Genomic DNA, 57,671 nt, shown 5'->3' on the forward strand with positions numbered 1-57,671 from the left:
GCACAACACTTTTAATGTTGGGGTCCTGGGTTCGAGCCCCAGTCGGGTCACTAAAATAAAAAATCTATTTCAAAAACGATATCGGACTCGATAGCTCAGTTGGTAGAGCACAACACTTTTAATGTTGGGGTCCTGGGTTCGAGCCCCAGTCGGGTCACTAAAGCTATTCTAATAAGAGTAGCTTTTTTTGTTTTTTGAATATTAATTTTATTTACCTTTAGTAAGGTGTAAGTAATAGTATTCGTTTAAGGCCATGTGGAGGAATTGGTAGACTCGCCATCTTGAGGGGGTGGTGTCGCAAGACGTATGGGTTCGAATCCCATCATGGTCACTTAAGAATAGAAGTGCTGTAGAGACCTTTTAAAAAAAAGCTACTTAATTCAATTAAGTAGCTTTTTTTTTACTGTTGATTTGTCTCATCACTATTCTCATCATTTTTCTTAGAAGGCCCCATTAGTAAAAATAAAGCCACAACTAGACCTACACAGACTAATCCAAAGATAATAATCATGAAGGTACCGTTGTTGAAGTTGTAAAGAGGTAGGTTTTGTAAAGTCATAATCTGTTTATTTTTGTTATTTTAACACTAAAGTATAGAATATTTTTAACATTTAAAATGATAATTGTCATCTTATTTATATGTGAGTTATTTGATGAGGTGAAAACGAGGTTATATCAAGGTTTGGAAGGATAACTCCTTGTGTACTAAAAATGTACGCTCTTTGTTAAATAATATATGATAAATTAAATTGAATGTTTATGGTCTAAAAATAGAAAATGTTTAAAAATGGTATCTCTTCGTGTAGTTGGAAAGCTTATTCAGATTAACCATTATTCTTAAAAAAAACAGTAGTAATGTAGTTTAATTAAAAAGTTTGTAATTTTTTTTAAAATGCTATTAATTCATTTACTGTATTTTACGTCTATCCCTTGATAAGTCTAGGAAAAAAGGTTAGTTTGTAATTTGTGAGGTATAAAAAAAGGACTACCTTTGCATAGCAATTGAGAAACAAACGGTTTATCAATGACTCGATAGCTCAGTTGGTAGAGCACAACACTTTTAATGTTGGGGTCCTGGGTTCGAGCCCCAGTCGGGTCACAAAAAAAAGCAGAGATTATAATCTCTGCTTTTTTTTGTCTTATATTCTTATATTACTTTATTTTGTTTAAGGAATCTCCGATAGGTAAATTCATTTTAGATGTTAAAGACGATATCTCATTTAATGAAAACTGTCCTGTTAAAATCATTACTATGTTCTCTTTACTATTTTCGTTGAAAAGAAGAAGGTTACTTATGTTGTTAGCAGAACCATTTTGATTTATATATATCGTGATATTACTACCATTATCTTTATTATTAGAGTATTCTTTTAAAGAAGCAGAAGAAACATGTTTCGATACTGCAGTTTTCATTTCTTCTTTTAAAGAAGCTGAAGTTGTATTAAATACTCTTAATGAAGTTAATTTCTTGATTAGATTTAAATATGCTTTTTCTTCTTGGCTAGTAGGTTCTACCTTTACGTTAGCCATCATCTCGAACATCTTTTGATTTACAACTACTGCATTTACTTGTTTGTTTTTTTCAAATACTTGAAATACATCTTGAGCAAAGGTGTTAATAGTACTAAATGTAAATAAAAAGATTAATATTGTTTTTACTATATGTTTCATGGTTGCTTTGTTTTGTTAGTAGGGATCCCTTTATTCAGATCATTAGAAAGTTGAATTAGTAATTTTTGACATTCTTTATAAGCCACTTCTGGATTAGTAAATGTTCCATACTCATTTTGTTTTAAAGTAGAATTAGTGTCAGTTTTGGCAGGGAAGTATATAAAAGCGATTATAGCTCCTAATACTAGTGTTCCAAAGAAAAGTAGGTTTTTAATAGATGTCTTTTTTTTCATTTATATTGAACTATATGTACAAACATAATATAAATGTAAATAAGTTTTTGAATAATTCCTAAGTAGTTTTAGAAAATCGTATTGGATTAACCTAATAACGAAGTAGTCATTTTATATTTTTAATGTTTAATAATGTTCTATTTTTGTACTTAAACCAATTATATAATTATGAGAGACAGGAAGATTTATTCTATGTTATTCTTAGTGGTTACTTTATTTGTATCTTGTAAAAAAGAGAGTAATACAGTAATAACTTCAGATGTTAAGTCTAGTACAATAGAATATGCAAAGGGATTTACTATAGAAAAGTATGACCAATATTCTGTGATAAATGTAAAACAAGCATGGGTAGGTGCTGATAAAAAATTTAAATATGTGTTATATAAGGAGGGAAGAGAGGTTATACCTGATTCATTAAAAACACTTCCTAGTCTTAAAGTACCTGTGCAGTCTATAGTTGTTACTTCTACTACCCATATACCTTCATTAGTTGTATTAGAAGAAGAAGAAACGTTGAGGGGGTTTCCTGGGCTAAATTATATATCTTCTCCTTCTATAAGAAAATTAATAACTGATAATCACATTAAAGAACTAGGCCAAAATGAACAATTAAATACAGAGATGTTGTTAGATTTAAATCCTTCAGTTATTGTTGCATTTGCAATGGATGGGTCTAATCAAGCTTTACAATTAATTGAAAAAAGTGGAATACCTGTATTGTATAATGGTGATTGGGTAGAACAGACGCCTTTAGGTAAAGCCGAATGGATTAAGTTATTTGGTGCTTTATATGATAAAGAAAAAGAAGCTGCTGTTTTTTTTGATAAAATAGTTGAAGATTATAAGGAAGCACAAGCTTTAGTAAAAGATGCTAAAAATATTCCTACTGTGATGAGCGGTGCTATGTATCAGGATGTGTGGTATACTCCTCAAGGACAAAGTTGGATGGCTATATATTTTAAGGATGCTAAGTCTGATTATTTATGGAAGGAAACGGAAGGTACAGGTAGCTTATCTTTGTCTTTAGAGGTGGTGTTAGATAAAGCTATAGATGCTTCTTTCTGGATTAACCCTGCTCAATACGAAAGTCTTCAACAATTAATAGAGGCGAATCCACATTATGCTAAGTTTAATGCTTTTAAAAATAAGAATGTATTTTCGTTCTCTCCGAGGAAAGGAGAGACAGGGGGAAGTCTATTCTATGAGTTAGGGCCAACTCGTCCTGATTTAGTATTGAAAGACTTGATTTATATTTTACATCCTGAGATTTCTATACCTAATTATCAACCTGTATTTTTTGAACAACTAAAGTAGCTATGAGTAAAAAAATAGGTGTCATAGGTTTAATAGTAGTCTTGTTAACTCTGTTTATTCTGAACATATCCATAGGTAGTATACATATTCCATTTAATAAAGTGGTAAGTGTATTATTTGGAGAGGAAGAGGTAAAAGAGACATGGCGATATATTATTCTTAATTATAGATTACCTAAAGCGATTGTAGCTGTGTTAGTAGGAATAGCTCTTTCTATAAGTGGATTACTTATGCAAACGCTGTTTCGAAACCCTATGGCAGAAAGTTATGTGCTAGGAATTAGTTCTGGAGCAAGTTTAGGTGTAGCTATATTGATCTTAGGTGTGTCTTTTTTGCCAACAACTATTGTTTCCATTTTTACTTCTACTTATGGTATTGCCCTAGTATCTATTTTAGGAAGTTTAGGATTGCTGTTTTTGGTATTATTAGTTTCTAATTCTGTCCGAAATACAGTTACAGTTCTTATTGTCGGCCTTATGTTTGGAAGCTTTGCTAATGCGATAGTAGGTATATTGACTTATTTTAGTTCTGCAGAGCAGTTAAAGCGTTTCGCTTTTTGGTCATTGGGAAGTTTAGGTAATTTGAGTTGGGAAAGCATTACACTTTTTGCTATTGTTGTTGGAATAGGAGTATTAGGGAGTATGTTACTTATTAGAGCTTTAGATGCTATGCTACTAGGCGATAATTATGCTTCTTCTATGGGAATTAATGTTAAGAAGGCGCGTAATATAATTATTTTGGTCACTAGTCTTCTGGCAGGGATTTCAACTGCATTAGTTGGACCTATTGCTTTTATAGGATTAGCAGTGCCACATATAGCAAGGCTTATATTGAAAGTGAGTGGACATCGTTATTTACTTATTAGTACAGCATTACTAGGAGGAATTTTGATGTTGATATGTGATATGTTGACTCAAATAAGAGGAGAGCAATTTTTGTTACCTATTAATGCTGTCACTTCTATATTTGGGGCACCTATTGTAATATGGCTTATTTTAAGGAAAAAAGTTCATTAAGAGCTCGTTTGAGTGTATAATAGAAAAAAATATTAAAAATTAAAAGCATCCATAGTTTTGCTTTATCTTTGCGAGTTGTAAACAATAATTATGAAGTTCGATTTATTACATACAGACGTAAATTCTCGTGCACGTGCTGGGAAGATTACGCTTGATCATGGTGTTATTGAGACACCTATTTTTATGCCAGTTGGAACTGTAGCTTCAGTAAAAGGAGTTCACCAACGTGAATTATCAGAAGAGATTAATCCTGACATTATCTTAGGTAATACTTATCATCTTTATTTAAGACCTAAAATGGAGATTCTTAAGCAAGCAGGTGGGTTACATAAGTTTATGAATTGGGATCGTAATATCTTAACAGATAGTGGAGGATTCCAAGTATATTCACTATCATCTAATAGAAAGATTAAAGAAGAAGGAGTTAAGTTCAAGTCTCATATAGATGGATCTTATCACTTCTTTTCACCAGAGAGTGTAATGGAGATTCAACGTACTATTGGAGCTGATATTATTATGGCATTTGATGAGTGTACTCCTTATCCATGTGATTATAGATATGCTAAGAGATCTATGCATCGTACACATCGATGGTTAGATAGATGTGTAGACCATTTAGCTAAAGTACCAGAAATGTATGGATATTCTCAAACTTTATTTCCAATTGTACAAGGAAGTACTTTTAAAGATTTACGTGAGCAGTCTGCAGAGTATATAGCTAATATTGGTGCTGATGGTAATGCTATTGGAGGATTGTCAGTAGGTGAACCAGCAGAAGAAATGTATGCAATGACAGAGTTGGTAACGAATATTCTACCACAAGATAAACCTCGTTATTTAATGGGGGTGGGTACTCCAATTAATATCTTAGAGAATATTGCTTTAGGTGTAGATATGTTTGACTGTGTAATGCCTACGCGTAATGCTCGTAATGGTATGTTATTCACAGCTCATGGATCTATGAATATGAAGAATAAGAAATGGGAAGATGATTTTTCTCCTATTGATGAGAATGGATATACATGGGTAGATACAGCTTATTCAAAAGCTTATTTACGTCACTTGTTTGCGGCTAATGAATCATTAGGTAAACAAATTGCAACTATACATAACTTAGGATTCTATTTATGGTTAGTACGTGAAGCGCGTCGTCAGATTTTAGCTGGTACTTTTACAGAGTGGAAAAATAAGATGGTGAAACAAATGGATAACCGTTTATAGTTTAATCAAAAAGATAAAGAAGCATCAAATTATACTTATATGAAAATATTAGATTGGTATATACTCAAAAGATACTTAGTAACGTTCTTTGTGTTATTATTGCTTTTTGTGCCTATAGGAATCATAATTGATGTTTCTGAAAAAATAAACAAGATATTAGCAAATAAGGTACCTTTACCAGCGGTATTAATGTACTATCTGGACTTTACAATCTATTTTGCTAATATGTTGTTTCCTATATTGTTATTCATTTCTATTATCTGGTTTACTTCTAAGTTAGCTAATAATACAGAGATTGTAGCAATACTTAGTTCGGGAATTTCCTTTACTCGTTTTTTACGCCCTTATATTATCGGCGCTACTTTCATTTCTATTTTCGCTTTAGTAATGTCTGTTTTTATTGTACCTAAAGCTAGTCAAGGGTATAATGATTTTCGTTATAAATATATGAAGAGTGCTGAGGTACGGGAGAGTCAAAATGTATATCGACAAATTAGTCCTACTGAGTTTATTTATGTAAGTAATTTTAACTATAATAGCAAGACCGGTTATAACTTTTCATTAGAAGTATTTGATGGAAATAAGATGATTTCAAAAACGACAGCTAATCGTATTGTATGGAATCCTGATACAGAAACGTATACTTTATTTGCTTACTTTAATAGGGAGATAGGAGAAACCGAAGATCGTTTTGAAAGAGCTGAAGAGAAGGAAATGAAGCTTGATTTTGATATAGATGATCTTACTCCTGTAGTGTATGCGGCAGAAACGATGCAACTTGGACCTCTAAAGCGTTTTATAGAAAAAGAACAAATGAGGGGTTCTTCTAATATCAATGTTTATTTAGTTGTTTTGTATAAAAAGTACAGTGTACCTGTATCGGCATTTATTTTAACCATTATTGCTGTATCTGTTTCTTCAATGAAGAGGAGAGGAGGAATGGGGATGAACTTAGCCATAGGGATTGCTTTAGCTTTTATTTATGTATTCTTTGATAAGATATTCGGTACATTGGCAGAAGCATCTAGTATTCCACCTTTAGTGGCAGTATGGTTGCCTAATGTTGTTTTTGGTATTCTAGCAATATTTTTACTTCGAAATGCTCGCAGATAATATAAAAAGTCAAATATATCTCCATTTAATTGTTTTTATATGGGGATTCACAGCTATTCTAGGACAATTAATATCTCTAGAAGCTCTACCATTAGTATGGTACCGCATTTTAATAGCAGTGATTACTTTGTTAGTGTTTTATGCATTCACAAAACAAACTATAAAAGCCCCTAAACACCGTATTATACAATTTCTAGGAGCTGGAGTGGTTATCGCTCTACATTGGCTAACTTTCTTTTTAGCCATAAAGGTGTCTAATATTTCGATTACATTAGCTTGTTTATCCACTGGAGCATTTTTTGCTTCTATTTTAGAACCATTAATTTTAAAGAGAAGGGTAGTAAGCTATGAAGTCTTTTTTGGCTTTATAGTAATATGTGCTTTGACTTTAATATTTAGTGTAAGTGGAGAGTATGTAGAGGGGATATTGTTAGGGCTAATCGCAGCCTGTTTGTCAGCTTTGTTTTCTATTATTAATAGTAAACTAATTGTGCATACAGCAGCTCCAGTTATTACATTTTATGAAATGTTGGGTGGGCTTATAGTCCTTTCTGTAGTATTATTGATTACGGGAGGTTTTACTATAGATTTTTTTGAGGTTAGTCTAAATGATTGGATGTGGCTTTTACTTTTAGGTACAGTATGTACTGCATTTGCTTTTTTAGGCTCTGTATATATAATGCGCTATTTAACGCCTTTTACTGTGATGCTGACGATTAACTTAGAGCCAGTTTATGGTATTTTATTAGCTGTGGCTATCTTTAAAGATAGCGAAAAAATGACGTTAGAGTTTTATATAGGAGCCTTGTTGATTTTGAGTACAGTAGTACTAAATGGTATTGTTAAAAATAGAAAAAAGAGAAAACTTAGTACTAGATAGCTTATCTATCCGAGTATTGTTTTATCTTTGTCATTCGTAATTGAAACTAAAACTTAATCATAAATGGAATATTTAGATTTTGAACTTCCAATTAAAGAGCTTGAAGAACAGCTGAATAAATGTGCTTTGATCGGTGAAGAATCCGATGTTGATGTATCAGCAACTTGTAAGCAAATTGAGAAGAAATTAGAAGAAACTAAGAAGAATATATACAAAAACTTGACTGCTTGGCAGAGAGTTCAATTGTCTAGACACCCTAATAGACCTTATACATTAGATTATATTAAGGCTTTATGTGGAGATACTTTTCTAGAGCTTTTTGGTGATAGAAATGTAAAAGACGACAAAGCAATGGTAGGTGGTCTTGGTAAGATTGGTGATCAAAGTTTTATGTTCGTTGGCCAACAAAAGGGGTATAATACTAAGACTAGACAGTATAGAAACTTCGGTATGGCTAATCCAGAAGGATATAGAAAGGCTTTACGTTTAATGCAAATGGCAGAGAAGTTTAATATTCCTATTGTTACTTTGATCGATACTCCAGGTGCATATCCTGGTTTAGAAGCAGAAGAACGAGGACAAGGTGAAGCTATTGCTCGTAATATCTATGAAATGTTCCGTATTAAAGTACCTATTATTTGTATTATTGTAGGTGAAGGAGCTTCAGGAGGAGCCTTAGGTATTGGTGTTGGTGATAAAGTAACAATGTTAGAAAATACTTGGTATTCTGTAATTTCACCTGAATCATGTTCTTCTATTTTATGGAGAAGTTGGGAATATAAAGAAAGAGCGGCAGATGCTCTTAAGTTGACTTCTTATGATATGAAGAAGAACAAATTAGTAGATGATATCATTCCAGAACCACTGGGAGGAGCACATACTAACAGAGAAGAAACTTTCGCTACTGTTAAGAAGTATATTGTAGATACATATAGTAGTTTAGCTAAGTTATCAACAGATAAGTTAATAGAAAAACGCATGGAGAAATATTTCGAAATGGGTGAGTATAAAGACTAGTTCTGACTATATAGTAATATTAAAATCCGAGAGTCTTTCTCGGATTTTTTTTTCACTAATTATTAGTTATCTTATTAACAAGCTAATTGTATAAATTAGAATTGAGTTATCATCAAAAAGAATTAATTTCGCATTATGGAACAAGCAAAAGAATTTAGACCAAAGCAATCTTTTTCTAGAGAAGTCGTGTCTTTAGAGAAAGGAAAACTTCCACCACAGGCTATTGATTTAGAAGAGGCTGTGTTGGGAGCCATGATGATTGATAAGAAAGGTATTGATGAGGTTATTGATATATTACAACCTGATGCTTTCTATAAAGATGCTCACAAACATATTTTTGAAGCAATCGATCAATTATTCGTGAGTAATCAACCGATAGATTTATTAACTGTATCTACGCAATTGCGTAAAAATGGTAAATTAGATCAAGTGGGAGGTGATTACTATTTGGTTAGTCTTACACAAAAGATTACTTCTTCTGCACATATTGAATTCCATTCACGTATTATTTTACAGAAATTCATTCAACGTAGTTTGATTCGTATTTCGAATGAAATAATTGAAGATGCTTATGATGAGACAAGTGATGTATTTGACTTATTAGATAAAGCTGAATCTAGATTATATGAGGTAACTCAAGGAAATATAAAGAAAAGTTCGGAGACAGCTCAGTCTTTAGTGGCACAAGCAAAGAAGAGAATTGAGGAAATCAGTACTAAAGAAGGACTAAGTGGATTAGCAACAGGTTTCCATAAGCTAGATGAACTTACTTCAGGATGGCAACCAAGTGACTTGATTATTATAGCAGCTCGTCCAGGTATGGGAAAAACAGCTTTTGTATTATCGATGGCTAGAAATATCGCTATTGAGACTGGTGCAGGTGTTGCAGTTTTCTCATTGGAGATGTCTTCTGTACAGTTGATTACACGTCTTATTTCTTCTGAGACAGGATTGTCTTCGGAGAAATTGCGTACTGGTAAATTAGAAACACACGAGTGGGAACAACTAAACGTAAAAGTAAAAGACTTAGAGCGCGCTCCTCTATATATAGATGATACTCCGTCTTTATCTATTTTTGACTTACGTGCTAAAGCTCGTCGTTTAGCTTCTCAACACGGAATAAAATTAATTATTATTGATTACTTGCAGTTGATGACAGCTGGAGGGAATTCTAAGGGGGGAGGAAACCGTGAGCAAGAGATTTCTACTATCTCAAGAACGCTTAAGGCATTAGCAAAAGAGTTAGATGTACCTGTTATTGCTTTATCACAGTTATCTCGTGCTGTGGAGACACGTGGTGCTTCTAAAAGGCCTTTATTATCCGATTTAAGGGAGTCTGGAGCGATTGAGCAAGATGCGGATATTGTATCGTTTATCTATCGTCCAGAGTACTATAAGATTGAAGAATGGGATGATGAGGAAAGAAGTCCTACAGCTGGACAAGCAGAATTTATTGTTGCAAAACATAGAAATGGTGGACTAGATAACATTCGCTTAAAATTCTTAGGACAATTCGGTAAATTTGATAATTTAGATGATGATGTTATTGGATTTGGTAATACATTCTCTTCAGCAATGAATGATCAAGAGGGAGGAGACTATAGACAGAATTTTGTTGGGAATTTACCATCTGGTGATTCTGTATTTGGTTCTGCTCCTAATCAAGGTGGTTACCAAGGAGGCTATCAGAATGATGATGATGTTCCTTTTTAACTATATATACAAAAAAACGCCTACTTTATAAAGTAGGCGTTTTTTTGTATATAAGAAGTCTTATTGTTGAACTTGTGTAACAGGATTTACTGTAATAACCTTAGGTCTATAAAGCTTATTAGCATAGTCCCAATTTAAATGCTTAAAACACATTTCTAAATAGGCTGTAATATCTTCTTCATAAGTAGGATAATAGGCATGTTCCCATAAATCTATTCCTAAAAGAGGACTTCCTTTGGCTACTTCAGGCATCATAGGAGATTCGTTATTTACAGTTGTGACAACTTGTAGTGTTCCATTTACCTGTACTAACCATAACCAACCTGAACCAATTAAAGCATTTCCTTGAGCTATAAATTCTTTCTTAAACTCTGCCATAGAACCAAAAGATTCTGTTATAGCATTTTTAAGACTCTCATTAGGAGCTTTTTCTTCTAAGGGAGATATAGAGCGCCAATAGATATTATGATTGTAATATGCTCCTGAAAGATTTTTGAGCTTAGGATAATTGTTGTCAATCTTGGAAACTAGTCCTGATATACTATCTCTTTCAAATTGAGTACCGTGTACTGATGTATTTAATTTATTCGTATAGCTAAGGTGGTATTTATCATAATGTATATAAACACTTTCTGGCTTTAGTATATCAACATAATCACTAAAACTATAACCAATACCTTGCATTTCAAAAGGGCCTTGTTTAGTTTTTATAGTATTAGGATCTGGAAAGTTAGAACTTTTAGTAATAAAAGACTCTCTTTCTGGAATCTGTACTTCTGTTAGTTCTTCCTTATTATTACAAGATGTAAGTAGGAGACTGTTCAGAGCGATTATGATGATTAAAGTTACCTTAAGCTTTTTCATTACTTAATATTTCTTTTGCTAGTTTGATATATTCTAACTTAGCTTCTTCTATTGTTAAATGACTTACTTGTGTCCAAGCATTAAATTTAAAAGCACGTTTAAGATCACTAGACATATCTTCGAAATCTTGGTGGCTCAGTCCATTTGTAGCTTGTTTGTAGAAAGCATAGATACGCAACATGACATCAGGAGGAAGGTTCTTAGCCTCTCTTGAAATTCGCTCGTATGCTTCTGTAAAATCTAAATCTAAATTGCTCATTATTTACTTGTGCGCAATAACAGTTTTATTACCAATTGCTTTTTGATTTAATACCACATCAACTTTTGTGCCTAATGGTAAATATAGGTCTACTCTTGAACCGAATTTAATAAATCCAGCATCAGTACCTTGTACTACTTGCATACCTGGTTTAGCATAGTTAACGATACGTTTAGCTAATGCTCCAGCAATCTGTCTGTACATAACTTCTCCAAAAACTGGATTCTCAACTACCACTGTAGTACGTTCGTTTTCTTCACTAGCTTTTGGATGCCATGCTACTAGGTATTTACCTGCATGATATTGACTATATTTGATAAGCCCACTTAGTGCGTAGCGTGTTACGTGTACGTTGATAGGGGACATAAATACAGATACCATTAATCTTTTGTCTTTAAAGTATTCTGGTTCATATACCTCTTCTATAACAACAACTTTACCATCTACTGGTGCTAAGATTTTATTATCATCAGCTGTTACAGTTCTGTCAGGGTTTCTAAAGAATTGTAATATTAGAAGTAAAAAGATTAATACTATAGATTGCAGGACTACTCTTAGCCATGGAATACTAGCGCATAACACATCAGCTAAAACTACTAATACAGCAGCTATTACTAATGAAAAGAAAATGATTTTAGTTCCTTCTTTGTGAAACATAGTTATAAAATTTGATATATTAAATACAAAAATGGTGCTACAAATATAACACTATCTAATCGATCTAGAATTCCACCATGCCCAGGCATGATAGAACCGCTGTCCTTTACGCCAGCCTCCCTTTTGAAATGAGATTCTACTAAATCTCCAATCGTTCCAAAAATGCTGACAAAAATAGCACTACTTATCCAAATTACAATATTAAAAAAGTCAAAATATTGACTTAAGATCGTTCCTGCAATAATTGTAAACAACATTCCTCCTAGAAAACCTTCTATTGTTTTCTTAGGTGATATTCTTTCGAATAACTTATTTTTACCAAATTTCTTTCCTGTGATATAAGCAAAAGTATCATTAGTCCAAATCATTATTAAAATACCAATAATTATTTGTGGTACATATATTGGTTGATTACCATCTTTGACAAATGGCAAATATTGAAGTGTAACAAATGATGATATTACATAACCTAAGAATATAATCATTTTGATAGGAAATGATCTATTAGGTTTTTTTGTAGTAAATAATTCAGCTAGTAATGCAAGCAGTACTACTGCTGAGAATATTGCTATCGCATTAATAGGTAATATATCTCTATTCCATGCTAGACATGCAGAGGCCATAAGAGAGATAATCATAGCTAATGATTTTGGTAGCTTGATTAGTTTTGCAAATTCATAGGATGCAATGAACATAAATGCTCCGAAAAGAATTTCAAAGCTAGTAGGTGAGTACAATGTTGCTCCAATCAAAAGCGCAATGTATACAACGCCTGATATTGCTCGAGTAACAGTTTCTGACATATTATAGATCTTCTAAAAGTAATAAATACAAATTCTTGGGAGTTCTACCATAACTTAAAAAATCGCTTTCATTGGTAGACTGTTTGAAGCAATTAAATGTTGTAATGTTACTAGGTAGCGCACTACCATATTTTCTTTTGATTTCTCTTAAGCCATCACTTTTTGTTCTAGTCATTTGACTAGTCTTAGCTAGGACTACAATATTATCTGGTAAATCATGAGCTTTATTATTCTTAATTTGTTTATCACAAAAAAGAATAGAACCATCTTCAGCTATTAAGTTTTCACACCCAGAGAAAAAGAAAGTAGGGTTCTTTACTTCGCCATATTTTATATTGTTCTCTTGTAGCATAGAGTACAGAGGACTTTCATACGTTTGGGCTTCTGTTTCAAACCAATCATTCTCTACGAGAATATTGATAAAAGATTCATTTAATTCATCTAATGTTTCGCAGTATAAGAACTTGCCTCCATTCTCTTTAAAGTTTAAAGTAAAAAGTTCATCCACAGGAAGTTTTTCTTCAGGTAAGTATTGACTTTTATGCACAGCAGGGTTTTCCTCTACTGGGTCAGAAGGTTGAAATACTTTTAATAACTTCTTGAAAAAACTCATATTAAAATAAACTCCGATGAAATAAATTGATTAAGTATTCAAAGATAAAAAAAATCTTAACTTAAAGTTGCCTTTAGGTTAAGATTTTTAATGTTTATAGAGGTTGAGTCTCTATTATTCTATGTTATCTTCAGTTTTTGTTTCAGTAGTTAGATTTACTTCTACTGCTCCTTCTTTATCAAAAGGCCTTGGACCAAAGATGTTTTCTAAATCTTGTTTGAAAATTACTTCTTTTTCACAAAGCAAATCTGCTAGTTGTACTAGCTTATCTCTGTTTTCTGACAAGATAGAAATAGCTCTTTCGTATTGACCTTCTATTAGAGTAGATATCTCTTGGTCTATTACACGAGCAGTTTCTTCTGAATATGGTTTAGCGAAGCTGTATTCACTTTGTCCAGACGAATCATAATAAGTGATATTACCTAATTTTTCGTTCAGACCGTAGATTGTAACCATAGCTTTAGCTTGTTTAGTTACTTTCTCTAAGTCGCTTAATGCTCCAGTAGATATCTTGTCGAAGATAATCTTTTCAGCAGCACGTCCTCCCATAGTAGCACACATTTCGTCTAACATTTGTTCTGTTCTCACGATTTGTCTTTCTGTAGGTAGATACCATGCAGCTCCTAAGCTCTGTCCTCTCGGAACGATGGTTACTTTCACTAGTGGAGAAGCGTGCTCACACATCCAGCTTACTGTAGCGTGACCTGCCTCATGTATAGCGATAGCATATTTCTCTTCAGGAGAGATGATTTTGTTTTTCTTCTCTAGACCTCCGATGATTCTATCTACAGCGTCTAAGAAGTCTTGCATATCTACTTCTTTTTTATCTTTACGAGCAGCTGTTAATGCAGCTTCGTTACATACGTTAGCAATATCTGCTCCAGAGAAACCTGGTGTTTGTTTAGATAAGAAGTCGATATCTAAGTTGTCAACTTTTTTAATATTGCGCAAGTGTACTTTAAAGATAGCTTCACGCTCTTTAACGTCTGGTAAGTCTACATAGATCTGTCTGTCAAAACGTCCAGCTCTAAGTAGTGCTTTATCTAAAATCTCAGCGCGGTTAGTAGCTGCTAATACGATAACGTTAGTATTAGAACCAAAACCATCCATCTCTGTTAGTAATTGGTTTAATGTGTTTTCTCTTTCGTCGTTAGATCCAGAGAAGTTACTCTTACCACGAGCGCGTCCTACAGCATCGATCTCATCAATAAAGATAATGGCTGGAGATTTCTCTTTAGCTTGTTTAAATAAGTCTCTTACACGAGAAGCACCTACTCCTACGAACATCTCTACGAAATCAGATCCCGAAAGAGAGAAGAATGGAACTTGCGCCTCACCAGCAACAGCTTTTGCTAATAAAGTCTTACCTGTACCAGGAGGTCCTACTAATAGTGCTCCTTTAGGTATCTTACCTCCGATAGAAGTATATTTTTCAGGGTTCTTTAAGAATTCAACGATTTCAACGATTTCTTCTTTCGCACCCTCTAATCCAGCTACATCTTTAAAGCTAACTTTAATGTCGTTTTTCTCGTCAAATAATTTTGCTTTAGATTTTCCGATAGAGAAGATTTGACCTCCGCCACCAGCTCCTCCGCCACCAGTCATTCTTCTCATCATGAATAACCAGAATCCGATGATGATGATGATAGGTAAGAAGCTAATTAGGATATCTCCCCAGTTACTTTCAGGTTCAGATTTATATTCTTTAATTTTTCCTTCAGTAGTAGCTTTGTCTAGTTTTTCTTGAAACAATTTAGAATCTCCAATGTCAGTTAAGAATTGAGGTCCTGCATTTTCTCTTCCAAGTATATTGTTTTTGTTTAGATCTTCAAACTCTTTGCTCTTTTGAGCTTCTGGTGTTAAATAAACTTTAGCTACAGAACGGCTAAAGTCAATTCTTTCTACATATCCTTTATCTACATATTCATATAGCTTAGAAAGCCCCAATTGTCTTGAGTTTCCAAAGCTGCTCCCATTAGTAAGGAAATTTATCACCAAGATAATCACCAAGATACTACCATATAATACCCATGGATTAAATCTTGATTTATTTTGGTTAGGTTTCATATTTTCCGACATGAAATTTTGGTTTAGTGGTTAATACTGGCTGTCAATAGTAGTGATTTTAGCGTCTCCCCATAAGCTTTCAATGTTGTAAAATTCACGAATGTGTTTTTGGAACACGTGTACAACAACGTTTACATAGTCCATTAAAATCCATTCTGCATTATCTTCACCTTCTACGTGCCAAGGTTTATCACGTAATTCTTTAGAGACTAATTTTTGTACAGAACCTGAAATGGCATTAACTTGAGTGTTAGAGTTACCATCAGCTATGATAAAGTAATCGCAAGGAGTGTTGTCTATTTCTCTTAAATCGATTATTGTAATGTTTTCACCTTTAACTGATTCTATCCCTTTTACAATGTTTGCAATCAATTCGTCGTTATTAATATTTTTGTCTGCCATTTATTTTTTGTCTTATTTTATTCTAGTTTAAATGTAATGTTTGCTAATTTTGGATTCAAATATAATGAAATCGATCAGATTAGTCTATAATTATTTTACATGAATATTATCAAACTCGATGCCATAGGGTCAACGAATACTTATTTGAAGGAAATATTAACGCATTCCAATCTTGAAAACTTTACTGTTGTTGTAACTGAAAATCAATTTCAGGGAAAAGGACAAAGAGGTAGTGTATGGACAGGAGAAGTAGGTACTAGCCTTACATTTAGTGTGTTAGTGAAGGATCTGTTAGAGACTCCTGAGCATGTTTTTGATTTAAATGTTCTTGTTGTATTAAGCGTTTATTCAGGGATTAAAAAGTTATATAATCTGCCATTTAGCATAAAATGGCCAAACGACATATTGTCATATAATAAGAAGATAGGTGGCATTTTGATTGAAAATATTATCAAAGCTTCAGGAGAAACACTGTCAGTAGTAGGAATAGGTATAAATGCTAACCAAGAAAACTTCGATCAATTACCTCAAGCGACCTCTTTATTCAAATTATGCGGTAAAAAAGTGAATAAAGATGAAATAATGCATGCTATATTGGCTTCACTGAAAGAGTACTGTCAGAAGTATGTCACTTTAGGTAGCTCATTTATATGGGAAGAGTATCATCGTAACTTATATCGTATTAATATTCCTAGTGTTTTTGAACTACCTAGCGGTGTTCGCTTTATGGGGATTATACTAGGAGTGACAAAAAATGGATTACTACGAGTGAAAAAAGAAGATGATAGTATAGCACTATTTGATATCAAACAAGTAAAGTTATTATACTAATCAATAAAGAGTAGGCAGTGCTCCTGCTTCGTGTCAGTACTGTCAGAAAGTATATGACCACTCTCTATATGGCTACAAAGTAGTAAGAACTAGCTAAACTGTATGGATAGGCAATATCTCAGGACTAGTTGTTTGTATATTACTTTATGGCTCTTATGTTTGTGTCTTGTTTTAAACTTATACGGGAAGTGTATTTAGTGATAGTCTGATAAGTAGGTGATGACTGCGTTATATTCTACATTTTAACGGAGTGAGTACTGACTCATAGCGGACTTACTACGGACTCATTTGCTACTAGATAGTAACATGAGTGAACTAAAATAGGAAGGAAACAAACAAGAAAGAGAATAATGAAACCATTATTCTCTTTATCTATATTTATTCTTGTTTTTTGAATTTTAATGAGATGGAGTTCATACAGTATCTCATACCTGTAGTCTCGGCAGGCCCGTCTGGGAAGATATGCCCTAGATGCCCATCACAGTTAGAACAAGTCACTTCAACTCTCTTCATTCCATGTGACAGATCTTCTATATAGTTAACAGAACCTTCTATCGCTTTATCAAATGAAGGCCAACCACAATGTGCATCAAATTTAGTATCGGAGTTAAATAATAGCTGTCCACATCCTGCACAGTGATACGTTCCTTGTTCGTTAAAGTCGTTGTATTCTCCAGTGAATGGACGTTCTGTTCCTTTCTCTCTTAGTACATAGTACTCAGCAGGAGTTAAGGCTTGTTGCCATTCTTGCTCGGTTGTTGTTTTATCTTTTTTCATTTTTGGTATCTTTTGATAGTTTGCATCTTTACAGGCTAATATACTTAGAATGATACAACTGAATACAACTGTTTTCATTGTTTTATTGCTCTATGAAAGATTTGATGCGTTCTATGACTTTCTTATCTCCTAAGATCTTGCGGTGACCTAGACCAGAAGTAATCATAAGTTCTGCATTTTTACTGTGTTTTTTGATCGCGTAAGCAGCACTTACATTTACGTCTAGATCATCTTCGTCATGCATAATTAGAAGAGGAATGTCAATCTCCTCTGCTGCTAGATGCACAGTGTAGCTCTCCATAGTTTGATTAAACTGAGTTTCGAATCGCTCTTGAATCTTTTTAGCGATAATAGGTTTTAGTTCTATTTGTTTAACGAAATCATCTATTACATCCTTTACTACATCTCCACTTCCTAATATGACTGCTTTTTTAGCTTTTAGACCACCTCTAAGAGCATTCATAGTAGTCATTCCTCCTAGTGAGTGACCGATAACGAGTTCGAATGGACCGAACTGCTTTTCTACTTCGAATGCAGAAGCGATAAACTCAGTCATATTAGTCTTCGTCTTAGGAGACTTACCATGACCAGGTGCATCGAAACTTACGACGTCATATCCAGCTCTCATTAGCATATTAGCGATAGTTACTAGCTGTGTACCTCTACCATTCCATCCGTGTATCAAAAGAGCTTTTTTATCAGCAGCTTTATTGGTTCCGTATTGATATACAACGATGTCTTTGCGCAGTGCAGGTACAGTTATTTTTGTGACAACACTTTTATCAAACATCTCCTTCTCTCTTTTTGGTGGTTTAAATTTAAGAGGAGTGATGAATAAGTTCTGAGCAAATCTAGTCGCTAGGTTATTTGAAAATAATTGTAATGTTTTTCCTATTACTATTATGCTTTTTGGTATTTCAAGCGATTGTTTTGGTTTTTGACTTTGCATTATAATAATGTTCTAAGGAGGTAAAATTACAAAATAAAAGAATCTAAAAGAATTATTATAAAAGTAAAAGTTTTTGAATTATGCGAATTCCTATTAATTTTGAAAATAAAAAATAATGAAAAAAATCGTATTCTCTATCGGAACTATTTTGTTGTTAACTGCTTGTGCAACAAATCCTTTTACAGGAAAAAAAACTATGGCGTTTACTTCTAATGCTGAGTTGTTTCCAATGTCTTTTTCACAATATGATACTTTCTTAAAGGAACATAAGGTGATAAAAGGGACAAAAGATGCACAACGCGTAGCTGACGTTGGTGTAAAAATTAAGAAAGCAGCAGAAGTTTGGTTGACAGCTAATGGGTATGGAAGTTATCTTAATGATTATAAATGGGAGTATAACTTAGTAGATGATAAGGAAGTGAATGCGTGGTGTATGCCAGGAGGTAAGATAGTGTTCTATACCGGTATTTTGCCTTATTGCCAGACAGATGCTGGGATAGCTGTAGTGATGGGGCATGAGGTAGCTCACGCGTTAGCTAATCACGGACAACAACGCATGAGTGCTGGAATGCTACAGCAGGCTGGAGCTGTGGCAATAGATGCTGCTACTGCTAAATCTAGTGCTACTACAAAGCAGTTAAGCGCTGGGCTATACGGGTATGGTAGTAATGTGGCAGGAATGTTGCCATTCAGTAGATCACATGAGACAGAGGCTGATAAGATAGGATTGACACTAATGGCTATCGCGGGGTATAATCCTGAGGAAGCAGTTAGTTTCTGGAGTAGAATGGCTGCTAGAGATGGCAGTGGAGGTGGGAGCTCATGGATGAGTACTCACCCTAGTAATGAAGAGCGTATAGCTAATTTGAAGAAATTAATTCCTGAAGCAAAAGCTGAAGCAGCAAAATTTGGTGTATCTTTCGGAAGATAAAAATAGAGTAAGCTACCTTCTGGTAGCTTATTTTTTTAAATAGAATAGACTATGAAAAGTTTTGTAAAAGGGGATAAAAAACTTTTAAATGCATGGGCGTTTTATGATTGGGCCAACTCAGTATATGCCTTAGTTATTTCGTCATCTATCTTTCCGTTGTATTATGGATCTCTATTTAGAGAGTTAAATATTGATAGTTTTGATTTTTGGGGAACCTCTATTAAGAGTGAATCAATTATCAGTTATATCACTGCGATAGGATTCTTAATAGTATGTATACTGTCGCCTATATTATCAGGAGTAGCAGATTATTTAGGGAATAAGAAGTTTTTTATGAAACTGTTCTGTGGTATAGGGTCTATATCGTGTATGCTTCTTTATTTTTTTAGTTTAGATTATATGTTGTTGAGCTTATTGATCTATATGTTTGGGTTAATAGGTTTTTGGGGAAGCTTAGTATTTTATAATTCATACCTTCCAGATATCGCTTTTACAGAGCAGCAGGATAGAATAAGCGCAAAGGGATATGCGCTAGGGTATATAGGCAGTGTTATACTACTTCTGTTAAACTTATTGTTAGTGATGAAGTATGACACCTTTGGCTTTACTACTGCAATGACAGCTATGCGCTTCTCATTTATACTTGTAGGTCTGTGGTGGATAGGATTTAGCCTTTATACTTTTAAGTATTTACCTGATTTTAAAAATGAGAAGAAAATTACCCGATCTTTATTCTTTAAAGGCTTTAGAGAGTTAAAAAAAGTATGGGGAGAGCTAAAAGAATATGTTGCTCTGAAGAGATATTTAGTTGCTTTCTTTGTCTATAGTATGGCAGTACAGACAGTGATGGTAATCGCAGCCTACTTTGGAGAAAAAGAAATCGCATGGGAAAATGATACTCAGCGTACGACAGGCTTAATATTAAGTATACTGATGATTCAGTTAGTAGCTGTAGCGGGAGCCTATTTGACTTCTCTATTGTCAAAAAAAATTGGCAATATTTATACGTTATGTGTATTAAATGCGTTATGGATTATAATATGTCTATATGCATATACTATAATCACGCCTAATGAGTTCTATGTGGCAGCTAGTTTTGTGGGATTAGTAATGGGAGGGATACAATCATTATCTCGATCTACATATTCTAAACTATTGCCGGAGACTACTGATACGACTTCCTTCTTTAGCTTTTATGATGTGACAGAGAAGCTAGGTATTGTGCTAGGGATGTCTATGTATGGGCTGGTAAGTGATATCACTGGTAAGATGCAGAATGCTATATTGTTTTTGATCCTGTTTTTTGCTGTAGGTTTTGTTCTGTTATTAAGAATACCTAATAAAAAGTAGAATTAGTATTAAAAAAGAAATAAGATTGTATTTTTGTTATTGAAATATTTTTAAAAATTGATTACTTTACGAATAGTAAGTTATAATATGAAAAAGACATTTAGAATATTAGCAATTAGTTTATTTTCTATCACCGCTATGACTGTAGCTTCATGTGATAATGAATCGTATGATACTATCATAGAAGGGGAGCAGGGAGTAGGTAAGCCGATTATGACTATTCATAATCAAGGAGAGACTATCCTTATGCGTGAAGGAATAGTGGCTGAGTTAGATAAAAACGGACGTTTAGAAATAAAAGTGAAGTTAGCAGGAAGTGAGAATTTTGAAAATGATGAGTTGATACTTAGAACTTTAAAGTTTCAGTCAGGTAACTTTCCTACAAATGTGAATGAGAGTAATTACTATTCGTGGGAGAATAAGCTACTGTATACAACGAAGGATACATTGCGTCCTAATATCGTGACAGGGATTATGTCTATCGGTAATATTAATAGAAAAGCAAGAGTAGTATCAGGTGATTTTGACATTAAGCGTATGATGCCTAGTAATCAAAATAACCCAGACTTAAAGTCATTTCCTATAAGTGGAAGCTTTGTAGATATTCCTTTTGTTAGAAAAGAAGCTACATATTTAGAAGCATTTGCAGATAATGAGCCTTTTACTAATCCTGAGGAATCTGTAGAAGTAAAGGGCGGAAGAGCGTATGTGTCTAGTATAGATGGAGTAGAGAAGACACAGAAGATAGTGTTGGATTTTCCTTATAATGAAGATATAGTAGTATCGAATGATCCTAAAGAGTTTAAGAAACTAGGATGGTTTAATGTAGAGTACACTTCTCCTTATGGAGTTAAGTACACTTCTAAGGATGTGGGTGAGAACGAAGGTTTCTTGCGTTTTGATTATGCACAGCGAGATGAAAAGGATCCAAATAAGTTTTTATTAAAAGGTAGATTTGAAGCTAATTTAGTAGGAGTGGAAGAAGAGGATCAAGATAAAAAAGTAAAAATCACTTATGGGGATTTTTCTGTTATAATTATTTCTTCTCCAAGTAAATAATATTTTGTATTTTAACATAAAAGACAAAAAATCCTTGCCATAATAGTAAGGATTTTTTTATGGCATAAAGATTGAAATATTATATAGGTAGAACAATTAAAAATTAATTTTTTTGTTGGTAATCAGTTAGTTATGGGTGTGGTTGTAATTGGGCTATGTCGAAATAAAATTGTTAACTGACAAAATGACGTAAAAATACATATGGCAAATCAAAAAATAATAACATTTGACAACTTGTCGTTACAAGATTTAGGAGATGGAGATTCAGAGTTTATTCCGATTTTTTCAAGTGAAGATGAAGAGGAGATGAATAAAGAAGAATTACCAACCTCACTTCCGATATTACCATTGCGAAATATGGTATTATTTCCAGGTGTAGTGATTCCTATTACAGCAGGTAGAGATAAGTCTATTGAATTATTAAATAGAGCAAATAAAGGGGATAAAACGATAGGTGTAGTAGCACAGATAGATGAAGGTACTGATGATCCTGGTATCAATGAGATATACCATACAGGTACAGTGGCTCGTATCATCAAGTTATTAAAGTTGCCTGATGGAAATATCACAGTTATCTTGCAGGGTAAAAAACGTTTTGAAATCACAGAATTGACACAGGAAGAACCTTATATGAAGGCTAATGTGGTAGCTCGTGAAGAGAAGCGTCCTAGTAAGAAGAATAAAGAGTTCTCAGCAATTGTTGAGTCTATTAAAGAGACTGCTTTAGAGATCATTAAAGAGAATCCAAATATACCATCGGATGCAGCATTTGCTATTGAGAATATTTCTAGCGAATCGTTCTTGATTAATTTTGTGTCTTCTAATATGAGTATGGATATTGGTGATAAGCAACGATTACTTAATATAGATGACCTAAATGCTAGAGGTTTAGAAGCTTTAAAGATGATGACTTTAGAGTTGCAAAAGCTTCAGCTGCGCAACGATATTCAGACGAAAGTGAGAGTCGATCTAGATCAACAGCAAAAAGAGTATTTCTTACATCAACAAATGAAAACGATCCAAGAAGAATTGGGTGGTTTTTCGAATGAAGAGGAGTTTGAAGAGATGCGTAAGAAAGCTGCTAATAAAAAGTGGTCTAAGGAAGTACAGGAGCGCTTCGATAAGGAGTTAATGAAGTTCCAAAGAATGAACCCTCAAGTGGCTGAGTTTGGTATTCAACGAAACTATTTAGAGCTGTTCTTAGAATTGCCTTGGAATCATTATTCTAAAGATGTCTTTAATTTAAAAAATGCTCAGAAGCAGTTAGATAAAGATCATTATGGAATAGAAGAGGTGAAGAAGCGTGTCTTAGAGCACATGGCAGTCCTTAAGTTAAGAAATGACCTTAAGTCTCCTATTCTATGTCTATATGGACCTCCAGGAGTAGGTAAGACCTCTATCGGTAGATCTATAGCAGATGCATTAGGTCGTGAGTATGTACGTATTTCTCTAGGAGGGTTACGCGATGAGGCAGAGATCAGAGGACACAGAAAGACTTATATCGGTGCTATGCCTGGACGTATTATCCAGAGTCTGAAGAAGGCAAAGACATCTAATCCAGTGTTTTTACTAGATGAGATAGATAAGTTATCTTCTAGTCATAATGGAGATCCTTCTTCTGCATTATTAGAAGTATTAGATCCAGAACAAAATCACGAGTTCTATGACAACTTCTTAGAAATGGGATATGACTTGTCTAAAGTGATGTTTATCGCGACATCTAATAGTTTAAGTACTATACAGCCTGCATTGAGAGACCGTATGGAGATTATCGAGATGACGGGGTATACGATAGAAGAAAAAGTAGAGATAGGTAAACAGCATTTGTTAGATAAACAATTAAAGGCACATGGAGTTACTTCTAAAGATGTTGTGATTGGTAAAAAACAGATGGAGTTTATCATTACGAATTATACAAGAGAGTCTGGAGTACGTGGTTTAGATAAGCAGCTAGCACATATCGCTAGAGGTGTAGCTAAGAATATCGTGATGGAAGAGGAGTATAATGTGAAGATGACAGAAGAGGATATCAAAAAAATCTTAGGTACGCCGCGCTTTGAGAATGATAAGTATGAGAATAATGATGTAGCTGGTGTTGTAACAGGGTTAGCATGGACTAGTGTTGGAGGGGATATTTTATATATAGAATCTATTATTTCTAAAGGTAAAGGAGAGCTTTCTATCACAGGTAACTTAGGTACAGTGATGAAAGAATCTGCTACTATAGCACTAGAGTATATTAAGGCTCATGCAGAAGAGTTAGGTATTGCTCAAGAAGTGTTTGACAATTATAAGATACATATCCACGTACCTGAAGGGGCAACTCCTAAAGACGGACCTAGTGCGGGTATTACGATGCTGACGTCTATGGTGTCTTCATTTACTCAACGCAAAGTGAAAAAGAATTTAGCGATGACTGGAGAAATTACCTTAAGAGGTAAGGTGCTTCCAGTAGGAGGGATAAAAGAGAAGATTCTTGCAGCTAAGCGTGCTAATGTCAAAGAGATTATTTTGTGTAAAGATAATAGAAAAGATATTGATGATATTAAAGAAGAGTATCTTAAAGGATTGACATTCCATTATGTAGACAAGATGGAAGAAGTTTTAGAGATTGCTATTACAAATCAAAAGGTAAAGAATGCTAAGAAGCTAGAAGTAGCTAACAAGTAAAACTTATTAGATAGGACAAGGAAAGCCTCACTTTTATAAAGTGAGGCTTTTTTTCGTTTTATAAGGCTCTAGACTGTATTTTGTCCCCTTAAAATGATGTGAATTTTTACAGATTAACTTACTTTTGCTAGCCATTATTGTAGAAAATAGTTGTATTTTTAAGGTGCTTTTTTAGTATTTGTTTTATAGTGAACGTATTAAAAAGGTGTTTTGATTAAAAAGAGCTATTTATAAAGTGTTTTTAAAAAGATACGAAAGGTTATAAATACTACTATATTTGACAATTCAATGAGTTTAAACTAATTTTAAATTTTTCAATTTGAAAAAGATTACTATAGCGATTGATGGTTTTTCCTCTACCGGGAAAAGTACATTAGCGAAATCATTAGCAAAGTCTCTTAGCTATGTATATATAGACACAGGAGCTATGTATAGAGCAGTTACTTTGTCTGCAATGAGAAAAGGCTTGATAAAAGAAAATTACTTCAATAAAGAAGGATTAATAGAATCATTACCATCAGTAGAATTACACTTTGAGTACAATCCTGAAAAAGGTTTTGCAGAAGTGTTTTTAAACCAAGAGAATGTAGAAGGTGTAATACGCAGTTTAGAAGTATCACAGTTCGTAAGTCAGATAGCAGAAATACCTGAGGTAAGGAGAAAGTTGGTAGAACAACAACAAAACTTAGGTAAGTCTAAGGGAGTAGTAATGGATGGAAGAGATATAGGTACAGTTGTGTTTCCTGATGCAGAGTTAAAGATATTTATGACTGCATCTCCAGAAATACGTGCTCAAAGACGCTTTGATGAATTGAAGGAAAAAGATCCTAATGTGAGTTATGATGCAGTGTTTCAGAATGTAGTAGAAAGGGATAAAATAGACACAAGCAGAGCAGATTCACCACTAGTAAAGGCAGGTGATGCTATAGAGGTAGATAATTCTAATTTAACTATAGAAGAACAGTTTGATTTAATTCTGGATTTAGCGCAAAAAAGAATTAAATAAATTAATATAAACACACTTATAAAACGAGGTTTAAGGGCGTAAACTCTTAAACTAATAACACAGAAATAATATCACACGTAATGAATGTAAAAGCAAAATTGACGTTGATGAGTTACCTCGAATTTGCTGTTTGGGGAGCTTATTTAACATCTATGGGTAACTATTTAGGATCAGTTGGGCTAGGGCCTAAGATTGGTCTTTTTTATGCTATGCAAGGTATAGTATCTATTTTTATGCCTGCTATCATGGGAATAGTAGCTGATAGATGGATACCAGTTCAGAGGTTGTTAGGATTGAATCACTTAGCCGCAGCTATTTTTATGATTGCTACAGGTTATTACGGTTTTATAGCAGGAGGCGATGTAGACTTTACTACAATCTTTACACTTTACACTTGTAGTGTAGCTTTCTTTATGCCTACAATAGCTTTGTCTAATTCGACTTCTTATGCAATTTTAAAACAAAACCATCTCGATACAATTAAAGCATTTCCACCTATACGTACTTTTGGTACAGTAGGTTTTATATGTGCGATGTTGTTTGTTAACTTTTTTGGGTTCCACAGTGATGGTTCTTTAGGTTTTAATTTTGGAGGAGATATCGCTTTTGAAAGTTTTCAGTCTAATTATTATCAGTTCTTTGTATCTGGTGTTTTAGGAATAGTTCTTTTCTTATACAGTTTTGTATTACCTAATTGCCCTATTAATAAATCTAATGAGAAGCAGAGTTTAGCAGATGCATTTGGGTTAAAGGCATTCAGTTTGTTTAAAGAGAAGAAAATGGCTGTATTCTTTATCTTCTCAATGTTGTTAGGAGTGTCATTACAGATAACGAATGGATATGCCAATCCTTTTATCACAAGTTTCTCCAAAGTACCAGAATACGCTGATTCTTGGGGAGCACATAATGCTAATGCGTTAATCTCATTATCTCAAGTTTCAGAGACATTGTGTATCTTATTGATTCCATTTGTTCTAAGAAAGTTTGGTATTAAAGTAGTAATGTTGATGTCAATGTTTGCTTGGGTTCTACGCTTTGGATTCTTTGGTGTAGGTGATCCAGGAAATGGAGTATGGATGTTTATTTTGTCTATGATTGTTTACGGAATTGCATTTGACTTCTTTAATGTATCAGGTTCTCTATATGTAGATAATGAGACAAGTGAAGATATTCGTTCTTCTGCTCAAGGGGTATTTATGATGATGACTAACGGTTTTGGAGCAACAATAGGTATGCTTATCGCTCAGTACATTGTGAATCACTTTGTATATAGTCAAGAAGATGTTACTCTGCAATTAGAGGGGTGGAGACATTCATGGCTTATATTCGCTGGATATGCCTTAGTGGTGACTATATTGTTTGCTATTATATTTAAGTATAAACACAACCCACAGGCTGTGGAAGAAAACATGAAATAAGTAAATGATGTATTCTTTCTTTTAAGAGATTAGAGGAGAATATGTTTAGATATAAAAAAAGCGTGCTAAATCTTGATTTAGCACGCTTTTTTTATGGTTTGATTTCTTATTTGTTTTTGCGTTTAGCAGCTCTTTTAGCTTCTACAGCTCTGTTACGAGGCTTGGTTTTACGAGGATTACGTTTACCAGGACCTCCAAGATTTACCTTTTGGTTTTTATCTTTTTTCTCATGGAAAGCAGCTCCTTTTTCGATAGGTTTTTTAACCTTAGCAAGTTGTTTAGACTTTAACTTCGATTTTTCAAACTCCATAAGAGACTCAGAGATAACTACTTCCTCTGGAATTGTCATTACCCTAAGTTCTTTCTCCATCAAAATCTCAGCAGCTAATTTTACTTCTTCCTCTTTAGGGTCTACGATAGAAATAGCTGTACCTTTTTTATCAGCTCGCCCTGTACGTCCTATTCGGTGAATATATTGTTCTGGAGAGTCAGTAAACTGTAAGTTGATTACGTGGCTAATATCAGAAATATCAAGTCCACGAGCCATAATGTCTGTAGTTAGAAGTCCTCTTAGTTCATTCGCTTGGAACTCAGCCATAGACCTCATACGGAAGTTCTGAGATTTGTTAGAGTGAATTACAGTGAACTCTTCAGGAAAGGCTGCATCTAGTTTTTCCATTACAACATCTGCAAGACGTTTACTATTGATAAAGATAAGTACTCTATTAAACTCTTCTTTGTTATTAAGTAAGTGCATTAATAGATTTAACTTCGTGTTGAAGTTAGGTACATTATATATCTGTTGATCTATATTTTCTAATGGAGTTCCAGAAGGAGCAAGAGAAACCTCTTCAGGAAAGTCAAAATATTCGTCCAGTACTTCGTCTACTTCTTCTGTCATAGTAGCAGAGAATAAGATATTTTGACGTTTTCCTTTCATCATTGTAAGGATAGACGTAAGTTGAGTTCTAAAACCTAAGTTTAGTATCTCATCAAATTCATCAATAACTAACTTCTGTAAGTTATCAAAACGCAATACTCCGTCTAGAGCCAAATCCATCATACGTCCAGGTGTTCCTACCAGGATATCTACACCTTCATAGACAGCTTTTCGTTGTGTATTGATATTGGTACCCCCATATACCCCTAATGTCCTTACAGACATATAGGCTGTAAGTTTTTGTACTTCATCCACCACTTGTACTACAAGCTCACGTGTAGGTACTAGTATAACTACTCTAGGAGAATCGGCATGGCTAAACTTCCATTGTTTTAAGATAGGAAGAAGATAGGCGAATGTTTTTCCTGTACCTGTTTGGGCAATACCCATCATGTCTCTTCCAGAAAGAATAACTGGAAATGATTTAGCTTGTATAGGTGTTGGTGAAATAATATTAAGCTCATTAAGAGCTTTGTCAAGTGCTTTCGGTAGATTAAATTGCTCGAAAGTATTCATATATGTCGATATTTGCAGCAAAGATACGTTTATTTTTTTTGCAATATCAAATACTTTCTATTGTCTTAACGAATAGTTTTTGAACTAAATAGACTAAAATAGTCAATAAAAAAGCAATTATGTAAGTCCTCGTAACGAATTGTGATCCCCATTAGAAAAGTGGAGATATAAACTCGTTATAGGATTAAATAATTTTTTTGATTACCCTTAATTTATGAGTATGTCTTCCAGAGTCGATATTGTAAATTCCTAAATGATCTAATCGGTCTATACGTACTTTTCCATGAGCATGTATAATATAGTTGTTCTCCATGATTATACCTACATGGATGATATTTCCATCAGCATTGTCAAAGAAAGCTAAATCGCCTATTTCGCTTTCCTCTATAAAGCTTAAGGCTTCTCCTATAGCTGCTTGTTGTGAGGCATCTCTGGGAATTCTATATCCATTGATTCTGTAAACCATTTGGGTGAAACCAGAACAGTCTATTCCGAAAGGCGTTTTCCCTCCCCATAAGTAAGGAGTGTTTAAGTACATAAACGCAGTCTTTAAAAAAGTTTGTTTTGTAAATTGACCTGTGATGGTCAGTCCTTCATAAGTGAAGTTATCTGTATTGATACTATTCTTTTTTAACCCTGTAAGACAGCTGCCAAGCGGTACTGCCATTAAATGGTTGTTATTGGAAGAAATAAAGTCTACTAACTCGGCAGAGTGAATAACAGATGTGTTTTGAAGGTATTTATAATCTTCTTCAGAGATTTCTTGATATTGTTTATTATCTATCCAACCTTGGTACTTGTCGAAAGCTAATTCTATTTTCGACCACTTCTCTGTTCTTTCTAAAATAGTAAAGTGTTCACCGAAAAGGACTTGAGATACCATTTCGCTTCTGTCGCTTGGTTCAAGTCTTAAGGGTACAATGGCAAGGTTGCAATATGCAAACATAATATAGGTTTGAATTAAAGTACAAAAATAAAAGATGAGTTTGAACTAATCAAACTCATCTTGAATATATTATTAAAAATTAAGCTCTTTCGATAACTAATGCTGATGCACCACCACCACCATTACAGATAGCAGCAGCTCCTATTTTTGCATTGTTTTGTTCTAATACACTTAATAATGTTACGATGATACGAGCACCAGAACATCCTAGAGGGTGACCTAAAGAAACAGCTCCACCGTTTACGTTTACCTTTTCTGGATCGATATTAAGTAATTTGGTATTCGCAATACCAACTACAGAGAACGCCTCGTTAAATTCGAAGAAGTCCACATCTTCGATAGCTACATTCGCTTTTTTAAGCGCTTTAGGCAATGCTTTAGCAGGAGCAGTAGTAAACCACTCAGGCTCTTGAGCAGCATCTGCATATCCTCTGATATAAGCTAGAGGTTTTAATCCTAAGCTTAATGCTTTTTCTTCACTCATGATTACTACAGCAGCAGCTCCATCATTGATAGTAGAAGCATTAGCAGCAGTTACAGTTCCTTCTTTTGTAAAAGCAGGGCGTAAAGAAGTAATCTTATCTAATTTTACATTTGTGTATTCCTCATCCTTAGAAACTACGATTGCATCTCCTCTTCGTTGAGGTACAGATACAGGAACTACCTCGTTGTTAAACTTACCAGCATCCCATGCTTTTGCAGAGCGCTCATAAGATTTAATAGCGAAGTTATCTTGTTCTTCTCTTGAGATATTGTGTGTACTAGCACATAAGTCTGCAGATACTCCCATAGCATTATTGTCATAAGCATCTACTAGACCGTCATTTTGTAAACCATCAATGATAGTTGCAGGACCAAATTTGTTACCATTACGCATGTGTACATAATGAGGAATCATACTCATATTCTCCATTCCACCTGCTACAACTATTTCTGCATCACCTGCCATAATAGCTTGTGTCCCTTGCATAATAGCTTTCATACCTGATGCACAAACTTTATTTATTGTAGTACAAGCTACCTCTTTAGACAAACCTGCTTTTAAAGCCGCTTGACGTGCAGGTGCCTGTCCTTCTCCTGCTTGAACTACATTCCCCATCAATACTTCATCTACTAGATTAGCATCAAGGTTGATCTTATCTAGTGCTCCTTTAATAGCAGTAGCACCTAATACTGTAGCAGGTACAGTTGATAAACTTCCTAAGAAACTTCCTATCGGTGTTCTAGCAGCAGAAACAATAACTACTTTTTTACTCATAATTTATAGAATTAATTAAGTTTGATTTTTGTTTTAAAACTTTAGACCTTCTGTAAGGTTCAATAAAGATGTGGGAAAATACATAAAATATCTTGAATTCGGATAATTATCTAAGAAATAAAAAAATAATGTTTTTTTTATTTGTGTTTACTTCATTGACTATGAATAGGTTTGTTTTTATGTGATATTTTTTTGTTATTTTTTCTTTCAAAAGCTTGCATAGAACCAAAAGTAGTGCTAAGTTTGCATCCGCATTAGAGAAGTAATTCTCTTAGCAACGGAGAGGTGCCGGAGTGGTAACGGAGCAGATTGCTAATCTGTCATCGGGTAACCGATGCCAGGGTTCGAGTCCCTGTCTCTCCGCTTCTTTCGGGGTGTAGCGTAGCCCGGTCATCGCGCCTGCTTTGGGAGCAGGAGGTCGCAGGTTCGAATCCTGCCACCCCGACGAAAGAAAAACATTTAATGTTTTTTGGTTAGGTCCAATAGCTCAGCTGGATAGAGCAACTGCCTTCTAAGCAGTAGGTCTCAGGTTCGAATCCTGATTGGATCACAGAAGCCTCAACGATAGTTGAGGCTTTTTTGTTTTCTGAAATGTATATCTTTTTTATTAACTTTCTAATATTAAAAAGAATTAGAAATAATATATGGAAAAAGAATTAATAATAGAAGGCTATTGGTGGTTGCCAGAAACGCCAGAACATCGGTTAGCAGGAGAGTTATATTTGGCTTCTAATGAGGTGTTTAAGTTGAAAGTTTTCGGTGATATTCTTAATTGTTCTAATTCTCTAGTTGAATTTATAAAGGATAAAGAATCAATACCTAATGTTGTTTTTGGAAAAGACAGTAATGGAAAAGATTGGACTTTGTTTGTTTCTAGTAGAGGTGGAGGTTCTTTTAACTTTTCAAGTACATTCCCTTTAATATATTTCAATATTAGACAATGCCTTAAGGGAATTCATACCTTATCAATCGAGGATAAGTGTTTTAAAGAAATTAAAGTTGATATAGAATCTCTTACATCGTGGGTTAATTATTATCCTTTACAATTAAATATTCCTTGTAGTGAAGATAAAAGGGTAATAGGTTTTAATTTATCATATTCTAGTTTAGAAGGTGATAAGGAATATAATATAGGTGATGATTATATGATGACTATTTGTGCAAGTGTTTCTTATCCTAATGTACATAGTGAAGAAGTGATTATTATGCAAAAACAACTTCTTGTTTTTGAAAGTAAAAATAGTGTGAGTTGTTCTGAACTGTTGAATAAGGTTTTGCGTTTTCAAATGTTTTTGAATATAGCTACTTTTAGAATCAATAGAATTTTAAGATTAAGATTATATAAACATGATTTAGATAATAAGGTAAGTAAGACTGACGAGGGTGTAGAATTATTTATTAGACAGGATGTTTATGATAGTAATGATTTTAAAAAGAAAGATGATGTAAATAGTTATTTATTTCAATTGAGTACAATAGAAGATGTTTTTTCTCAAATGTTAGTAAAGTGGTTTAGTTTTGACAATAAAGTAATACCAATTTTAAGACATTTGATGGATAGTATTCCTAATAAAAAGACTTTCAAGAGTACTGATTATTTAATTATAGCACAAGCATTAGAAGGTTACCATCATCGTTTTGTTGAAGTTGATCCTAGGTCTAGGCGTAAATTACCTGAAAGATATAAAGATATCATTCGTATATTTAATAATGAAGTGAAGGCTATAAGGAGTATTAATGTAAAAGAAGCTGTTGATACTAGAAATTATTATTCACACTTTTATGAACCACATGAAAGTCATAAAATTTTAATAGGTAAAGAATTGTATCAATTGACTGAAAAAATGAGATATCTCTTAATTTGTTGTTTATTGCGAGAAATAGGTATTAGTAATCCGCTGATTAATATTATACTCGAAGAATATTGTAGTAAGAAGTAGTATAATTTCTATTGCACACCCCAGATATCCTTTTTATTTTTGAGACTAACGACAATAAAACTTACCGTAAATGATTACAGCTATTCAAGATTGTGTCTTAGTCAATCAAAAGAATATTTTTTATAAACACTTTTTTTATCAAGGAGAGAGTAAGTACACACTAGTATTATTGCATGATTCTTTAGGCTGTGTTACCCTGTGGAGAGATTGGCCAGAGTTACTAGCAGAACGATTACAGTGTGATGTATTAGTATATGATAGAGTAGGATACGGGCTGTCAGATAAGATGGATACTACGAAGAGAGAAAAAGATTATCTAAAGCAAGAAGCTGTATTCTTAAAAGACTTGTTGGAAGAGTTAGAGTTAGAGCATGTCGCTTTATTGGGGCATAGTGATGGTGCGTCTATTGCTTTGTTGTTTGCAGCGATGTATCCAGATCACACTTTGGCCTTAGTGGCTGAGGCAGCACATATCTTTGTAGAGAAAGTAACTTTAGAAGGAGTGCAAGCTGCTAAGACTGCTTATGAGACTACAGATTTAGCTGAGCGCTTAGTGAAATATCACGGAACTAAGGTAGATGATGTAGTCAGAGCTTGGGTAGATACTTGGTTATCTCCAGAGTATCAAGATTGGACAGTAGAAGAGGAGATGAAGGGAATACTGTCTCCATTGTTATTTATACAAGGAGAACAAGACGAGTATGGTAGTCTTGATCAAGTAGAGAAAACAATAGCAAAGGCTCAAGGAATTGCAGAGAAGGTTATTTTTCCTAATGTAGGGCATACTCCACATAAAGAGATAAAAGAGCAGACACTAGAAGCAATAGTGTCGTTCTTTCAAAAAAACATTTAATTACAGTGCTTTTAACGCTTCTATTTTGTCATAGAATAGTTTCTCTAGTCTTGGGTCAACACTACTTAAGTAAGCACTTTTTAAGCTTTCTAAGTACTTGTTTAGATCAGGAACAGTACTTCCAGGATCTAGGTGAAAAGGTGTACTTAGATTCTTAGAAAGAATAATTTCGAATGCGTTGTTGATATATTGTTGTTTATCCATGATTCTACAGATGTAATTAAAGTACAAAGGTACACAGAATTCAGAAGCATTAAAAAAACAAAGAGCGCTTATTTAATACATTAAATAAGCGCTCTTTGTTTTGGCTTTATATCTAGATTAGATTCCTTTAGTTGGAATTTCGATTTCGTATACTCTACCTTTTACTTTTAAACTAGTGTTTACTAACCATGGGTTGTATAGTTTTAGTAATTTGTAGTTGATACCTTGTTCTTTTGCGAATAAAGCTAAATCATCTATATCGTAAGATACAGTTACTTTTTTAGTAGGTACGATTGGATATTTTTCAGATTCAGGAACGTCAAAACCGTATTTTACAGGGTTAGACATAATTTCTTTTAAGGCTAATATTCTGAATACGTATCTAGAAGTCTCTTGGTTTAAGAATAGGTCATAATAGTCCTCCACATATTGACTTTCCATGGCACGTGACATACCTGCCATCCCTCTGTTATAAGATGCAGCAGCCATCGTCCAGCTACCAAAACGGTTTTTAGCACTTTGGAAGTATTTACACGCGGCTTCTGTTACTTTGATTAGGTCGTATCGTTCGTCTACGTATTCATCTATGTATAAGTTAAAGTCCTTAGATGTCCCTTTCATGAATTGCCAGAATCCACTAGCTCCAGCAGGAGATACCGCATTAGCTAGTCCACTCTCTATCACGCATAAGTATTTAAAGTCATCAGGAATACCATTCTTTTTTAAGATTGGTTCAATGATAGGGAAGAATCTATGTGCTCTTTTTATCGTTGTTATGGTCGTACCGTGAAGATTCGTATTGATAATCATTTCTCGGTCAAATCTTTCTTTTACATCTATCTTGTCTAAAGGAGCTTTTTCTCCAGCGAAGTTAGCAGATAGCGGTAGAGGATGAGCGTGTAAGGCAGCTTCATTATGATCCTCCGTAGCGCTAGATATAGTAGTAGCAAACATAAATGATGAAGCTACAGCTATAATAGCAGCGGTTACAAATACAGTTCTAAGCGTCTTTTTCATTATTTTTCTTAAGTATAATCGTTTCTAAATTTTCATTAAACCATTTGTGCTTGATGATAATCATCGCATGAGTGCCCCCTTTTATCTCGATGGCAGATTGTATATTCTTGTAAGGGAATATTTCATCTTTAGTTCCGTGTATGTGTACTACGTTGGCTAATGGTTTGTCTTGTTTCCAATGTAGCACTTCTCTTATACACCAGTCTACATATACCTTATCTCTTATCGGGAGGTAACGGTCATATAGTACTAATCTTTTCTTCTTTTTCTCTGAAGCTATTTTTTTGATAAGGCTCCAGAGAGTAGGGATAAAAGATGTAGGTAAGCATTTATAGAGTCCTGTTTTTCTAGCAATGTGATAGAGCTTAGGGAACTCTCTATTAGAACGTACGCTTGAAATAATAATTGTCTTTCTTACAGAAATTAATTTACTTATTTCTTGAGCTATAATTCCACCAAAAGACACACCTATTAAAATAGGATTATCGCGTTTGATGAGGCAGAGATAACGCTTTGTGTATTGTTCTAGTGATTCGGATTTATTTATAGGTAACCATTCTAAAAAGACAATTTCAAACTTTTCTTGATTCAAACAAAGATGTTCAAAAATCAAAGAAGTAGAGGACATACCTGGGAAGAAATAAATAGGTATTTTGCTCATTATAAATATTTTAAATCGTTTTTATAAGGTTATGTGGAAAAAAATCCCGAACTTTGCTAAATATAGAGATTATAGTAACTTAAAAAAAGAAATACTAGATATTTTATTTTTTACTACAGTTCTAACGTGAAATAATCCAATAAGTACAGATTTATCGTATACATATCATGAGGTATATTAGTGATTTTAGATAATCATTAAACGTACCTGTGGTATTGGTATATGCTTTAGTGTATGAGTTGGTTGTTAGAAGGTAGAGGTGTACACTTACCCTCCTAATTTTTTAGGAAGCACAGCAGTTATTATAATTTGTTTTGTAATCATAAAAACTTGGAGATATAATGGAAATTAAAGACAATGAGTTACTACGTCAGTTCGAGTATGAGACTGAGCAAGGGTTGCTTAGTGTAGAGTATTCACTACAAGAGAGAAAAATTTTTCTTACAAAACTTACTGGACTAGAAGAAGCTTTGCCAACACAAGCATCTGATTTTTTAAAAGGTATTTTGGAGATGTTAAGAGAGAAGAGATTAAGAGTAGTACCTACACATCCTAAGATTGTTTCTTTCTTTAGAAAGAATCCTACGTATAAAGAGATGTTACCTCCTGGTATCCGTATCTAAGTAATATTATACACGTTATAGCCTTTTAAAATAATAAGGACTATAGAGTAATGATATAAAAAAGCCTGTTTAGAAGATTCTAAACAGGCTTTTTTATAGTCTCTATTTTCTTTGAGTTCACACAGATTATAAAATGAGACAGACTGTATACCGCCTGTTTCATTCACTAAAGATGTTTACTAGGCATTTTTTAATGCCCTGTCCTGTTACTTTTTAGTGTCAAGACAAAAAAGTAAATGACTAAAAAAAGCCAACTAAAGATTAGTTGACTTTTTCGATATTTTATTAAAGAGATATTATTATTAGATAAACTCTAATCTTACGATACCATCCTCATCTATTTTCGTTAATTTCACTGCGTGTAACGTATTTACTAAGGCTGGATCCCATGGTGTTTTTACTTTCACATAGTTCTCTGTGAATCCGTGGATATATCCTTCTTTATTCTCACCTTCGAACAGAACTGTTTTTTCTTTTCCGATTTGGGATTCATAGAACGCACGGCGTTTCTTTACAGAAAGTCCTCTTAGCATTTTACTTCTCTTATTACGTACATTCATAGGTACTACTTCATCCATATCCACAGCCTCTGTATTATCGCGTTCAGAGTATGTAAATACGTGTAGGTACGAAATGTCTAATTCATTTAAGAAATTATATGTCTCTAAGAATTTCTCGTCAGACTCCCCAGGGAATCCTACGATCACATCCACACCGATACAGCAGTCTGGCATCACTTCTCTGATCTTCTCTACTCTCTCTACATATAGTTCGCGTAGGTAACGACGTTTCATTTTCTTTAGAATGTCGTTACATCCAGACTGTAAAGGAATGTGGAAGTGAGGAACGAATGTTCTACTTTTCGATACGAAGTCTATCGTCTCGTTTTTCAATAAGTTAGGCTCGATAGAAGAGATACGAAGTCTTTCGATACCCTCTACTTTATCTAACTCTTGTACTAATTCTAAGAAAGTGTGTTCGTGTTTCTTATTCCCAAACTCTCCTTTACCATAGTCACCGATATTCACTCCTGTCAGTACGATCTCTTTTATGTTCTGAGCAGAGATCTCTGCCGCATTTTTCAGTACATTATCCATAGTATCACTACGAGAGATACCACGAGCTAATGGGATGGTACAGTATGTACATTTATAATCACATCCATCCTGTACTTTAAGGAAAGCACGTGTTCTGTCACCTATAGAGTAACTCCCTACGTAGAAGTCAGCCTCTGATATTTCGCATGAATGTACTTGTCCCATTTCATTTTTAGACAAGTCATTGATGTAATCTGTTATTTTAAACTTCTCTGTCGCTCCTAATACTAAGTCCACTCCATCTACAGAAGCTAGTTCTTCTGGTTTTAATTGAGCATAGCATCCTACAGCAGCTACGAAAGCTTTATCGTTTTTCTTCTGAGCCTTTTTTACTATTTGCTTAAATTGTTTATCTGCATTTTCTGTAACAGAACATGTATTGATAACATATATATCAGCCACTTCTTCGAAATCTACTCTATCGAATCCTTCCTCTGCAAAATTTCTAGCGATAGTGGAAGTTTCTGAGAAGTTAAGCTTACAACCTAATGTATAAAAAGCTACTTTTTTTCTATTTTCCATAATGATTACTTACTAAGTAGTAACTTTGAATTATATTTACTTTTTCAATATTGAAAAGGTTTGCAAATTTACGTACAAAAATCGGTTTGATGAAATCAATAATTCATTACGTTTCAATATTTTGTGTCTGTGCACTGACGTTTTCTTGTCAGAAAAAAACAGCTGATCAAGATAAAAAATTAGTTTTTAGATATAACGAGAATGCTAATATTCAGACACTAGACCCTGCTTTTGCAAGAAATATGGCTATCATCTGGCCGTGTAATCAACTCTTTAATGGACTAGTGCAGTTAGACGATAGCCTGCATATACAGGCAGATATAGCCAAGTCATGGACGATCAGTGAAGACGGTAAGCAGTATGACTTTATGTTGAGAAGGGATGTCTATTTTCACAAGCATAGCCACTTTGGGGCAGATAGCACTCGTACAGTAGTGGCTAGTGATTTCGAATACAGTTTTAACAGAGTATTAGATGCAGATGTGGTTTCGCCAGGAGCGTGGATATTCCAGAAGGTAAAGAATTTTAAAGCAATTAATGATACGGTCTTTCGCATCGAATTAAAAGAAGCTTTTCCTGCATTTTTAGGATTGCTGTCGATGAGGTATGCCTCTGTAGTGCCTAGGGAGATAGTAGAGGACAAGGCGATAGACTTTCGTTCTAATCCGATCGGTACAGGACCTTTCTATTTTAAATTTTGGGAAGAAAACATTAAGCTAGTCCTTCGCAAAAATCCTAACTACTTCGAAAGAGATGATCAAGGCAATGCATTACCTTATCTTGAGGCAGTAGCCATCACATTTTTGCCAGATAAGCAGAGTGGTTTTTTACAGTTTTTGCAAGGTAATCTAGATTTCATATCTGGCTTAGATACTTCTTATAAGGATGATATTATCACAGAGAATGGTGAGCTAAATCCGAAGTATAAGGATAAGGTGCAGATGGTGACGGGGCCTTATCTAAATACAGAGTACCTAGGCTTTAACCTAGAAGCACCTAGTGCTATACAAGACGTGAGAATACGCAAAGCCTTAAATATGGGGTTTGACCGAAACAAGATGTTGTTGTATCTACGTAGTGGTATGGGAGATGGAGCAGTAGGAGGAATTATACCACAGGGTCTAGGGGGACATTTTAGTACAGGTAAACTCTATCGTCCAGAAGAAGCTAAGGCGCTAGTAGATGATTATAAGAAGACAAGTAAGGAGAATAAGGTAGAAATCACCTTGTCTACGAATGCTAACTATCTCGATATCGCAGAATATCTACAACGCGAGTGGAAAAAACTAGGGATAGAAGTAATAGTAGATGTGACACCACCAGCTTCTCTACGACAGGGTATGGCATCAGGTAAGGTGTCATTCTTCAGAGGGAGTTGGATAGCAGACTATCCTGATGCGGAGAATTACCTTTCGTTATTTTATTCAAAGAACAAGGCACCTAATGGACCTAACTATACTCGCTTCGCTAATCAAAAGTTTGATCAGCTCTATGAACAAGCTTTTAAAGAAGTGTCAGAAGAGAAGCGAAATAGTATCTATCAGCAGATGGATCAGATTATAGCAGATGAGGTACCCGCGATCATCTTGTTTTACGACAGAGCAGCGAGGTTCTCTCATCAGAGTGTAAAAGGACTAGGCATTAACCCTATGAACAATTTATTTTTAAAGAGAGTTTACAAAGAATAATATAGTCCCGCCGCAGTACCTACTGTGGGATAAGGATATAAAAAGTCAGTTCACACAATCTTGTGTGGACTGACTTTTTTGTTTTTAGAAGTATATAAGCTTTGTACGTATTTAGGAATAGGTAGTATGAAATCATTTAGAGAAGTTTCGAAATTGTTTTCCCTTATTCAGATGAGCTTGTTAGAGGAGGATAGGTGGTGTATAAAAGAAGCATTGCTCGACAAACATGCTTCTAGCTCCACCATTCTCAAGGTATTGTCCATGTATTGTCGAAGGAGTGGAAGTTAATACTAGGTTTTTTAAGGGTTTAGGTTACTTTATGAGTAAGTATATAATTAGGAGTTTGGGGTTTAATGTGTTGGTATATAGTTATTTGTGTTTTTAAGCGTTATAAAAAAATGAGTTGGTTTTTTTATTAATTGTTCTGTTTAGGAGGTTTTTTGGGGTAGAAGTAGGAAAAAGTAGAGACTGAAGTGACTTTCTTAGTGTTTATAAGTCTATATACTTGCTAAAAAATAAAAAAGTAAGCTAATTAATTTTGATTACATCTTACGGAAATAGGAGCTAAGAGAACTGTGATAAATAGGATGAATATTATTGTTTATTAATATCAATAGATGTAGTGTGGATATAGATGTATTGTTTATTTTTGCGTATACCACCATTACTATAAAATAAATACCTTACTGACATGATGAATGAATTAGTTGTTTTAGTTGTAGATGATGAACCTAAAGTAGCTGAAGTACTTAAAACTATTATAGAGAAAAAAGTAGTATACCACGAAAGAATTGTGGTACATACTGCTCACTCAGTACAGGAAGCTGTACAAGAAGTGAATGCTATTTTGCCTGATATTGTATTCTTAGATATTCACATGCCAGAAGAAGATGGTTTTGAGTTATTTAATTATGTTGATCAAAGTACCTTTGAGGTAGTGTTTACTACAGCGTATGACCAGTATGCCATAGAGGCTATTAATAAATATGACTGTCTGAAGTATCTACTGAAACCGATAGGAATACAGGATGTACAGAACGTATTCGATAAATATAAGGAGCTAGAAGGATATCATTACTTTTATAAAATAATAAAGAATAATCAGAAGCGGTATATCGTACGAGTAGAAGATATCGTCTACTGTAAGGCTGCTGATAACTACTGTGAGATTTATTTAAAAGATCAGAAATATTTAGTGTCTAAGACATTAAAAAATGTGGAAGATAAGATAAAACACAAAAACTTTAAACGTGTTAATCGCTCTTATTTAGTGAATGTAGATCATATTGATTATATCGATAAGGATACGAATGTAGTTTGTTTTAAAGAGCAAATAATAGTGAATCACGAAAAGGTGGATAATGTGATTACGGTGGCTTCTGCTATGATGAAGGAGCTTAATAGCCTTAATATATGAGATATTTACTAACTGTATTTTTTGTATTCTTTTATTTCATAGGATTCGGGCAGGGGATTATCACGAAGCAGTATACCATAGAGAATGGTCTGATGGCTAATGATGTACGCGCACTCTGTGTGGATTCTAAGGGGATAGTGTGGATAGGATCTCGATCTGGTCTAACACAAAAAGTACAAGGACTAGTAAAAGCTAATGAGGATGCCTCTCGATACCGATATACTAATATAACTGATATCATAGAGGATGATAAGCAAGGTATCTGGGTAGGGAGTTATGGACAAGGTATCTTATACAGAGGTAAGGGAGAGGTGCGTATCATCAGTGTACAGCATGGACTGATCTCTAACAGAATAAGACGTTTATATCACAATGGAGACTATATATATGTAGCTACCTCTGATGGAGTATCTCTAATCTCTAAAAAAGACTTTTCTGTTACTACTCCTAGTTTTGTTACGAATAAGCATCACCCATTTGAGGTAAGTGATTTTTTTGAGTATCGAGGAGAGGTGTATGTAGCTACGATTAATGATGGAATATTTAAGCTCGTAAATAATGAGTTGGTTCTAGTAGAAAAAGAGGGAAGAATATTTGCTGCTATAGGCTTTGACGATAAAGTATTTATCGGAGGTCAGGATGGTTTAGTAATCAAGGATTTGTCTACTAAAAAAGTGATAGCAAAGTATGATATCCCATCAGTAAAGGATATAAAGAAAGCAAATAATCAACTGTATATCGTCAGCGGTGGAGTAGATGATAATAATGGAAGACTGTATAGATGGGATGGGGTTTCATTAGATAATATCACAGAGTACTTAGGAGTGTTATCTACAGACTTCTATTCTGTAGGATATGATGAAAAGAATGACTTCTTATATATAGGGACTAAATCTCAAGGGGTATTTCAGATAGACTTATTCTCTCCTCTGAGTTATGATGACTCACACGGAGCAGTATCTGTTATAAAAAAATTGAAAGACAGAGTGTTCTTCTTCACTCAAAAAGGAGTGTTGATACAGAATAAAGATGAGGAAGTAGGAACTATACCTCTATCAGCATTTAAGCATTATCAAGAACAACATTATCGCAAACATCTAGCTATAACTACGAAAAACAATCACTTTTTTGAGATTGATTATACAGTGCCTGCGGATAAGATTATATTTTACTCAGCAGTAGAGTATAATGGTACGATTTGGGTTAGTAGTAATATAGGTGTATTTCAGATAGGGTATAACGGCTATATTTTATCCTATCACTCTATTCATACTTATCAGTTTGGTTATTTTCAAAACCGATTTATTGAGACTAATCCTTTTGGAGGAGTGAGGGTGTATAAGGATTTGAATAAAATGGACTATCAATATCACTTTAGGGTAGATAGTGATGATATACCTAGAGATATCGTAGATATAGAATATGTAGGGGACAAGATGTTTTTGGCAGGAGCTCTAGATGGATTGTATACCTTCGATGGAAAGAACTTTATGTCCTTGTCTAAGCGAAATCTGTTTCCTGAGAATAGATTAAAGAAGATAGAGAGAGGAGCTAATAATACGCTTTATGTAGCTACAGACTTTAATGACATTTATATACTAGAGACGCAGAGCGGAAAGTATATGGTGAAGGACTTTATCTCAAATAAAGATATTATAGGAGCTAATATAACCTTGCTTAAGTGTATAGGACAAAAGATCTTAATAGGAACGAGTAAAGGACTAACGGTTATAGATGGTAATCATAAGTTTCAATTCAATAAAGAACAAGGTTTTGGCAATGAAGAAATCTTATCTTATGAGCTCAAGGATAATTTATTATATATAGGTACGGTAGATGGGTTATATACTTTAGATATCACTTATTTTAAAAGAAGAAATGTTCAGTATGAGGTCAATATTTCGGATATTACAGTCAATGGGTATGAATTAGAAAAAAATGGAGAGGTCTATCATCATATACGCAAGTTAGAATTAGATAGTAGAGAGAACAATATTCAGATAGGTTTCGAAGTATTAGGAACTAAATTTCCAGGAAAATTAGAGTTTCAATACCGCTTAAAGCTAGGTGAGAATTGGATCAATGTAAAAGAGAATAAATTAGATTTACATTATCTTGAGTCAGGGTTGTACCCTATCGATATTAAGGTATATGACTATGATAGTGGTAATGAATTAATATACCCACTCTTATTAGTAGAGGTAGATAAACCTTTCTATGCAAAAGCTTGGTTTATTCTATTATGTGCCTTTCTACTATTAGGTATATCTTCTTTGTTCTATTTGTTTAGATTTAAACAATTGAGAAAAGTTCAAATAGCAGAGCGCAAAAAACTAGAGTACCAAAAGAGACTTGCAGAGGTGAAGTTACAGTCTGTACGCAGTCAAATGAACTCTCACTTTATATTTAATGTATTGAGCTCTATTCAATATTATATTATCAAAGAAGAGGTAGATGACGCACTCTTTTATTTAGAACGTTTTGCTCAATTAATTAGGACAACACTAGATATGTCTACTAGAGAACGCATTACCTTAAAAGAAGAATGTGAATACCTAAGTACGTATGTCGAGATTGAAAATATGCGATTAGACGGGAGGGTGAGTTTCGAGATAAATGCAAAAGGAGTAGACCTAAGAGGTATATTAGTTCCTCCTTTATTATTACAGCCTTTCGTAGAGAATAGTTTAGTTCATGCTTTTCCTCAGCATATAAAGAGTCCTCGTATTGTGATTGAAATTTATAAAACAGAAGAAGAATATTTAGCCATAGAAATAAAAGATAATGGTGTAGGAGATACTGCTGTGAATAATAAGAAACATGAGTCTAAAGGTATGGCGATCGTAAAGGAGAGAATTTCACTAATCCAATCTTATCTAGATGAAGATCTGATTATCAAGTATAATAGTGAGGGGACAATAGTGAGAATAGTATTAAAAAATGTTTTAAAATAATCAATGAAGAGATTTCTTTTTATAGGCATATTCATTATGTATATGCTATCTAATGCATATGTGTTTTTTAATTATAGTGCGTTAGTTAGGGATAGTGATTTTAGTGTTAAGGTACTGTTTCGTGTTATAGCATTAACGATGTCGTTAAGTATACTTATATTCTATAGTGTAGGGAAGAGAATGCCTGTCTATTTAGCGTCGTACTTCTATAGAATAGGCACTGGTTGGCTTATGTTAAGCATATATGCTTTTATGTTGTGTTTACTTTTTGATATAGGAGCATTAATTAATCATTTTACACAGCAGTCTACCTTATTTATCTATGATCATTATTCTTCTGCCCGTGGTTCTCTATTGATATTATTGACGTTAGTAATTGCGTTTATAGGACATATTACTTACCTTAAAAAGAAGAGAAAAGAGATAGTGATAAAGGTGAATAAAAAGTTGCCTAAAGAGCTTCGATTTGTCTTGTTGACAGATTTGCATCTAGGATATGCTATAGAGCATAAAGAGTTAAATAAATGGGTAGATACTGTCAACGCTGAGTGTGCTGATGCTGTACTTATTGCTGGAGATGTGATAGATGTAAGCCTGATACCATTACAATATTATAAGTTAGATGAGGTTTTAAAGAAGTTTAAGAGTGAGTATGGTACGTATGCGTGTCTAGGTAATCATGAATATCTAGCTGGAGTAGAAGGCAGTATTACGTTCTTAAAGTCTGCAGGGATAAATATATTACGCGATCAGGTAAAGGTGCTAGAAGATATAAACGTGAATCTGATAGGACGAGATGATAAGACGAATCGACACCGTAAAGAGTTAGGTGAACTGATGAAGGGGATAGAGGAAGATAAACTGAATATTCTCTTAGATCATCAACCTTATGCCTTAGAAAATGCCGTGAACAATAGAGTGGATATACAGTGTTCTGGACATACACATAGAGGGCAGATGTGGCCTGTGTCTTGGATAACAGATCAGTTATTTGAGAATTCGCATGGGTATCTAAAGAAAGAGGATACGCATATCTATGTCAGTTCTGGTGTAGGAATATGGGGAGGTAGATATAGAATAGGTACTGTGTCAGAATACGTCGTAATCAGAGTACAAGGAATATAATAAAATAAAGGCTATTTTTGTAAAAAATATTAGATTGTGAATTATTTATCGGTTGAGAATATAGCGAAATCCTTTGGTGCGAGAACATTGTTCGAGGATGTATCATTTGGGATTAATAAAGATCAGAAGATTGCTTTCGTAGCAAAGAATGGAACAGGTAAAACAACCATTTTAAAAATCCTGACAGGAGAAGACTTTCCAGATGCAGGACAAGTAGTCATGCGCAAAGGTATCCGTATGGCCTTTTTGCCTCAGGAGCCTGCACTGCAAGATGAATTGACAATAGAAGAAAGTATTTTTGCTTCAGACAATGATACATTAAAAATCATAGAAGAATACGAGAAAGCATTAGAAAATCCAGAGGATGCAGATGCTTATCAGAAGGCATTCGAGAAGATGGATGCTCATAATGCTTGGGACTTTGAGACGCAGTATAAACAAATCTTGTTTAAACTGAAGTTAGAAGATCTAAAAGTAAAAGTAAAAACTTTATCAGGGGGTCAACGCAAAAGGTTAGCATTGGCTATTATATTAATTAATAGACCAGATTTATTAATCTTAGATGAGCCTACTAACCACTTAGATCTAGAGATGATAGAATGGTTAGAGAATTACTTTGCTAAGGAAAATATTACTTTGTTTATGGTGACGCACGACCGTTTCTTTTTAGAAAGGGTTTGTAATGAAATTATCGAATTAGATAATGGCAAGATCTATCAGTATAAAGGAAACTATTCTTATTATCTGGAGAAAAAGGAAGAGCGCCTAGCTATAGAGAATGCGAGTATAGATAAGGCACAGAACTTATTTGTGAAGGAGTTATCTTGGATGAGGAGACAGCCTAAGGCGCGTACTACTAAATCTAAGTCTCGTATTGATGACTTCTACGTAATTAAAGAAAAAGCGCATAGTAGAAGACGTGAACATCAAGTAGAGTTAGAGATTAATATGGAGCGTATCGGTAGTAAGATCGTGGAGCTTCATAAACTACATAAGAAATTTAAGGATAAGGTCATCTTAAATGACTTTAGTTATAATTTCAATAAAGGTGAGCGCATTGGTATTATCGGAAAGAATGGTAGTGGAAAGTCTACTTTCTTAAATATCCTTACTCAAGGTATACTGCCTGATGCAGGTAAAGTGGTAGTAGGAGAAACCATAAAAATAGGATACTATACACAAGGAGGGATTAATATAAAACCAGAACAGAAGGTAATCGATGTGATTAAAGAGTTCGGTGAGTATATTCCATTAGCGAAAGGTAGATCTATATCGGCAGGACAGCTTCTAGAGCGTTTCTTATTCGATAGAAAGAAACAACATGACTTCGTAGAGAAATTAAGTGGAGGAGAGCTAAAACGTCTTTATTTATGTACAGTATTGATTCAGAACCCTAATTTCTTGATTCTGGATGAGCCTACGAATGATTTGGATATTGTTACGTTAAATGTATTAGAAAGTTTCTTATTAGACTATCCAGGTTGTTTAGTTGTGGTTTCTCACGATAGATACTTTATGGATAAGATCGTAGATCATCTATTCGTATTTAGAGGAGAAGGAGAAATAGAGGATTTCCCAGGTAACTATTCTGACTTTAGAGCATATGAAGATAGTATAGAACCAGTGAAGGAAGAGTCAACAAAGGAAAAGGTAAACTGGAAAGAAAGTCAAGTTAAAAAAGGATTGACATTTCAGGAGCAAAAAGAGTTTCAAAAAATAGAAAGAGAGATTGCTAATTTGGAGCAAAAGAAGGTGGAAATAGAGAAATTATTTTCTGATGGGAAAGTAGGGGATGATGAAATCGAATCTAAAGCAAATGAACTCCAGAAAGTGCTAGCAGAATTAGAGGATAGAGAAGAGAAATGGTTTGAGCTTTCTTCTAAAATGGAGGAATAAAAAACACCATAAATAAGAAAAATAAGAAAGGTGCAATATTGAACAATATTGTACCTTTTTTTTCGTTAGTCAGCTGTTATTACTGATGTGAGCTCTAATAATTTAGGGTTTATTTATGAAATAAGCAAGATTTAAAAAGTTAATTTTATATTTTTTAAACTATTGATTTTTAGTTGTTTGTGTATATTTTTGGTGTTAAAAAATAAAAAGTGATATTAAAAAAATAGGAGAATGAGAAAAATGAAGTAACTTTGCAGACAGAAATTTCAAGTGGTGACAGGGCTTGAGAAATTAGTTTTAATGAGAAAAAAATGTTCTTTTTTTATTGGTATTGTCCTATTAACAGGGGTAGGTGTTTCAGGTTTTAAGCAATATGAAACTATGCTTTTAGAGGAGTATAAAATAGTTCCTGAAGGTCCCTTATCTTATGATTTTCCATATAGTGATTTAGCTATGGAGGAGTCAGGAGAGTTATTAGCAATACCATTTATCGGAAAGACTTATGTCGGTTTTAAACAGGCATTGGCAGTACGCGAATCTTATGGATTGTACAGAATAGTAAATTCATATGGTTACATGGGCAAATACCAGTTTGGTAAAGTGGCATTACGTTCAATAGGAGTAACGGATACGACTAATTTTTTACATGATCCAGTAATGCAAGAAAAAGCTTTTGACGCTTTAGTTGCGAAAAACAAATGGATCTTGAGAAAAGAGATTGAAAAATTTGATGGTAAACGCATCGGAGGAATTGCAATTACAGAGTCAGGAATCTTAGCAGCGGCTCACTTAGGTGGAGCAGGTTCTGTAAAGAAATTCTTGAACAGTAATGGAGCAAACGGTTTCCAAGACGGATACGGTACTTCGATACGTACATATCTAAAAAGTTTTAGTGGATACGATGTATCTGATATTACAGCTGAGAAAGATGCTGTAGTAGTATTATAACTCTTTAGAAAAGAAAAGCTAAAAGGATATCATTTGAAAAATGGTATCCTTTTTTTATTGTTTATCGAAAATAAGTTTTTACATTTGCAATTCAATAAGTAGAAAAACGAAATGAATTTAATTCTAACAAATACTTGGTGGTGGACTAAACTTACGTCGAATGTCGTGAGCAGTCCTTGCTATGTATATATGAATTAAGAGAAATAATATATAATACCTAGAAGAGGCTTGTCAAACGACAAGCCTCTTTTTTTTATACCTAATCGAAAGTAAAATTTAAAAACAGTATATAAAATGAAATATCAAGTTAATCAAGATGGTTATTATGGAAATTATGGGGGAGCATTTATTCCTGAAGCACTAGCTCCAATTATTGGGCAATTACAAAGAGAGTATATCTCTATTATTGAACAAGAGGATTTTCAACAAGAAATGAATCAGTTATTAGAAGATTATGTAGGTCGTCCTACTCCATTATATTTTGCAAAAGGGTTGTCTGAGAAGTACAATACTAAAGTGTATTTAAAGAGAGAAGATTTATGTCATACAGGAGCTCATAAGATTAATAACACTATCGGTCAGATATTATTAGCAAAACGCTTAGGAAAGAATAAAATAGTAGCAGAAACGGGAGCAGGTCAACATGGAGTAGCTACAGCTACAGTATGTGCTCTTATGGGAATGGAGTGTATCGTATATATGGGAGCTTTAGATATAGAAAGACAAGCACCTAATGTGGCACGTATGAAGATGCTAGGTGCTGAGGTGAGAGCTGCGGAGTCTGGAGCAAAGACATTAAAAGAGGCAGTAGATGAGGCTTTATTATACTGGATAGAAAATCCTGATGACACATTCTATTTGATAGGATCAGCAGTAGGACCACATCCTTATCCTGATATGGTGAGTAGATTCCAGTCTATTATATCTAAAGAAATTAGAAAACAATTGTTAGCAAAAGAAGGAAGAGAAGAGCCTGATTATATAGTAGCTTGTGTTGGTGGAGGAAGTAATGCAGTAGGAGCTTTTTACCATTTCTTAGAAGATGAACAAGTGAAGTTAATTGTAGCTGAAGGAGGAGGAGAAGGAGCTGATAGTCCAAAAACAGCAGCTACTTCTTTTGTAGGAAAAGAAGGTGTGTTACACGGAAGTAAAACCTTGTTTATGCAAGATGAAAAAGGAGAACCTCTAGAAGCATATTCAGTATCAGCAGGTTTAGATTATCCTGGTTTTGGACCTTTATATGCACATATGAAAGAATTGGGAAGGGCAGAGTTCTATGCGATTAAAGATGATGAGGCAATGACAGCCGGGTTAGTCTTGTGTAAAGCAGAAGGAATTATCCCTGCGATAGAAAGTTCTCATGCTTTAGCAGTATTAGAACAACGCAAATTCAAACCAGAGGATATTGTTGTAATCAATTTATCGGGAAGAGGAGATAAAGATTTAGATAATTATCGCAGTTATTTTAACTTCTAAAATAGATAAGGTATGTATTTTAGTATCGTTATCTGAAGAGAGCTATTGAAGAAGTAAAAAGCCAATAACATATAATATGCTATTGGCTTTTCTATTAAAGGTTCAGTATGTTTTAATCTTCGATGTTCCCTATCATTAATTTAGGGTCAACCCATTTGTCAAAATCTTCAGGTGTAACATATCCTAATCGAACAGCTTCTTCTTTTAGCGTTGTACCATTAGCATGAGCTGTTTGAGCTATTTCGGCTGCTTTGTAATAACCAATTTTAGTATTTAAAGCAGTAACTAACATTAATGAGCTATCTAGTAATTCTTTAATACGTTTGTCGTTTGCTTCAATTCCTTGTGCACAATGCTCATCAAAAGAGATACAAGCTTCTCCTATCAGTCTAGCAGATTGTAAGAAGTTGGCTGCCATCACAGGTTTGAATACGTTTAACTCAAAATGACCTTGTGTGCCAGCAAAAGATATTGTTGTATCATTTCCTATAACTTGTGCAGCTACCATAGTAAGTGCTTCACATTGTGTAGGATTTACTTTACCAGGCATGATAGAAGACCCTGGTTCATTAGCAGGGATAATGATTTCGCCAATTCCAGAACGTGGTCCAGAAGCTAATAATCGGATATCATTTGCTATTTTATATAAGGAAACAGCAAGTTGTTTTAAAGCCCCATGCGTTTCTACAATTGCATCATGAGCAGCTAAAGCTTCAAATTTGTTTGGAGCTGTTACAAATGGTAATTTTGTAAATTGAGCAATATATTCTGCTACTTTTACATCATATCCTTTAGGAGTATTTAACCCTGTACCTACAGCAGTACCTCCTAATGCTAACTCAGCAAGATGAGGCAAAGTGTTATTTAACGCTTTTAGCCCATAATCTAATTGTGCTACATAACCTGATATTTCTTGTCCTAGCGTAAGAGGGGTAGCATCCATAAGGTGTGTACGTCCTATCTTTACTACATCTTTTAGATCTTTAGCTTTCTTATCTAATGTGTTTCTCAAAGCAGTTACACCTGGAATAGTATATTCTACCACAGCTTTATAAGCTGCAATATGCATTGCCGTTGGGTAGGTGTCATTAGATGATTGAGACTTGTTTACATCATCATTTGCTTTAAGTACAGGTTCGCCTTCACCTATTTGGAAACCAGCTAGTACTTGTGCTCTATTGGCAATTACTTCATTCACGTTCATGTTAGATTGTGTGCCAGAACCTGTTTGCCAAATAACTAAAGGGAAGTGAGCATCAAGTTTACCTTCTAGTATTTCATCACATACTTTAGCGATATGGTCTCTTTTTTCTGAAGGTAAAACATTTAAATCAGCATTCGTAAAAGCAGCAGCTTTTTTAAGATAAGCAAAAGCTTCTATAATTTCGTGTGGCATAGAAGCCTCAGGACCTATTTTAAAGTTGTTTTTAGAGCGTTCAGTTTGTGCTCCCCAATATTTGTCTTTAGCAACTTTTATCTCTCCTATAGTGTCTTTTTCTATTCTGTAATCCATTATTAATTTATTTTGAATGATTGTAGTCTAAAGATAAGAAGAATTATTTAGTTTCATTCTAAAGAAAGATTAAAAGTTAAGGTAGGTTAGGTAGAAAAAATAAAAGTGAGTATATTTACAGCGTATATACAAAATTAATCCGGAGAAAACATGTTTGAATTTCAACAGTATTTAGGTTTCATCGTTGCCATGACTGTAGTTACTATGGCATTTTGGCTTATGATGTTCTTAGTTGGTTTCGTATCTTACTGGGCAGTAGGTGGAGCTAGAGAACTAATAAAAGAGAAGAAAGCTAAAAGACAGCAATTAGAAGACAATCAGATCTAGTATTTGGTTTAAGAAATAAAGAGTCATAATATGTATTATGACTCTTTTTTTATGCTTATTTATGAGGTTTGATAGATTCGAAAAATAAGGGAATAAAAAAAGGGACTACCTACTGGTAGCCCCCTAACAAATAATAAATTTATAATAGTTTAGTAAAGGTTTCTTTATTTGATTACATCATTTCCCCTTCTCCTTGTTCTTCACCATTGCCAGCATTTCTTTGTTGTTTCTGTCTATCCATTTTAGTTTGGTTAAAACGATAAGTAAATGATAAGTTTACTTGTCTACCTCTCCACTGCATTTCACTGTGTGAAATAGATGTTGGTAAGTAAGTGTCAGATTCTCTTTTTCTAGAATCGAAGATATCACTAACATTTAATGTAATGGTAGCTTTGTCTTTTAAGATATCTTTACTTATAGAGGTATTAGCAGATAGATTTCCTAATGCTTTTCCTTGTGGTGTATCATAAGGTGCTCTATACATTCCGTTTAGTTGCCAGTCTATTTTATAAGGCAATGATATTTTAGACGATAATCTAGTAAACCAGGCATAGGTATTTTGGTCAAAGTTTTGAGTCTCTACTGTACCGTCTAGTTTAGTGAAAGTATAGTCTCCTTTTGTTTCTGTTCTAAAGAAGTTGAAGTTACCATTTAATTTCCACCATTTGAATGGGCTATAGTTTAAGGTAAAATCAAATCCATATCTGTATTCTGTAGCTAAGTTAATCGGTGAACTAACAATAATAGTTGTACCACCAGCATTAGTACCTGCTTCTCTTCTCACGAATTGAAACGTATCATCAGTCTTATTTAAGTAAGCAGATGCACTAAGAGTAAAGCCACTCCATCTCTTTAAATATCCTAAATCAAATGCATTTGTTTTAGCAGGGTTTAAATCAGGATTTCCTTGAAAGAAGTTGATGTCACTTGTATAATTAGAGAAAGGGTTTAAAAAATGCCCTCTAGGACGCATAATACGTTTACTATAACTAATACTTACGTTACTAGATTCATCTAATTCATAGTTTAAGAATAAACTAGGGAAGAAGTCATCGTATTTCTTATTGTTATAATCATTGCTAGTTAATTGATTTACATCAATATTGCTTTTTTCCCAACGGAACCCAATCATATAATTAAGCTTGTCAGTTATTTTATTTCCGTATTGAGCATAGAACGCATTAACTTGTTCTTTGTATTCTAGTACATTAGATACTTTAGTATTATTAACCCATTGGTTATTTGTTAAGTTATAAAGACCAAAGTTATTCGTTGTAGATTTGAATGTTCCTAAGTAACCTGCTTCAAAGCTTCCATTTTCTCCTATTGGTAAAGTGTAATCTACTTTTACTAGACCTGACTTATATTTATCATCACTCAAGGTTCTTTCATAAGTCATTAAATTATGCTTATCATTAATATCAGAGATATTAGCATCATCATCACTAGTATCTTTAGAGATACTTGCCTCTACTGTTAATTTGTGATCTTCTTTAGCAAATTTCTTTTCAAATGATGTTGTATACTCAACACTGTTATAGTTAGACTTACGTCTTTCTTCTCTATATCTATTATAATCTAAGTTGTGATTAGCATCGTAATATTGGTAATCTACCGAGTTAGGAGAAGTACCATTGCTTCTGCGTACATTCACACTATTAGACCACGTTAAGGACGGAGTGATATAATAGTCTAGACCGAACATACCATTGTAGCCTTGTCTTTCTCTATTATTATCTTTATACTCATCAATATACTGTAATGTATTACCTTTATTATCTAAATATTGGTTGTTATTGCGATTATATCCTTTTGTTTTAGTATCTCTATATGATAAAGTAGTGTAGAAGTTATATTTTTCTCCTCTAATATTCACATTACCATTTAATTCATAGTTACGAGGATCTCCTATAGTCCCTGTGATATTACCATTAATACCTTGTGCTTTACCTTTCTTAAGTACAATATTAATAATACCAGCACCTCCTTCAGCTTCATATCTTGCTGATGGGTTAGTAATTACTTCTACTTTTTCGATTGACTCAGCAGATAAGATACGCATTGCTTCTTGGATATTATTAGCAAGACCAGTAGGTTTTCCATCGATAAGTACTTTTACATTCTCGTTACCACGTAAACTAACAGCACCTTCACTATCTACAGTTACTGAAGGAACGTTGTCTAACACATCTCCTGCAGTACCCCCTTTTACAATCATATCTTCTCCTACATTGTAAACTTTTTTGTCAAGTTTAATGTCCACAGTAGACTTCTCAGCAATGACCATTACTTCATCTAGCATTTGATTGTCATCTGTAACTTTTTTAATACCTATATTAGTATTTCCATTTACAGCTACTTTGCGCAATTCGATAGTTTTAAAACCTAAGTATTCTATGCGTATTAAGTATGATCCATCAGGTACATTAAAAGAGTATTGCCCCTTTGAGTCAGTCATACCTCCAGAGACAATATCGGCATTGTTCTCATTTTGTGCAAAGACACTCGCATATTCTAAAGGAAGATTTGTAGCAGCTTCTACTACAGTACCAGTTACAGTACTTTGTTTAGAGTTCTGAGCTAATGCTGTTACTCCAAACATTAGAGTTAACAGCATTAGAAGAGCTTTTGTAGTTTTTAATCTTTTCATTATAGTCGTTAGTTTTATATCTATTAGACTATAATACGTGGCGAAGGTTTAAAAACAGAATAGTTAATAAATTGTTAATTTACCTTACAGGATTTCATGTATCTTTTCTGTAGGTCTTGCGATAACAGCTTTAGGGCCATTAACAACAATTGGTCTTTCAATCAGCTTTGGGTTTAAAACCATAGCTTCGATTATCTCGTCATCGCTCAATGTATTACTTCCAAAAGTATCTTTCCAAAAGGCATCTTTTGTACGAACTAAATCAATTGGATTGTAATTGAGTTTTTTTAGTATTGTCTTTACATCATTTTCAGTAAGGTCTGCATCCAAATATTTTATAATTTTGTATGCTACGCCTTGCTCTTCCATGAAAGCAATACTTTCGCGTGATTTGCTACAACGCGGATTGTGATAAATTGTGATCATAAATAAGGAATTTTATACCAAATATAGTACATTTTTTGAGATATGGGAATTATTGAACAGTTATTGAGAATAAACAAAAGTCAGAAACTTTGGTGTTATTTACCTTTTTCGTTATTTTTTTTAGGGATTATGCTCCTAAATTGGATTTCTTTAAGATATTCGGCTATATCTACTAATGAAATCATAAAAATGAATATTGATAAATTTGGTAAAAATATCAATTTTTTGATAACGATTGGGCCATTAGTATTCATGTTTGTATTTCTAATAGCTTGGGTATTAGTAGTTCATAGGCAGAGTCTGCTAAGCCTTACTACCTCTAGAAGCAAGGTAGATTGGAAGAGAGTATTATTTGCTTTTTCTCTGTGGAGTTTTGTGATTATAGCTTTCTTTGTTTATGGGTATATAGCTTCTCCCGAAGATTATGTCTTTTCGTTTAAGTTTTGGCCTTTTCTAATATTTTTACTGTTTGCTATTATTTTAATTCCTTTACAGACTAGTTTTGAAGAGTATTTTATGCGTTCTTATTTAATGCAAGGAATAGGTTTAGCTACTCGTAGTAGAGCAGTTGCTTTGTTTGCAACCTCTATTTTATTTGGTTTAATGCATTTAGCTAATCCTGAAGTAGAGAAGATAGGATTTAGTATCATGATTTATTATATTGGAACAGGGCTCTTTCTTGGAATTATTACATTAATGGATGATGGGGTAGAATTAGCCTTAGGTTTTCATGCAGCGAATAACTTAATAGGAGTGCTTTTAGTTACTTCTGACTGGACTGCTTTTCAGACAAACTCTATTTTTACCAATGTTAATTCAGAAAGTGTTATCTCTCCGTGGGAATATATTATCCAAGTCGGCGTTGTATTACCTCTAGTGATTTTAGTCTTTGCTAGAAAGTATAAGTGGAAGAATTGGAAACATCAGTTATTTGGAAGAGTAAGATAAAAGAGTAAATTATGGAATTGAATTATATACACCCTAACTTTAAGTTGAATGGTAACACTTATACGATAGAGGAGTTGATTACATTGGCTAAAGAATGGGAACTAGGAACTCAAGAATATTTGGTTGATTTAGGAAGGCTTATTATAGAATGGTTTAATACGAATGATTATGTAAGCTTGACTACATCAGGTACTACAGGACCTCCTAAAACTATACATTTAAAGAAAGAAGCTATGATCTGTTCTGCTAAAGCGACTGCTTCTTTTTTTGAAATAGCTACAGGTAGTAGTGCTCTTTTGTGTATGTCTACGAAGTTTGTCGGTGGTAAACTTATGTTTATTAGATCTTTAATCGTTGGTTGGTCTTTAGATGTTAAAGAACCTACTGCAAGGCCATTAGAGCAGAATACAAAGTTATATGACTTTGTAGCGATGGTGCCTATGCAGGTAGAAAATTCAATAGAGGAATTGAATAAGGTGAAGACTCTTATTATAGGGGGAGCAAAAGTGAACCAGAGTTTAGCAAATAAGCTAAAACAACTTACTACTAAAGTATATGAGACTTACGGTATGACAGAAACAATCACTCATATAGCTGCTAAACGAATAGGTATAGAATCTTTTTCAGTGCTTTCTCATGCGACAGTTAGTCAAGATGAAAGAGGGTGTTTAGTGATCTCTGCACCTACTGTTAATCCGGAATTAGTTGTTACCAATGATTTAGTGGAAATTATTAATAGTAAGGAATTTAAGTGGCTTGGAAGAGCAGATAATGTCATTAATAGCGGAGGTGTAAAACTTTTTCCTGAGCAAATAGAAGAAAAGTTGTCAAAGAGGATTCCTTATCGTTTCTTTGTGGCGAGTAAAGAAGATACTTACTTAGGTAATAAACTAGTATTAGTTATTGAAAGTGAGCAGTATACTTTACCTAATGATATATTTGCGGAGCTTGGTAAGTATGAGAAACCTCGTGAAATACAGTTTGTTTCTAAATTTGTAGAAACTGAAACAGGCAAAATAATAAGAAAGAAGAATATTCAATAAACTAGATTAATAACATGAAGAAGAATAGTGTAAGTAACATTATCCTAAGCTGGGTTGTAGCATGTTTAGTTTCTTTTGGTGGAACTGCTTATGCTAAGAAGATAATTAGAAATGGTGATAGTACCAATCTAATTACTAATGAGATGTTAGAACGTATTTTAGAAAAAAATAGAATACATGTTGGAGAAGGAAAAGTCGCAGACTATATCCCCGAACTGAGCAAGGTTAATGCCAGCGCTATCGCATTTTCTGTAGTAAAGCAGAATGGAGAAGTTGTTAATGTAGGGGATGTATCACAGAAGTTTACGATTCAGAGTATTTCTAAAGTAATAGCGCTGATGGTCGCTGTAGAAGAGTTAGGAGAGAAAGAAGTGTTTTCTAAAGCAGGGTATTATGGAACGGACAAACCTTTTAATCATTATGCTAACTTAGAGACTAAAGGAAAGCCTCTTAATCCTTTAATGAATGCTGGTGCTATACTTACTACAGCATTATTAGGTGGAGATAATGATGAAGCATTTCAGAAGATTCTAGAGATGGTTCGTTATATCACGAAGAACGACGCAATAGGTTATAGTCATTCTGTATATATGTCTGAAAGAGAAACAGGACATAGAAACAGAGGTATATTCCATCTATTAAAGAATAATGGTCTAATCGAAGGAGAAGAGAATAGATTAGATAATTATTTTAAACAATGTTCTATAGAAGTTACAGCAGAAGATTTAGCTAAGATTGGTTATTTCTTTGCTAATCAGTGTACTCGTTTTGATGGAGATACGAAGTATAAAAACTCGGAGATGTCTAAGTTAGTACAGTCACAGATGTTAATCGCAGGGATGTATGAATTTAGTGGAGAGTATGCTCGTACAGTAGGTTTGCCTAGTAAGTCTGGAGTAGGAGGAGGTATCGTTGTTTCTGTGCCAAATAGAATCGGAATAGGAACTTTCAGCCCTGGATTAGATACACAGGGTAACTCTGTAGTAGGATACCACATGATCTTAGATTTAGTAAATGAATTAAACCTAAGTATCTTTTAATAGATAAGAGTAGTACTTATAAATAGAAAAAGCCAACTGATAACAGTTGGCTTTCTTTTTGGGTGCAAATATAATCTATTGCAAATTCTTAGAATTGCTCTCTTCCTGAGAAGTGGAAAGCAGACTCGATAGCAGCGTTCTCGTCGCTATCAGATCCGTGTACTGCATTTTCACCAATTGATTTTGCATATTTTTTACGGATAGTACCTTCAGCAGCTTCAGCTGGGTTAGTAGCACCGATTAATTTTCTGAAATCTTCTACAGCGTTCTCTTTTTCTAAGATAGCTGCTACGATTGGACCTCTAGACATGAATTCAACTAATTCTCCATAGAAAGGTCTTTCACTGTGTACTTCATAGAATTTTTGAGCATCTCTTACAGTTAATTGAGTTAACTTCATAGATACGATTTTAAATCCTCCTTCAGTAATCATGTTGATGATTCCACCGATATTACCTGCTTCTACAGCATCAGGTTTAATCATTGTAAAAGTTCTGTTCGTTGCCATTATTCTTAAATTTAATTTATTGCAAAAATAGTCTTTTAAATATTACAAAAGTGATAATATTTATAAAAAAGTGTGGTTTTAATCACTTTTATTCAGAAACAGGAATCTCTAATAATCTCTGTGCTAATTCTATCATCTCTGGAGTTCCTGTGTGCTTTTTAGGCTCATCAGATAGTTTCACTACATCTGTCCAATATCCTCCTTCTGGAAGAGCCTGAGACATCTTGATTACGATATTCATAGCATCTAATCCTACATCATTAGTAAAGTCTGTACCGATACCAAATGACATTCCTATTCT

General features: G+C 34.0%; 52 protein-coding genes and 6 tRNA genes (1 of these 58 running past the window's edge). 34 read left to right on the top strand and 24 right to left on the bottom strand.

Going from position 1 to position 57,671, the window contains the following annotated elements; genetic code table 11:
- Window positions 1-84 precede the first annotated feature (84 nt).
- Together AABL85_RS10210 and AABL85_RS10215 are read left to right on the top strand one after the other, a co-directional pair.
- Window positions 85-157, top strand: a tRNA-Lys gene (locus AABL85_RS10210).
- Window positions 158-249: 92 nt separating this feature from the next.
- Window positions 250-331 (top strand) — tRNA-Leu (locus AABL85_RS10215).
- Between the two features lie 69 nt (window positions 332-400).
- Here AABL85_RS10215 and AABL85_RS10220 read toward each other — a convergent pair.
- On the bottom strand, window positions 401-559 hold the full coding sequence (locus AABL85_RS10220) for a hypothetical protein (protein ID WP_006258775.1): 159 nt from the start codon (window positions 557-559) through the stop codon (window positions 401-403).
- 467 nt (window positions 560-1,026) lie between these two features.
- Here AABL85_RS10220 and AABL85_RS10225 point away from each other — a divergent pair.
- Window positions 1,027-1,099: transfer RNA gene (locus AABL85_RS10225), tRNA-Lys, on the top strand.
- 53 nt (window positions 1,100-1,152) lie between these two features.
- Here the strand turns inward: AABL85_RS10225 and AABL85_RS10230 are convergent.
- Entirely contained in the window at window positions 1,153-1,671 is a 519-nt protein-coding gene (locus AABL85_RS10230) for a DUF4252 domain-containing protein (RefSeq protein WP_341310022.1), read from the bottom strand.
- Window positions 1,668-1,904, bottom strand: a complete 237-nt coding sequence (locus tag AABL85_RS10235; protein ID WP_341310023.1) for a hypothetical protein — start codon at window positions 1,902-1,904, stop codon at window positions 1,668-1,670. Before AABL85_RS10235 ends, AABL85_RS10230 begins: the two co-directional genes overlap by 4 nt.
- Before the next feature lie 168 nt (window positions 1,905-2,072).
- Between AABL85_RS10235 and AABL85_RS10240 the strand changes: the two genes are divergently transcribed.
- The 7 genes from AABL85_RS10240 (at window position 2,073) to dnaB (ending at window position 10,178) form a co-directional block, all read left to right on the top strand.
- Complete coding sequence (locus AABL85_RS10240) at window positions 2,073-3,218, top strand: ABC transporter substrate-binding protein (protein WP_341310024.1); 1,146 nt, start codon at window positions 2,073-2,075, stop codon at window positions 3,216-3,218.
- A gap of 2 nt (window positions 3,219-3,220) precedes the next feature.
- A complete protein-coding gene (locus tag AABL85_RS10245; RefSeq protein WP_286436960.1) occupies window positions 3,221-4,234 on the top strand; it encodes an iron ABC transporter permease in 1,014 nt (337 codons plus the stop codon).
- Between the two features lie 90 nt (window positions 4,235-4,324).
- A complete protein-coding gene (gene tgt / locus AABL85_RS10250; RefSeq protein WP_286414391.1) occupies window positions 4,325-5,455 on the top strand; it encodes a tRNA guanosine(34) transglycosylase Tgt in 1,131 nt (376 codons plus the stop codon).
- 39 nt (window positions 5,456-5,494) lie between these two features.
- Complete coding sequence (locus AABL85_RS10255) at window positions 5,495-6,568, top strand: LptF/LptG family permease (RefSeq protein ID WP_286414392.1); 1,074 nt, start codon at window positions 5,495-5,497, stop codon at window positions 6,566-6,568.
- Window positions 6,555-7,448, top strand: coding sequence for a DMT family transporter (locus AABL85_RS10260; protein ID WP_341310025.1), 894 nt, complete (start codon window positions 6,555-6,557; stop codon window positions 7,446-7,448). Before AABL85_RS10255 ends, AABL85_RS10260 begins: the two co-directional genes overlap by 14 nt.
- 63 nt (window positions 7,449-7,511) lie before the next feature.
- Window positions 7,512-8,465: an acetyl-CoA carboxylase carboxyltransferase subunit alpha gene (locus AABL85_RS10265; RefSeq protein ID WP_006258766.1), complete on the top strand. Its 954-nt coding sequence runs from the start codon at window positions 7,512-7,514 to the stop codon at window positions 8,463-8,465.
- A gap of 135 nt (window positions 8,466-8,600) precedes the next feature.
- Window positions 8,601-10,178, top strand: a complete 1,578-nt coding sequence (gene dnaB / locus AABL85_RS10270; protein ID WP_286414396.1) for a replicative DNA helicase — start codon at window positions 8,601-8,603, stop codon at window positions 10,176-10,178.
- A 60-nt stretch (window positions 10,179-10,238) separates the two neighbouring features.
- Here the strand turns inward: dnaB and AABL85_RS10275 are convergent, their stop codons facing one another.
- From AABL85_RS10275 to rsfS, 7 genes are all read right to left on the bottom strand, one after another.
- A complete protein-coding gene (locus AABL85_RS10275; RefSeq protein WP_286414398.1) occupies window positions 10,239-11,042 on the bottom strand; it encodes a superoxide dismutase in 804 nt (267 codons plus the stop codon).
- A complete protein-coding gene (locus tag AABL85_RS10280; RefSeq protein ID WP_286414400.1) occupies window positions 11,029-11,301 on the bottom strand; it encodes an acyl-CoA-binding protein in 273 nt (90 codons plus the stop codon). Before AABL85_RS10280 ends, AABL85_RS10275 begins: the two co-directional genes overlap by 14 nt.
- 3 nt (window positions 11,302-11,304) lie before the next feature.
- Window positions 11,305-11,958, bottom strand: coding sequence for a phosphatidylserine decarboxylase family protein (locus tag AABL85_RS10285; RefSeq protein ID WP_286414403.1), 654 nt, complete (start codon window positions 11,956-11,958; stop codon window positions 11,305-11,307).
- A 2-nt stretch (window positions 11,959-11,960) separates the two neighbouring features.
- Window positions 11,961-12,761, bottom strand: coding sequence for a phosphatidate cytidylyltransferase (locus tag AABL85_RS10290; RefSeq protein WP_286414404.1), 801 nt, complete (start codon window positions 12,759-12,761; stop codon window positions 11,961-11,963).
- Between the two features lies 1 nt (window position 12,762).
- Window positions 12,763-13,374 carry an LUD domain-containing protein gene (locus AABL85_RS10295; RefSeq protein ID WP_286414407.1) on the bottom strand — a complete coding sequence of 204 codons (612 nt, stop codon included), beginning with the start codon at window positions 13,372-13,374 and terminating at the stop codon, window positions 12,763-12,765.
- A gap of 114 nt (window positions 13,375-13,488) precedes the next feature.
- Complete coding sequence (ftsH, locus tag AABL85_RS10300; RefSeq protein WP_286414409.1) at window positions 13,489-15,453, bottom strand: ATP-dependent zinc metalloprotease FtsH; 1,965 nt, start codon at window positions 15,451-15,453, stop codon at window positions 13,489-13,491.
- A gap of 18 nt (window positions 15,454-15,471) precedes the next feature.
- Window positions 15,472-15,843, bottom strand: a complete 372-nt coding sequence (gene rsfS, locus AABL85_RS10305; RefSeq protein WP_006258757.1) for a ribosome silencing factor — start codon at window positions 15,841-15,843, stop codon at window positions 15,472-15,474.
- A gap of 99 nt (window positions 15,844-15,942) precedes the next feature.
- Between rsfS and AABL85_RS10310 the strand changes: the two genes are divergently transcribed.
- Entirely contained in the window at window positions 15,943-16,674 is a 732-nt protein-coding gene (locus AABL85_RS10310; protein WP_341310026.1) for a biotin--[acetyl-CoA-carboxylase] ligase, read from the top strand.
- A gap of 378 nt (window positions 16,675-17,052) precedes the next feature.
- Here the strand turns inward: AABL85_RS10310 and msrB are convergent, their stop codons facing one another.
- Both msrB and AABL85_RS10320 read right to left on the bottom strand, forming a co-directional pair.
- Window positions 17,053-17,529 (bottom strand): peptide-methionine (R)-S-oxide reductase MsrB, encoded by a 477-nt coding sequence (gene msrB, locus AABL85_RS10315; RefSeq protein WP_286414412.1) that lies wholly within the window; start codon window positions 17,527-17,529, stop codon window positions 17,053-17,055.
- Between the two features lie 4 nt (window positions 17,530-17,533).
- Entirely contained in the window at window positions 17,534-18,400 is an 867-nt protein-coding gene (locus AABL85_RS10320; RefSeq protein ID WP_341310027.1) for an alpha/beta hydrolase, read from the bottom strand.
- A gap of 115 nt (window positions 18,401-18,515) precedes the next feature.
- Between AABL85_RS10320 and AABL85_RS10325 the strand changes: the two genes are divergently transcribed.
- The 6 genes from AABL85_RS10325 to AABL85_RS10350 all read left to right on the top strand — a co-directional run bounded on the left by AABL85_RS10325 (window position 18,516) and on the right by AABL85_RS10350 (window position 26,834).
- A complete protein-coding gene (locus AABL85_RS10325) occupies window positions 18,516-19,331 on the top strand; it encodes a M48 family metallopeptidase (RefSeq protein ID WP_286414416.1) in 816 nt (271 codons plus the stop codon).
- A 51-nt stretch (window positions 19,332-19,382) separates the two neighbouring features.
- On the top strand, window positions 19,383-20,681 hold the full coding sequence (locus AABL85_RS10330) for an MFS transporter (protein ID WP_341310028.1): 1,299 nt from the start codon (window positions 19,383-19,385) through the stop codon (window positions 20,679-20,681).
- A gap of 87 nt (window positions 20,682-20,768) precedes the next feature.
- Window positions 20,769-21,740 carry a hypothetical protein gene (locus AABL85_RS10335; RefSeq protein ID WP_341310029.1) on the top strand — a complete coding sequence of 324 codons (972 nt, stop codon included), beginning with the start codon at window positions 20,769-20,771 and terminating at the stop codon, window positions 21,738-21,740.
- Between the two features lie 201 nt (window positions 21,741-21,941).
- The gene (gene lon, locus AABL85_RS10340; RefSeq protein WP_341310030.1) at window positions 21,942-24,410 is read left to right on the top strand and encodes an endopeptidase La; all 2,469 of its coding nucleotides are present in this window, start codon (window positions 21,942-21,944) and stop codon (window positions 24,408-24,410) included.
- Window positions 24,411-24,729: 319 nt separating this feature from the next.
- Window positions 24,730-25,416: a (d)CMP kinase gene (cmk, locus tag AABL85_RS10345; protein WP_341310031.1), complete on the top strand. Its 687-nt coding sequence runs from the start codon at window positions 24,730-24,732 to the stop codon at window positions 25,414-25,416.
- 80 nt (window positions 25,417-25,496) lie between these two features.
- Window positions 25,497-26,834, top strand: coding sequence for an MFS transporter (locus tag AABL85_RS10350; RefSeq protein WP_341310032.1), 1,338 nt, complete (start codon window positions 25,497-25,499; stop codon window positions 26,832-26,834).
- Window positions 26,835-26,940: 106 nt separating this feature from the next.
- Here the strand turns inward: AABL85_RS10350 and AABL85_RS10355 are convergent, their stop codons facing one another.
- The 3 genes from AABL85_RS10355 to AABL85_RS10365 all read right to left on the bottom strand — a co-directional run bounded on the left by AABL85_RS10355 (window position 26,941) and on the right by AABL85_RS10365 (window position 30,494).
- Window positions 26,941-28,290: a DEAD/DEAH box helicase gene (locus AABL85_RS10355; RefSeq protein ID WP_286414428.1), complete on the bottom strand. Its 1,350-nt coding sequence runs from the start codon at window positions 28,288-28,290 to the stop codon at window positions 26,941-26,943.
- Window positions 28,291-28,474: 184 nt separating this feature from the next.
- On the bottom strand, window positions 28,475-29,236 hold the full coding sequence (locus tag AABL85_RS10360) for a C40 family peptidase (protein ID WP_286414430.1): 762 nt from the start codon (window positions 29,234-29,236) through the stop codon (window positions 28,475-28,477).
- Between the two features lie 79 nt (window positions 29,237-29,315).
- Window positions 29,316-30,494, bottom strand: a complete 1,179-nt coding sequence (locus tag AABL85_RS10365; protein ID WP_341310033.1) for an acetyl-CoA C-acyltransferase — start codon at window positions 30,492-30,494, stop codon at window positions 29,316-29,318.
- Between the two features lie 279 nt (window positions 30,495-30,773).
- On the opposite strand from AABL85_RS10365, the gene AABL85_RS10370 reads away from it, so the two are divergent.
- The 5 genes from AABL85_RS10370 (at window position 30,774) to AABL85_RS10390 (ending at window position 33,287) form a co-directional block, all read left to right on the top strand.
- Window positions 30,774-30,857, top strand: a tRNA-Ser gene (locus AABL85_RS10370).
- Window positions 30,858-30,864: 7 nt separating this feature from the next.
- A tRNA-Pro gene (locus AABL85_RS10375) sits at window positions 30,865-30,939 on the top strand.
- A 31-nt stretch (window positions 30,940-30,970) separates the two neighbouring features.
- Window positions 30,971-31,044: transfer RNA gene (locus tag AABL85_RS10380), tRNA-Arg, on the top strand.
- 94 nt (window positions 31,045-31,138) lie between these two features.
- Window positions 31,139-32,434 (top strand): HEPN domain-containing protein, encoded by a 1,296-nt coding sequence (locus AABL85_RS10385; RefSeq protein ID WP_341310034.1) that lies wholly within the window; start codon window positions 31,139-31,141, stop codon window positions 32,432-32,434.
- 70 nt (window positions 32,435-32,504) lie between these two features.
- Entirely contained in the window at window positions 32,505-33,287 is a 783-nt protein-coding gene (locus tag AABL85_RS10390; protein WP_341310035.1) for an alpha/beta hydrolase, read from the top strand.
- On the opposite strand, the gene AABL85_RS10395 is transcribed toward AABL85_RS10390, so the two are convergent.
- From AABL85_RS10395 to AABL85_RS10405, 3 genes are all read right to left on the bottom strand, one after another.
- Window positions 33,288-33,491, bottom strand: coding sequence for a hypothetical protein (locus tag AABL85_RS10395; RefSeq protein WP_006261845.1), 204 nt, complete (start codon window positions 33,489-33,491; stop codon window positions 33,288-33,290).
- A 117-nt stretch (window positions 33,492-33,608) separates the two neighbouring features.
- Entirely contained in the window at window positions 33,609-34,508 is a 900-nt protein-coding gene (locus tag AABL85_RS10400) for a lytic transglycosylase domain-containing protein (protein ID WP_286414437.1), read from the bottom strand.
- Entirely contained in the window at window positions 34,492-35,169 is a 678-nt protein-coding gene (locus tag AABL85_RS10405; RefSeq protein WP_341310036.1) for an alpha/beta hydrolase, read from the bottom strand. The genes AABL85_RS10400 and AABL85_RS10405 overlap by 17 nt, the downstream gene beginning before the upstream one ends.
- A 341-nt stretch (window positions 35,170-35,510) precedes the next feature.
- Between AABL85_RS10405 and AABL85_RS10410 the strand changes: the two genes are divergently transcribed.
- A complete protein-coding gene (locus tag AABL85_RS10410; RefSeq protein ID WP_006258736.1) occupies window positions 35,511-35,792 on the top strand; it encodes a GNAT family N-acetyltransferase in 282 nt (93 codons plus the stop codon).
- A 302-nt stretch (window positions 35,793-36,094) separates the two neighbouring features.
- On the opposite strand, the gene mtaB is transcribed toward AABL85_RS10410, so the two are convergent.
- Window positions 36,095-37,411, bottom strand: coding sequence for a tRNA (N(6)-L-threonylcarbamoyladenosine(37)-C(2))-methylthiotransferase MtaB (gene mtaB / locus AABL85_RS10415; protein WP_341310037.1), 1,317 nt, complete (start codon window positions 37,409-37,411; stop codon window positions 36,095-36,097).
- Window positions 37,412-37,500: 89 nt separating this feature from the next.
- On the opposite strand from mtaB, the gene AABL85_RS10420 reads away from it, so the two are divergent.
- From AABL85_RS10420 to trpB, 7 genes are all read left to right on the top strand, one after another.
- Window positions 37,501-39,099, top strand: coding sequence for an ABC transporter substrate-binding protein (locus tag AABL85_RS10420; RefSeq protein WP_341310038.1), 1,599 nt, complete (start codon window positions 37,501-37,503; stop codon window positions 39,097-39,099).
- Window positions 39,100-39,790: 691 nt separating this feature from the next.
- Window positions 39,791-40,516: a LytR/AlgR family response regulator transcription factor gene (locus tag AABL85_RS10425; protein ID WP_286414444.1), complete on the top strand. Its 726-nt coding sequence runs from the start codon at window positions 39,791-39,793 to the stop codon at window positions 40,514-40,516.
- Window positions 40,513-43,470 carry a sensor histidine kinase gene (locus tag AABL85_RS10430; protein ID WP_341310039.1) on the top strand — a complete coding sequence of 986 codons (2,958 nt, stop codon included), beginning with the start codon at window positions 40,513-40,515 and terminating at the stop codon, window positions 43,468-43,470. Before AABL85_RS10425 ends, AABL85_RS10430 begins: the two co-directional genes overlap by 4 nt.
- 3 nt (window positions 43,471-43,473) lie before the next feature.
- Window positions 43,474-44,595, top strand: a complete 1,122-nt coding sequence (locus AABL85_RS10435; protein WP_341310040.1) for a metallophosphoesterase — start codon at window positions 43,474-43,476, stop codon at window positions 44,593-44,595.
- Window positions 44,596-44,631: 36 nt separating this feature from the next.
- Window positions 44,632-46,491 carry a ribosomal protection-like ABC-F family protein gene (abc-f, locus tag AABL85_RS10440; RefSeq protein WP_286414449.1) on the top strand — a complete coding sequence of 620 codons (1,860 nt, stop codon included), beginning with the start codon at window positions 44,632-44,634 and terminating at the stop codon, window positions 46,489-46,491.
- Window positions 46,492-46,791: 300 nt separating this feature from the next.
- Entirely contained in the window at window positions 46,792-47,439 is a 648-nt protein-coding gene (locus AABL85_RS10445) for a peptidoglycan-binding protein LysM (RefSeq protein WP_286414450.1), read from the top strand.
- Window positions 47,440-47,733: 294 nt separating this feature from the next.
- Entirely contained in the window at window positions 47,734-48,915 is a 1,182-nt protein-coding gene (gene trpB / locus AABL85_RS10450; protein ID WP_341310041.1) for a tryptophan synthase subunit beta, read from the top strand.
- Between the two features lie 112 nt (window positions 48,916-49,027).
- On the opposite strand, the gene fumC is transcribed toward trpB, so the two are convergent.
- On the bottom strand, window positions 49,028-50,428 hold the full coding sequence (gene fumC / locus AABL85_RS10455) for a class II fumarate hydratase (RefSeq protein WP_341310042.1): 1,401 nt from the start codon (window positions 50,426-50,428) through the stop codon (window positions 49,028-49,030).
- Between the two features lie 150 nt (window positions 50,429-50,578).
- Between fumC and AABL85_RS10460 the strand changes: the two genes are divergently transcribed.
- Window positions 50,579-50,755 carry a hypothetical protein gene (locus tag AABL85_RS10460; protein ID WP_006258725.1) on the top strand — a complete coding sequence of 59 codons (177 nt, stop codon included), beginning with the start codon at window positions 50,579-50,581 and terminating at the stop codon, window positions 50,753-50,755.
- Window positions 50,756-50,927: 172 nt separating this feature from the next.
- On the opposite strand, the gene AABL85_RS10465 is transcribed toward AABL85_RS10460, so the two are convergent.
- Together AABL85_RS10465 and arsC are read right to left on the bottom strand one after the other, a co-directional pair.
- Window positions 50,928-53,405, bottom strand: coding sequence for a TonB-dependent receptor domain-containing protein (locus AABL85_RS10465; RefSeq protein ID WP_341310043.1), 2,478 nt, complete (start codon window positions 53,403-53,405; stop codon window positions 50,928-50,930).
- Between the two features lie 84 nt (window positions 53,406-53,489).
- Window positions 53,490-53,831 (bottom strand): arsenate reductase (glutaredoxin), encoded by a 342-nt coding sequence (gene arsC / locus AABL85_RS10470; protein WP_286414458.1) that lies wholly within the window; start codon window positions 53,829-53,831, stop codon window positions 53,490-53,492.
- A 42-nt stretch (window positions 53,832-53,873) separates the two neighbouring features.
- Between arsC and AABL85_RS10475 the strand changes: the two genes are divergently transcribed.
- Genes AABL85_RS10475 through glsA form a run of 3 tightly spaced genes read left to right on the top strand, consistent with a single transcriptional unit; the run spans window position 53,874 to window position 56,862 of the window.
- Window positions 53,874-54,779, top strand: coding sequence for a CPBP family intramembrane glutamic endopeptidase (locus AABL85_RS10475; RefSeq protein WP_341310044.1), 906 nt, complete (start codon window positions 53,874-53,876; stop codon window positions 54,777-54,779).
- Between the two features lie 11 nt (window positions 54,780-54,790).
- On the top strand, window positions 54,791-55,822 hold the full coding sequence (locus tag AABL85_RS10480) for an AMP-binding protein (protein WP_341310045.1): 1,032 nt from the start codon (window positions 54,791-54,793) through the stop codon (window positions 55,820-55,822).
- A 14-nt stretch (window positions 55,823-55,836) separates the two neighbouring features.
- Window positions 55,837-56,862, top strand: a complete 1,026-nt coding sequence (gene glsA, locus AABL85_RS10485; protein WP_286414463.1) for a glutaminase A — start codon at window positions 55,837-55,839, stop codon at window positions 56,860-56,862.
- A gap of 88 nt (window positions 56,863-56,950) precedes the next feature.
- Here the strand turns inward: glsA and AABL85_RS10490 are convergent, their stop codons facing one another.
- Complete coding sequence (locus tag AABL85_RS10490; protein ID WP_006258715.1) at window positions 56,951-57,370, bottom strand: nucleoside-diphosphate kinase; 420 nt, start codon at window positions 57,368-57,370, stop codon at window positions 56,951-56,953.
- 88 nt (window positions 57,371-57,458) lie between these two features.
- Window positions 57,459-57,671 carry the end of a nicotinate phosphoribosyltransferase gene (gene pncB / locus AABL85_RS10495; protein ID WP_341310072.1) on the bottom strand. 975 nt of this gene lie beyond the right edge of the window, so the window shows 213 of its 1,188 coding nt (coding positions 976-1,188); its start codon lies off the right edge, out of view; its stop codon occupies window positions 57,459-57,461.

The organism is Myroides odoratimimus (genome assembly GCF_038039805.1).
Classification (GTDB): domain Bacteria; phylum Bacteroidota; class Bacteroidia; order Flavobacteriales; family Flavobacteriaceae; genus Flavobacterium; species Flavobacterium odoratimimum_B.

What these genes read in the sequence shown, in the direction of transcription:
- rsfS (WP_006258757.1), bottom strand. Translation starts at nt 15,843, where the DNA reads ATGGCAGACAAAAATATTAATAACGACGAATTGATTGCAAACATTGTA.
- fumC (WP_341310042.1), bottom strand. Translation starts at nt 50,428, where the DNA reads ATGGATTACAGAATAGAAAAAGACACTATAGGAGAGATAAAAGTTGCT.
- AABL85_RS10285 (WP_286414403.1), bottom strand. Translation starts at nt 11,958, where the DNA reads ATGTTTCACAAAGAAGGAACTAAAATCATTTTCTTTTCATTAGTAATA.
- AABL85_RS10235 (WP_341310023.1), bottom strand. Translation starts at nt 1,904, where the DNA reads ATGAAAAAAAAGACATCTATTAAAAACCTACTTTTCTTTGGAACACTA.
- AABL85_RS10490 (WP_006258715.1), bottom strand. Translation starts at nt 57,370, where the DNA reads ATGGCAACGAACAGAACTTTTACAATGATTAAACCTGATGCTGTAGAA.
- AABL85_RS10280 (WP_286414400.1), bottom strand. Translation starts at nt 11,301, where the DNA reads ATGAGCAATTTAGATTTAGATTTTACAGAAGCATACGAGCGAATTTCA.
- AABL85_RS10295 (WP_286414407.1), bottom strand. Translation starts at nt 13,374, where the DNA reads ATGAGTTTTTTCAAGAAGTTATTAAAAGTATTTCAACCTTCTGACCCA.
- mtaB (WP_341310037.1), bottom strand. Translation starts at nt 37,411, where the DNA reads ATGGAAAATAGAAAAAAAGTAGCTTTTTATACATTAGGTTGTAAGCTT.
- AABL85_RS10230 (WP_341310022.1), bottom strand. Translation starts at nt 1,671, where the DNA reads ATGAAACATATAGTAAAAACAATATTAATCTTTTTATTTACATTTAGT.
- glsA (WP_286414463.1), top strand. Translation starts at nt 55,837, where the DNA reads ATGAAGAAGAATAGTGTAAGTAACATTATCCTAAGCTGGGTTGTAGCA.
- msrB (WP_286414412.1), bottom strand. Translation starts at nt 17,529, where the DNA reads ATGAAAACAGTTGTATTCAGTTGTATCATTCTAAGTATATTAGCCTGT.
- AABL85_RS10320 (WP_341310027.1), bottom strand. Translation starts at nt 18,400, where the DNA reads ATGCAAAGTCAAAAACCAAAACAATCGCTTGAAATACCAAAAAGCATA.
- AABL85_RS10445 (WP_286414450.1), top strand. Translation starts at nt 46,792, where the DNA reads ATGAGAAAAAAATGTTCTTTTTTTATTGGTATTGTCCTATTAACAGGG.
- AABL85_RS10255 (WP_286414392.1), top strand. Translation starts at nt 5,495, where the DNA reads ATGAAAATATTAGATTGGTATATACTCAAAAGATACTTAGTAACGTTC.
- AABL85_RS10360 (WP_286414430.1), bottom strand. Translation starts at nt 29,236, where the DNA reads ATGTTTGCATATTGCAACCTTGCCATTGTACCCTTAAGACTTGAACCA.
- AABL85_RS10395 (WP_006261845.1), bottom strand. Translation starts at nt 33,491, where the DNA reads ATGGATAAACAACAATATATCAACAACGCATTCGAAATTATTCTTTCT.
- AABL85_RS10385 (WP_341310034.1), top strand. Translation starts at nt 31,139, where the DNA reads ATGGAAAAAGAATTAATAATAGAAGGCTATTGGTGGTTGCCAGAAACG.
- AABL85_RS10220 (WP_006258775.1), bottom strand. Translation starts at nt 559, where the DNA reads ATGACTTTACAAAACCTACCTCTTTACAACTTCAACAACGGTACCTTC.
- trpB (WP_341310041.1), top strand. Translation starts at nt 47,734, where the DNA reads ATGAAATATCAAGTTAATCAAGATGGTTATTATGGAAATTATGGGGGA.
- arsC (WP_286414458.1), bottom strand. Translation starts at nt 53,831, where the DNA reads ATGATCACAATTTATCACAATCCGCGTTGTAGCAAATCACGCGAAAGT.
- AABL85_RS10435 (WP_341310040.1), top strand. Translation starts at nt 43,474, where the DNA reads ATGAAGAGATTTCTTTTTATAGGCATATTCATTATGTATATGCTATCT.
- AABL85_RS10480 (WP_341310045.1), top strand. Translation starts at nt 54,791, where the DNA reads ATGGAATTGAATTATATACACCCTAACTTTAAGTTGAATGGTAACACT.
- AABL85_RS10240 (WP_341310024.1), top strand. Translation starts at nt 2,073, where the DNA reads ATGAGAGACAGGAAGATTTATTCTATGTTATTCTTAGTGGTTACTTTA.
- dnaB (WP_286414396.1), top strand. Translation starts at nt 8,601, where the DNA reads ATGGAACAAGCAAAAGAATTTAGACCAAAGCAATCTTTTTCTAGAGAA.
- AABL85_RS10475 (WP_341310044.1), top strand. Translation starts at nt 53,874, where the DNA reads ATGGGAATTATTGAACAGTTATTGAGAATAAACAAAAGTCAGAAACTT.
- AABL85_RS10245 (WP_286436960.1), top strand. Translation starts at nt 3,221, where the DNA reads ATGAGTAAAAAAATAGGTGTCATAGGTTTAATAGTAGTCTTGTTAACT.
- AABL85_RS10410 (WP_006258736.1), top strand. Translation starts at nt 35,511, where the DNA reads ATGGAAATTAAAGACAATGAGTTACTACGTCAGTTCGAGTATGAGACT.
- AABL85_RS10350 (WP_341310032.1), top strand. Translation starts at nt 25,497, where the DNA reads ATGAATGTAAAAGCAAAATTGACGTTGATGAGTTACCTCGAATTTGCT.
- AABL85_RS10390 (WP_341310035.1), top strand. Translation starts at nt 32,505, where the DNA reads ATGATTACAGCTATTCAAGATTGTGTCTTAGTCAATCAAAAGAATATT.
- AABL85_RS10460 (WP_006258725.1), top strand. Translation starts at nt 50,579, where the DNA reads ATGTTTGAATTTCAACAGTATTTAGGTTTCATCGTTGCCATGACTGTA.
- AABL85_RS10275 (WP_286414398.1), bottom strand. Translation starts at nt 11,042, where the DNA reads ATGAAAAAGCTTAAGGTAACTTTAATCATCATAATCGCTCTGAACAGT.
- AABL85_RS10335 (WP_341310029.1), top strand. Translation starts at nt 20,769, where the DNA reads ATGAAAAAGACATTTAGAATATTAGCAATTAGTTTATTTTCTATCACC.
- AABL85_RS10425 (WP_286414444.1), top strand. Translation starts at nt 39,791, where the DNA reads ATGATGAATGAATTAGTTGTTTTAGTTGTAGATGATGAACCTAAAGTA.
- AABL85_RS10265 (WP_006258766.1), top strand. Translation starts at nt 7,512, where the DNA reads ATGGAATATTTAGATTTTGAACTTCCAATTAAAGAGCTTGAAGAACAG.
- lon (WP_341310030.1), top strand. Translation starts at nt 21,942, where the DNA reads ATGGCAAATCAAAAAATAATAACATTTGACAACTTGTCGTTACAAGAT.
- AABL85_RS10405 (WP_341310036.1), bottom strand. Translation starts at nt 35,169, where the DNA reads ATGAGCAAAATACCTATTTATTTCTTCCCAGGTATGTCCTCTACTTCT.
- AABL85_RS10465 (WP_341310043.1), bottom strand. Translation starts at nt 53,405, where the DNA reads ATGAAAAGATTAAAAACTACAAAAGCTCTTCTAATGCTGTTAACTCTA.
- AABL85_RS10290 (WP_286414404.1), bottom strand. Translation starts at nt 12,761, where the DNA reads ATGTCAGAAACTGTTACTCGAGCAATATCAGGCGTTGTATACATTGCG.
- AABL85_RS10365 (WP_341310033.1), bottom strand. Translation starts at nt 30,494, where the DNA reads ATGAGTAAAAAAGTAGTTATTGTTTCTGCTGCTAGAACACCGATAGGA.
- tgt (WP_286414391.1), top strand. Translation starts at nt 4,325, where the DNA reads ATGAAGTTCGATTTATTACATACAGACGTAAATTCTCGTGCACGTGCT.
- AABL85_RS10325 (WP_286414416.1), top strand. Translation starts at nt 18,516, where the DNA reads ATGAAAAAAATCGTATTCTCTATCGGAACTATTTTGTTGTTAACTGCT.
- AABL85_RS10400 (WP_286414437.1), bottom strand. Translation starts at nt 34,508, where the DNA reads ATGAAAAAGACGCTTAGAACTGTATTTGTAACCGCTGCTATTATAGCT.
- AABL85_RS10330 (WP_341310028.1), top strand. Translation starts at nt 19,383, where the DNA reads ATGAAAAGTTTTGTAAAAGGGGATAAAAAACTTTTAAATGCATGGGCG.
- AABL85_RS10430 (WP_341310039.1), top strand. Translation starts at nt 40,513, where the DNA reads ATGAGATATTTACTAACTGTATTTTTTGTATTCTTTTATTTCATAGGA.
- ftsH (WP_286414409.1), bottom strand. Translation starts at nt 15,453, where the DNA reads ATGTCGGAAAATATGAAACCTAACCAAAATAAATCAAGATTTAATCCA.
- AABL85_RS10260 (WP_341310025.1), top strand. Translation starts at nt 6,555, where the DNA reads ATGCTCGCAGATAATATAAAAAGTCAAATATATCTCCATTTAATTGTT.
- AABL85_RS10420 (WP_341310038.1), top strand. Translation starts at nt 37,501, where the DNA reads ATGAAATCAATAATTCATTACGTTTCAATATTTTGTGTCTGTGCACTG.
- AABL85_RS10310 (WP_341310026.1), top strand. Translation starts at nt 15,943, where the DNA reads ATGAATATTATCAAACTCGATGCCATAGGGTCAACGAATACTTATTTG.
- AABL85_RS10355 (WP_286414428.1), bottom strand. Translation starts at nt 28,290, where the DNA reads ATGAATACTTTCGAGCAATTTAATCTACCGAAAGCACTTGACAAAGCT.